This is a genomic window from Rothia sp. P7181 (genome assembly GCF_048513015.1).
Taxonomy (GTDB): domain Bacteria; phylum Actinomycetota; class Actinomycetes; order Actinomycetales; family Micrococcaceae; genus Rothia.
Genome location: NZ_JBLXXZ010000004.1, coordinates 1 through 57,671 on the forward strand (window position 1 = coordinate 1; position 57,671 = coordinate 57,671).

Annotated in this window: 49 protein-coding genes and 5 tRNA genes (1 of these 54 running past the window's edge); 20 read left to right on the plus strand and 34 right to left on the minus strand. The window is 48.0% G+C overall.

Going from position 1 to position 57,671, the window contains the following annotated elements; translation table 11 throughout:
- Window positions 1-182: 182 nt before the first annotated feature.
- Entirely contained in the window at window positions 183-983 is an 801-nt protein-coding gene (locus tag ACN08Z_RS02865; RefSeq protein ID WP_419103099.1) for a di- and tripeptidase, read from the minus strand.
- A gap of 256 nt (window positions 984-1,239) precedes the next feature.
- Here ACN08Z_RS02865 and ACN08Z_RS02870 point away from each other — a divergent pair, with 256 nt between their 5' ends.
- A complete protein-coding gene (locus ACN08Z_RS02870; protein WP_419103100.1) occupies window positions 1,240-2,163 on the plus strand; it encodes an EamA family transporter in 924 nt (307 codons plus the stop codon).
- Here the strand turns inward: ACN08Z_RS02870 and ACN08Z_RS02875 are convergent.
- The 4 genes from ACN08Z_RS02875 to ACN08Z_RS02890 all read right to left on the minus strand — a co-directional run bounded on the left by ACN08Z_RS02875 (window position 2,158) and on the right by ACN08Z_RS02890 (window position 5,537).
- Window positions 2,158-2,949, minus strand: a complete 792-nt coding sequence (locus ACN08Z_RS02875; RefSeq protein ID WP_419103101.1) for a spermidine synthase — start codon at window positions 2,947-2,949, stop codon at window positions 2,158-2,160. The two genes, ACN08Z_RS02870 and ACN08Z_RS02875, sit on opposite strands and share 6 nt — an antisense overlap.
- Window positions 2,950-2,958: 9 nt before the next feature.
- A complete protein-coding gene (locus ACN08Z_RS02880; RefSeq protein ID WP_419103102.1) occupies window positions 2,959-3,897 on the minus strand; it encodes a cation diffusion facilitator family transporter in 939 nt (312 codons plus the stop codon).
- A 90-nt stretch (window positions 3,898-3,987) separates the two neighbouring features.
- Entirely contained in the window at window positions 3,988-4,824 is an 837-nt protein-coding gene (locus tag ACN08Z_RS02885) for a nitrilase-related carbon-nitrogen hydrolase (protein ID WP_419103103.1), read from the minus strand.
- Window positions 4,825-4,850: 26 nt separating this feature from the next.
- Complete coding sequence (locus ACN08Z_RS02890) at window positions 4,851-5,537, minus strand: DsbA family protein (protein WP_419103104.1); 687 nt, start codon at window positions 5,535-5,537, stop codon at window positions 4,851-4,853.
- 161 nt (window positions 5,538-5,698) lie between these two features.
- Between ACN08Z_RS02890 and ACN08Z_RS02895 the strand changes: the two genes are divergently transcribed.
- Together ACN08Z_RS02895 and ACN08Z_RS02900 are read left to right on the plus strand one after the other, a co-directional pair.
- Window positions 5,699-5,770 (plus strand) — tRNA-Thr (locus ACN08Z_RS02895).
- Between the two features lie 238 nt (window positions 5,771-6,008).
- Window positions 6,009-6,242, plus strand: coding sequence for a hypothetical protein (locus ACN08Z_RS02900; protein WP_419103105.1), 234 nt, complete (start codon window positions 6,009-6,011; stop codon window positions 6,240-6,242).
- Between the two features lie 8 nt (window positions 6,243-6,250).
- On the opposite strand, the gene ACN08Z_RS02905 is transcribed toward ACN08Z_RS02900, so the two are convergent.
- Entirely contained in the window at window positions 6,251-7,102 is an 852-nt protein-coding gene (locus tag ACN08Z_RS02905) for an HpcH/HpaI aldolase/citrate lyase family protein (protein ID WP_419103106.1), read from the minus strand.
- Between the two features lie 244 nt (window positions 7,103-7,346).
- On the opposite strand from ACN08Z_RS02905, the gene ACN08Z_RS02910 reads away from it, so the two are divergent.
- Entirely contained in the window at window positions 7,347-8,885 is a 1,539-nt protein-coding gene (locus ACN08Z_RS02910) for an MDR family MFS transporter (RefSeq protein WP_419103107.1), read from the plus strand.
- Window positions 8,886-8,973: 88 nt separating this feature from the next.
- Here ACN08Z_RS02910 and ACN08Z_RS02915 read toward each other — a convergent pair whose 3' ends face one another.
- From ACN08Z_RS02915 to ACN08Z_RS02925, 3 genes are all read right to left on the minus strand, one after another.
- Window positions 8,974-10,113, minus strand: coding sequence for an acyltransferase family protein (locus tag ACN08Z_RS02915; protein ID WP_419103108.1), 1,140 nt, complete (start codon window positions 10,111-10,113; stop codon window positions 8,974-8,976).
- Between the two features lie 110 nt (window positions 10,114-10,223).
- Window positions 10,224-11,474, minus strand: coding sequence for a chloride channel protein (locus ACN08Z_RS02920; RefSeq protein WP_419103109.1), 1,251 nt, complete (start codon window positions 11,472-11,474; stop codon window positions 10,224-10,226).
- A 49-nt stretch (window positions 11,475-11,523) separates the two neighbouring features.
- Window positions 11,524-12,042, minus strand: a complete 519-nt coding sequence (locus ACN08Z_RS02925) for a dehydrogenase (protein WP_419103110.1) — start codon at window positions 12,040-12,042, stop codon at window positions 11,524-11,526.
- 221 nt (window positions 12,043-12,263) lie between these two features.
- Here ACN08Z_RS02925 and ACN08Z_RS02930 point away from each other — a divergent pair.
- A tRNA-Ser gene (locus tag ACN08Z_RS02930) sits at window positions 12,264-12,354 on the plus strand.
- 168 nt (window positions 12,355-12,522) lie between these two features.
- Window positions 12,523-12,614: transfer RNA gene (locus ACN08Z_RS02935), tRNA-Ser, on the plus strand.
- Window positions 12,615-12,677: 63 nt separating this feature from the next.
- Here the strand turns inward: ACN08Z_RS02935 and ACN08Z_RS02940 are convergent.
- From ACN08Z_RS02940 to ACN08Z_RS02985, 10 genes are all read right to left on the minus strand, one after another.
- Window positions 12,678-13,208 (minus strand): SixA phosphatase family protein, encoded by a 531-nt coding sequence (locus ACN08Z_RS02940; protein ID WP_419103111.1) that lies wholly within the window; start codon window positions 13,206-13,208, stop codon window positions 12,678-12,680.
- 21 nt (window positions 13,209-13,229) lie between these two features.
- Window positions 13,230-14,018, minus strand: coding sequence for an alpha/beta fold hydrolase (locus ACN08Z_RS02945; protein ID WP_419103112.1), 789 nt, complete (start codon window positions 14,016-14,018; stop codon window positions 13,230-13,232).
- A gap of 87 nt (window positions 14,019-14,105) precedes the next feature.
- Window positions 14,106-14,882: a winged helix-turn-helix domain-containing protein gene (locus ACN08Z_RS02950; protein WP_419103113.1), complete on the minus strand. Its 777-nt coding sequence runs from the start codon at window positions 14,880-14,882 to the stop codon at window positions 14,106-14,108.
- A gap of 816 nt (window positions 14,883-15,698) precedes the next feature.
- Window positions 15,699-16,337 (minus strand): uracil phosphoribosyltransferase, encoded by a 639-nt coding sequence (upp, locus tag ACN08Z_RS02955; RefSeq protein WP_419103114.1) that lies wholly within the window; start codon window positions 16,335-16,337, stop codon window positions 15,699-15,701.
- Window positions 16,338-16,488: 151 nt separating this feature from the next.
- Window positions 16,489-16,576: transfer RNA gene (locus ACN08Z_RS02960), tRNA-Ser, on the minus strand.
- Between the two features lie 88 nt (window positions 16,577-16,664).
- Complete coding sequence (locus tag ACN08Z_RS02965; protein WP_419103115.1) at window positions 16,665-17,318, minus strand: TetR/AcrR family transcriptional regulator; 654 nt, start codon at window positions 17,316-17,318, stop codon at window positions 16,665-16,667.
- Window positions 17,319-17,323: 5 nt separating this feature from the next.
- Window positions 17,324-20,092 carry a YhgE/Pip family protein gene (locus ACN08Z_RS02970; protein WP_419103116.1) on the minus strand — a complete coding sequence of 923 codons (2,769 nt, stop codon included), beginning with the start codon at window positions 20,090-20,092 and terminating at the stop codon, window positions 17,324-17,326.
- The gene (locus ACN08Z_RS02975; RefSeq protein WP_419103117.1) at window positions 20,093-20,893 is read right to left on the minus strand and encodes a multidrug ABC transporter ATPase; all 801 of its coding nucleotides are present in this window, start codon (window positions 20,891-20,893) and stop codon (window positions 20,093-20,095) included. It abuts the gene before it with no gap.
- Between the two features lie 149 nt (window positions 20,894-21,042).
- A complete protein-coding gene (gene tadA / locus ACN08Z_RS02980; RefSeq protein ID WP_419103118.1) occupies window positions 21,043-21,564 on the minus strand; it encodes a tRNA adenosine(34) deaminase TadA in 522 nt (173 codons plus the stop codon).
- Between the two features lie 25 nt (window positions 21,565-21,589).
- Entirely contained in the window at window positions 21,590-23,785 is a 2,196-nt protein-coding gene (locus ACN08Z_RS02985) for a RecQ family ATP-dependent DNA helicase (RefSeq protein ID WP_419103119.1), read from the minus strand.
- 150 nt (window positions 23,786-23,935) lie between these two features.
- Between ACN08Z_RS02985 and ACN08Z_RS02990 the strand changes: the two genes are divergently transcribed.
- Window positions 23,936-24,601 (plus strand): VTT domain-containing protein, encoded by a 666-nt coding sequence (locus ACN08Z_RS02990; RefSeq protein ID WP_419103120.1) that lies wholly within the window; start codon window positions 23,936-23,938, stop codon window positions 24,599-24,601.
- Between the two features lie 71 nt (window positions 24,602-24,672).
- Here the strand turns inward: ACN08Z_RS02990 and ACN08Z_RS02995 are convergent, their stop codons facing one another.
- Window positions 24,673-25,332, minus strand: a complete 660-nt coding sequence (locus tag ACN08Z_RS02995; protein ID WP_419103121.1) for a heme oxygenase (biliverdin-producing) — start codon at window positions 25,330-25,332, stop codon at window positions 24,673-24,675.
- Between the two features lie 197 nt (window positions 25,333-25,529).
- Between ACN08Z_RS02995 and ACN08Z_RS03000 the strand changes: the two genes are divergently transcribed.
- From ACN08Z_RS03000 to ACN08Z_RS03025, 6 genes are all read left to right on the plus strand, one after another.
- Complete coding sequence (locus ACN08Z_RS03000; protein WP_419103122.1) at window positions 25,530-27,785, plus strand: HtaA domain-containing protein; 2,256 nt, start codon at window positions 25,530-25,532, stop codon at window positions 27,783-27,785.
- 104 nt (window positions 27,786-27,889) lie between these two features.
- Window positions 27,890-29,074 carry a heme/hemin ABC transporter substrate-binding protein gene (locus ACN08Z_RS03005; protein ID WP_419103123.1) on the plus strand — a complete coding sequence of 395 codons (1,185 nt, stop codon included), beginning with the start codon at window positions 27,890-27,892 and terminating at the stop codon, window positions 29,072-29,074.
- A gap of 50 nt (window positions 29,075-29,124) precedes the next feature.
- Entirely contained in the window at window positions 29,125-30,111 is a 987-nt protein-coding gene (locus tag ACN08Z_RS03010; protein WP_419103124.1) for a FecCD family ABC transporter permease, read from the plus strand.
- Window position 30,112: 1 nt separating this feature from the next.
- Window positions 30,113-30,883, plus strand: a complete 771-nt coding sequence (locus ACN08Z_RS03015) for a heme ABC transporter ATP-binding protein (protein ID WP_419103125.1) — start codon at window positions 30,113-30,115, stop codon at window positions 30,881-30,883.
- A 144-nt stretch (window positions 30,884-31,027) separates the two neighbouring features.
- On the plus strand, window positions 31,028-33,523 hold the full coding sequence (locus ACN08Z_RS03020; RefSeq protein WP_419103126.1) for an HAD-IC family P-type ATPase: 2,496 nt from the start codon (window positions 31,028-31,030) through the stop codon (window positions 33,521-33,523).
- A gap of 433 nt (window positions 33,524-33,956) precedes the next feature.
- On the plus strand, window positions 33,957-36,029 hold the full coding sequence (locus ACN08Z_RS03025; RefSeq protein ID WP_419103127.1) for a glucose PTS transporter subunit IIA: 2,073 nt from the start codon (window positions 33,957-33,959) through the stop codon (window positions 36,027-36,029).
- A 101-nt stretch (window positions 36,030-36,130) separates the two neighbouring features.
- On the opposite strand, the gene ACN08Z_RS03030 is transcribed toward ACN08Z_RS03025, so the two are convergent.
- Window positions 36,131-36,625 (minus strand): GNAT family N-acetyltransferase, encoded by a 495-nt coding sequence (locus ACN08Z_RS03030; RefSeq protein ID WP_419103128.1) that lies wholly within the window; start codon window positions 36,623-36,625, stop codon window positions 36,131-36,133.
- 91 nt (window positions 36,626-36,716) lie between these two features.
- Window positions 36,717-36,789, minus strand: a tRNA-Lys gene (locus ACN08Z_RS03035).
- A 144-nt stretch (window positions 36,790-36,933) separates the two neighbouring features.
- Here ACN08Z_RS03035 and ACN08Z_RS03040 point away from each other — a divergent pair.
- The 3 genes from ACN08Z_RS03040 (at window position 36,934) to ACN08Z_RS03050 (ending at window position 39,552) form a co-directional block, all read left to right on the plus strand.
- The gene (locus tag ACN08Z_RS03040; RefSeq protein ID WP_419103129.1) at window positions 36,934-37,653 is read left to right on the plus strand and encodes a histone acetyltransferase; all 720 of its coding nucleotides are present in this window, start codon (window positions 36,934-36,936) and stop codon (window positions 37,651-37,653) included.
- A 261-nt stretch (window positions 37,654-37,914) separates the two neighbouring features.
- Window positions 37,915-38,535 carry a DUF47 family protein gene (locus ACN08Z_RS03045; RefSeq protein WP_419103130.1) on the plus strand — a complete coding sequence of 207 codons (621 nt, stop codon included), beginning with the start codon at window positions 37,915-37,917 and terminating at the stop codon, window positions 38,533-38,535.
- 3 nt (window positions 38,536-38,538) lie between these two features.
- Entirely contained in the window at window positions 38,539-39,552 is a 1,014-nt protein-coding gene (locus ACN08Z_RS03050) for an inorganic phosphate transporter (protein WP_419103131.1), read from the plus strand.
- 115 nt (window positions 39,553-39,667) lie between these two features.
- Here the strand turns inward: ACN08Z_RS03050 and pstB are convergent, their stop codons facing one another.
- The 4 genes from pstB to pstS are packed head-to-tail and all read right to left on the minus strand — an operon-like array spanning window position 39,668 to window position 43,778.
- Complete coding sequence (gene pstB, locus ACN08Z_RS03055) at window positions 39,668-40,447, minus strand: phosphate ABC transporter ATP-binding protein PstB (RefSeq protein ID WP_419103132.1); 780 nt, start codon at window positions 40,445-40,447, stop codon at window positions 39,668-39,670.
- A 40-nt stretch (window positions 40,448-40,487) separates the two neighbouring features.
- Window positions 40,488-41,591 (minus strand): phosphate ABC transporter permease PstA, encoded by a 1,104-nt coding sequence (gene pstA, locus ACN08Z_RS03060; RefSeq protein WP_419103133.1) that lies wholly within the window; start codon window positions 41,589-41,591, stop codon window positions 40,488-40,490.
- Between the two features lie 3 nt (window positions 41,592-41,594).
- A complete protein-coding gene (pstC, locus tag ACN08Z_RS03065) occupies window positions 41,595-42,626 on the minus strand; it encodes a phosphate ABC transporter permease subunit PstC (RefSeq protein ID WP_419103134.1) in 1,032 nt (343 codons plus the stop codon).
- Between the two features lie 39 nt (window positions 42,627-42,665).
- On the minus strand, window positions 42,666-43,778 hold the full coding sequence (gene pstS / locus ACN08Z_RS03070) for a phosphate ABC transporter substrate-binding protein PstS (protein WP_419103135.1): 1,113 nt from the start codon (window positions 43,776-43,778) through the stop codon (window positions 42,666-42,668).
- A gap of 207 nt (window positions 43,779-43,985) precedes the next feature.
- On the opposite strand from pstS, the gene ACN08Z_RS03075 reads away from it, so the two are divergent.
- The 3 genes from ACN08Z_RS03075 to disA are packed head-to-tail and all read left to right on the plus strand — an operon-like array spanning window position 43,986 to window position 47,886.
- On the plus strand, window positions 43,986-45,311 hold the full coding sequence (locus ACN08Z_RS03075) for an FUSC family protein (protein WP_419103136.1): 1,326 nt from the start codon (window positions 43,986-43,988) through the stop codon (window positions 45,309-45,311).
- A 48-nt stretch (window positions 45,312-45,359) separates the two neighbouring features.
- A complete protein-coding gene (radA, locus tag ACN08Z_RS03080; RefSeq protein WP_419103137.1) occupies window positions 45,360-46,772 on the plus strand; it encodes a DNA repair protein RadA in 1,413 nt (470 codons plus the stop codon).
- A 37-nt stretch (window positions 46,773-46,809) separates the two neighbouring features.
- Complete coding sequence (gene disA / locus ACN08Z_RS03085; RefSeq protein WP_419103138.1) at window positions 46,810-47,886, plus strand: DNA integrity scanning diadenylate cyclase DisA; 1,077 nt, start codon at window positions 46,810-46,812, stop codon at window positions 47,884-47,886.
- Window positions 47,887-47,973: 87 nt separating this feature from the next.
- Here the strand turns inward: disA and ACN08Z_RS03090 are convergent, their stop codons facing one another.
- Window positions 47,974-48,852 carry a hypothetical protein gene (locus ACN08Z_RS03090; protein ID WP_419103139.1) on the minus strand — a complete coding sequence of 293 codons (879 nt, stop codon included), beginning with the start codon at window positions 48,850-48,852 and terminating at the stop codon, window positions 47,974-47,976.
- 78 nt (window positions 48,853-48,930) lie between these two features.
- Between ACN08Z_RS03090 and ACN08Z_RS03095 the strand changes: the two genes are divergently transcribed.
- Entirely contained in the window at window positions 48,931-49,887 is a 957-nt protein-coding gene (locus ACN08Z_RS03095; RefSeq protein WP_419103140.1) for an A/G-specific adenine glycosylase, read from the plus strand.
- Between the two features lie 201 nt (window positions 49,888-50,088).
- On the opposite strand, the gene ACN08Z_RS03100 is transcribed toward ACN08Z_RS03095, so the two are convergent.
- The 7 genes from ACN08Z_RS03100 to ACN08Z_RS03130 form a co-directional block, all read right to left on the minus strand.
- Window positions 50,089-52,656, minus strand: a complete 2,568-nt coding sequence (locus tag ACN08Z_RS03100) for an ATP-dependent Clp protease ATP-binding subunit (RefSeq protein WP_419103141.1) — start codon at window positions 52,654-52,656, stop codon at window positions 50,089-50,091.
- A gap of 449 nt (window positions 52,657-53,105) precedes the next feature.
- Window positions 53,106-53,465: a histone-like nucleoid-structuring protein Lsr2 gene (locus ACN08Z_RS03105; protein WP_419103142.1), complete on the minus strand. Its 360-nt coding sequence runs from the start codon at window positions 53,463-53,465 to the stop codon at window positions 53,106-53,108.
- Between the two features lie 175 nt (window positions 53,466-53,640).
- Window positions 53,641-53,853: a hypothetical protein gene (locus ACN08Z_RS03110; protein WP_419103219.1), complete on the minus strand. Its 213-nt coding sequence runs from the start codon at window positions 53,851-53,853 to the stop codon at window positions 53,641-53,643.
- 100 nt (window positions 53,854-53,953) lie between these two features.
- Entirely contained in the window at window positions 53,954-55,441 is a 1,488-nt protein-coding gene (lysS, locus tag ACN08Z_RS03115) for a lysine--tRNA ligase (RefSeq protein ID WP_419103220.1), read from the minus strand.
- A gap of 71 nt (window positions 55,442-55,512) precedes the next feature.
- A complete protein-coding gene (gene panC, locus ACN08Z_RS03120; protein ID WP_419103143.1) occupies window positions 55,513-56,433 on the minus strand; it encodes a pantoate--beta-alanine ligase in 921 nt (306 codons plus the stop codon).
- Between the two features lie 36 nt (window positions 56,434-56,469).
- The gene (locus tag ACN08Z_RS03125; RefSeq protein WP_419103144.1) at window positions 56,470-57,363 is read right to left on the minus strand and encodes a Rossmann-like and DUF2520 domain-containing protein; all 894 of its coding nucleotides are present in this window, start codon (window positions 57,361-57,363) and stop codon (window positions 56,470-56,472) included.
- Window positions 57,364-57,413: 50 nt separating this feature from the next.
- Window positions 57,414-57,671, minus strand: the final stretch of a protein-coding gene (locus ACN08Z_RS03130; protein ID WP_419103145.1) for a PH domain-containing protein. 1,323 nt of this gene lie beyond the right edge of the window; 258 of the gene's 1,581 nt are visible here — the last part of the coding sequence; its start codon lies off the right edge, out of view — the gene reads right to left on this strand; the stop codon is at window positions 57,414-57,416.

Here is a 57,671-nt window from a genome sequence, read left to right on the forward strand (position 1 = left end):
AGGCCCAGAAACGCCTATCCCAGCTCACCCCCGCACTGTACACAGGTATTGCGCCCGATCTCGTACAGTTTATGAACCGTAGCAACTAAAAATAGTGGTATCAACGGCTGAGGGTTGCACACCTCGTTATGAGGTGTGCAACCCTCAGCTATATCTATGAAGCGATACGACCTACCCGAGAATTATTCTGCAATTTCTCCCTGAATGATTGAAGAATCTTTCTGCGCCTGTTGTTGAGCCTGAACAGAATCTTCAAAACGTGGTGCTCGCTCTGCAAAAGAGAGCGAAGCAGGGAACATCGGTGGAGCCTCACCAAACGCTTCATGAGCGGCTTCAACAACTTTACGTCCTAACGCCAAGTTAGCTCCGCCGCCAACAACAGCACCAATACCAAAAGGTAAGGCGCGCCCCAAAAGAGCACCTGATTGACGGGTCAAGAACCGTTTCACAAACATATTGCGGATAGTGCGTTCTACGCTGAAGAACTTAGTAGATTCTTTACCCATCATGAGCCCCCACTTATTAGAGATACCGGCGGCTTTACCGGTTTGCGACATCAAAGTACTCATGAGAACAGCGCCATCATCACCTAGCATGATGCCCATGACCATAGCGCGTGCAGCTTCAGGGTTTTCAACATGTACGCCGTGAAGTTCCGCTAATGCCTGTACGTACAAGGCGGTACGTTCAAGATAGCCTCCTACCGCTAGAGCTGATAGCCCCACGGAGGTTGCAGTTCCCACACCGGGAATAAAAGCTGAAGCACCTACAGCACCACCACCAATAGTAATATCGCGTAGATAAATAGTCTCCAGGCGTTTTGCAATCTGAGCCGGTGACTCTTCAGGATGACGTTCACGAATTCGCATCACCATCGACACCACTAAAGGACGTTGAATCCTCAAAATAGTATCAAGACTTTTCGTCAACGCCGGTTTTGGTTTACCGTCAGTATCAAAAGGGTTCTTCATAGAATCAAACATGTTTTTAGTAAACCACCTTAGCTACTATTTTTCAGCTTAAAAACGCCTATTAGACCCTAGCAGTCATCTGAACGACACCCCAGAAGGTTTTATTCTGCTCAAAAACCGCATAAACACCCTGTCAGCCCATATATTTTTTGTAATTACAAGGTTCTTCTGAACCGAAAACTTAACGCTAAAATAACTATTCTGCTGTTACACCCCATAACCGCAACAACGACCTCCCCAACTACCACCTGCCGAAAAGAAAGTAAATTTGTCTACATTACCGCTACGTACGATACGCCCCTCTGCACACACCGTTGGAGTATGGCTCGTCTTAGGTTCCTGCTTCTCACTACAATTCGGCTCAGCCTTCGCCGTTCACCTCTTCCCCCACATCGGAGCATGGGGTGTTAGCCTCTTGCGTCTAGGCTTCGCCTCACTCATCGTTTTAGCCTTTATACGCCCCAACCTCAGAGTATGGAACACACAACAGTGGAAAGCTACCATCCTCTTTGGCATCTCATTAGGGCTCATGAACGGGTTCTTCTATCAGGCAATAGCCCGCATTCCCCTCGGATTAGCTGTCGCAATTGAATTTGTGGGTCCGCTCATCTTAGCTATCACCCTCTCCCGACGACTCATCGATTTCCTGTGGGCGCTCCTTGCCGCAATAGGCCTCATCATCCTCGGGGTAGACGCCCTCAACGACTCTTCAAATATCGACCTATTAGGTGTTCTTTATGCTCTAATAGCCGGTGGTTTCTGGGCAGCCTACGTTATCACGAGCACCCGTTTAGGTTCCGTCATCCAAGGGGCTTCAGGCCTAGCTGTAGGGCTCTTTATCGCAGCACTCACATTATTACCGTTAGGGGCAGCCGGTGCCACCATCGTCTTTAGCGATATCAAACTTCTACTCTTTGCTTTAGCAACCGCACTATTCTCGTCACTAGTCCCAGCAACCTTTGAGTTTGCAGCTCTTCGCAGAATACCCCAAAACACTTTTAGCATCCTGCTCAGTCTAGAACCAGCTATTGCCGCTATCGCCGGCTGGATACTACTTGCACAACATACGGGACTTTACCGTTGGGCCGCAATTATTTTGCTTGTCATCGCAAGTATCGGCATCACCATCAGCTCCCGCTCAAAAGTTGTCGGGGCAAACGTCGCCCTCCGCAAAAGAAGAAAAACCTCATAGGCTCTTCACAAAATCAGCAACCTGCCACGTATCTAAAACAACACCGGGGTGAGGCCCTACACCCTCTAAAAATGTTCTCATCGACTCATCTAAAACATGACGGCTACCCACTAAAATCAGGTTTCCGGCCTGTTTCCCTGTCAACATCGAACGTTCACACAAACACCACACATGCTCAAAGACCTCTAACATATGTTGAGCTTGAGAAGCAAAGAAACTCAAACCAGGATCATCACCAACATTAACTAAAAGAACCCCATCATCACTCAAAGCACGTTGAGCTAATTCATAAAATTCCCTCTGTCGAAGGTGTTCAGGAGCATCCCACCCCGAGAAAATATCAAGCACCATAGCATCTGCACCTGCTGGGCTATCTAATAGCCGTGGTATATCACCTAATACCTCACGAGCATCAGCAACAACAGACTGACATTGTGTACCCAACGGTAATGGAAGATGAGCCGTCACAAATTCAACCAATTCTCGTTCAATATCAACAGCAACCTGAATAGAACCTGGACGAGTCGCTTGAACATAACGCACAAGAGTCAACGCACCAGCACCCAAATGGGCAATACGCAATGGCTCCCCCGCAACAGCAAGCGCATCAATCACATTGCCAATACGACGAAGATACTCATAAAAAATAGTCTCTGGCGACAGCATATTAACGTGAGACTGTTCTGCAGACCCAAGACACAAAATATATGAGCCTTGATTCATCTCATCAGGAATAATACGAGCCATAAGCCCCGACGTTGACAGGCGAAGAGAAGGATGAGCCACCAAGAGTCCTTAAGGCAGATTTCGATAATGTTGGCCAGAACCAAAAGATTCTGGCTCTAACTGAAAAGTAGAATGTTCGATACTAACATCAAAATGTTCGGCTACACAGTCCTGTAAATGACGCAAAATTTCAACACTATGCCCCGAGGTAAAACATTCGTCCTCTAAAATAATATGCGCCGTCAAAACCGGTAAATCAGAAGAAATCTGAGAAACATGCAAATCATGCACCGCAACAACATGCTCTTGAGATTCTAAATGTTTTTGTAACTCTTGAAGGTTAAGATTACGAGGAGTCGATTCCAAAAGAACATCAAGCGTATCACGAAGAAGCAACAGCGTTCGAGGAACAATCAACACCCCGATACATAAGGCAACAACAGCATCTGCACCGTACCACCTAGTTGTGTTCATTACCACCGCCGACACAATAACAGCAACAGACCCCAGAGCGTCATTAATAACCTCTAAGAAAGCAGCCCGCATATTAAAGTTCTGATGATCACCACCAACCAAAATAGCAATCATCACGAGGTTTCCAACAAGACCAATAACACCAAAAATTAGTACTTCAGCGCTCGCTATAGGTTCTGGAGCGAAAAACCGGTGTACCGCTTCAACAATGACGAAGGCGCCAACCCCCAACAGAATCGAGGCTTGGAACATTGCAGAAATAACTTCAACACGTTTCCAACCCCACGTGCGACGGTGTGTGGAAGGCCGTAGAGCAAGCCGTGAAGCAATCAGAGCAACCGTCACACCTAATGCATCAGTTAGTACGTGTACGGTGTCCAAAAGAAGAGCCAAAGAGCCGGTGAGAAAAGAACCAAAAAGCTGAGCGGCACAAAGACCCCATGCGATAGCGGCAACGGCTAAAAGTTTACGAGGGTTTGTCAAAGAATGAGAGTGCTGATGTCCCTGATGAGAATGGTGTGAGTGTTCGCCCATAAAGATAGTTCTCCGCCGATAGTCTTAGGAAAAATATGCTACCACTTGGGGCAAGTGGCGAGCAGATGCGCTGAAGAAAAAGGCCTCATATCACACCGTTGTAGAAACCGTTTTGAGCTGGCGTTGTTGGAGCAGGGGAAGGCTCTCTCGAGTGCGCTCCACCTGTGTCAGGTCAATATCTACGATAGCTAAGGCGGAAACTTCACCTAGTTCACAAAGGATTTCTCCATAAGGTGCTATGGCACGAGAATAGCCGATGCCGGAAGGTATGCCGGAGTTCGGTGTCGGTGATAATGCTTGGTCTACAGCAATAACATATGAGCCGGTATCAAGAGCACGAGCGCTGGTCAGTGTCTGCCATTGTTCGCGTTTATGTGGTCCACCTGCCCATGATGCAGAAATGACCATACACTGTGCACCAGCATCTGCTAAATACTGGTAGAGCTCGGGGAAACGTACGTCATAGCAGGTGCTTAACCCGAGACAGACCCCATCGATAGTGATGAGAACTGGTTCTTTACCGGCAATGATATGTGCAGATTCACGGTACCCTAGGGCATCGTATACGTGTATTTTTCGATAATATTGCAGTTTTTCAGACTCAGCTGTCTTGTCTATTTTGTCTAGGGAAAATGCGCAACTCAGTTGATTGTAAACACGGTGAGCTTCAGAGGGTTCAGGTGCAAATCCGCCAGCAATAATGTGGATACCGATGTCTTGAGCAAATTCGCTTAGAGTTTGTTCCCATTGGTGGTAGTGACGATGAGTTTGGGTGTAGAGGTCTTCCCCAAAGGGAAACATTGTTGCTTCGGGGAAGACCACCAACTGGGCACCTTGTTGTTGAGCTTGTTCAGCGTAGTCTCGAACTATTGTGAGGTTTTCAAAGACGTTCGGTGTTGAACGTATCTGAGCTAAAGCTATTTTCATGGTGCGTTCTATTATCAGGTTCTGTGTTATTCAGAGATTCCAGCCGCTTTTTTAAATTCTTTGACCATATCGGCTGCACTGGTTGATGAGTTGACGTCTTCAAGGACTTTTCCATCTAGCACAAAGCTTGGTGTTCCGCGTACTCCAAATTTTTTGCCTTGTTCAAAGGACGCTTTGATGATGTCTTCTGTTCCGGTAGCAGAATAGTCAGTTTTGAACTGAGCCATGTCAAAGTCTAGTTCTTTGGCGTAGTCAGCAAATTTTTGGTAGGCGGCTTCTTCATTCTCAGATTCGCCCCACGTCTTTTGTTCAGAAAAGACCTTTTCGGAGAAAGGGATATATTTCTTCTGGTTTTGTGCACAAATCATTGCGCGTGCCGCAGAGATGGCGAAACGGTGCATAGGTAGTGGAAAGTTTTGAACGGTGACGTTGAGGATACCGTCAAGCTCTCCTGCTGCTTCAAGGTAGGCGGGGTCAGCTTTTTTGCAATAGGGGCACTGGTAGTCGGTGAAGAGTGTGACGGTTGGTTTGTCATTGAGAACGGTGTTGAGGTGGTATCCGTTATCGTCTCGTACGCCCGTATCTACGGCTTTGGTGTTGCTGTAAGATGCGGTAGAGGTATCTGAACCACAGGCGGTCAGTAGAAGTGTTACAGCAGTAAGAGTGCTGGCGCCAAGGAGGGTACGTCGGGTGTAAGGGGTATTTATGTTCATAGTTGTTTCTCCGATTCTATGATGGTGCTATTACTAGAAAACCATAGTGTGTTGGTGTTTCTTGAGCACGCACCGTCATGAGACACAAAATATTTGCTGTGAACTGGCGTAAGAACAGGTGTTCTGGTACAGTGTTTTTCGTTCGCTTTAGGGTGGACTAGGCCTCCATAGCTCAGGGGTAGAGCATTTCCCTCGTAAAGAAAAGGTCGTCGGTTCAAATCCGACTGGGGGCTCAAGATTCAGCGCTTTTGCCATCGTCATGGTAAAGGCGCTGTTTCAGTTAACGGGTTTTTCTCTTTTCATTGAACTGTTCATTAAGATGTATCTAGCAGGGCTCTTGGACCACTCTTTAATGCTTTCCTAAGAAAATATATGTTTGCTTTGTGTACCTCTAGATACAGCAACTATAAAGCGTTATTGTATTAGTACACTCGCTTTTAAAATTTTCTCATTTTGGAGGAAAACTCTCTCATGCAACGGGAGCATTTCACATTTGATCGACACCGAACAGGGTTCCGTTATTCGCGCGGTTTTATCCTGCTCCTCATCGTCTTACTCATACCATCAGCAGGTTTCTGGTTCTTCTACCGGTCTCTCTTCCCCACGGACTCATCTCTTACAGGCGCAGTAATCCTCACAATTACTACAGCCGTCTCTTTTGCGTACCTCCTCGGATACTCAGACGACCGGCACACTGCAGACTAATCGAAACGCTAGTTACGCCACAATCCGTAAGTTTTCGCCAGTTCAGAGACTTTACGTGCACGAGCCAAACGTGGAAGATATGAACCATCCTTAGGAACTGCACCATTTGTTGATTCGGCTAACATTTCGCGTGCCCATTGAATTTCTTCTTCACTGGGAGCAAGCGCAATATTAATAGTTTCTGCCTGCTGAGGATCAAGCAACAATTTTCCAGTCATGCCGTGACTCGATGTTACCGCACAATCACTCATCAACGAACCACCGTGTTTACCTAATGAAGGCCCATCAATAGGCCCAGGCAAACCACCAACACGCGACGCTAAAACAAGTTGAGAACGCGCATATGATAAGGCGATAGGGTCATCCGAAACGCCTGTGTCTCGACGAAAATCACCCACTCCGAACGCTAGACGGAACGTCCCCGGTGCGCGCGCAATATCTACCACGTTCACCATACCTAAAGCAGACTCAACCAATGCAATAACCGGTGTACCAGCTGGCATCATCATCGCAGTTCGAGTCACTTCATCAGGGTGCTCGGTTTCTGCCAGCATGACTCCTCGCAACCCCTTAACGTTGCTGAGTGTTTGAACATCTTTTTTCCAATGTTCTGTTCTCATCCCATTGATTCTGACCCAAGTGCTAACTTCACCATTGAGCAGTTCAACAATTTTTTCACGAGATTCGTCTTTGAGATTTTCAGGCGTGCCATCTTCAAGGTCGATGAGGATGGAATCTGATTCTGACTCTAGAGCGTTCGCAATATATTCTTCAGAAGAAGCTGCCGAAACAAGTAACCAGCTGCGAGAAAGACGAGCAGGTAACGATGCAGCACGTTCATTGCGGTGAAAATGTGGCATGAGAACTGTACTCCTAATGAGCCGATAATATTGTTCATCTCCAGTGTATAGATATAGTCCTCAAGACTCCTAGAACTATGACGGTCTGAGAGCAGCTTTATCGAAAATCAATAACCCTTGTCATATCCTCTAAAAATAGTTAAAACATCACATTTAAGATTCCTTACATCATAAGGTGTTTTATAGAACCTCGGAGTAGAGTGAATAGGTCGTAGCCTCGGCCTCTGAATACTTAGGAGTTTTAGTGCCTTCACCTGCATCACCTGATATACACGGTAGTTCTTCGTGGCTTGTTCCCGGTTCTCGTGAGCTACGCATGATTCTTATTGGACTGTTGTTAACGGTTCTTTTAGCTGCGCTAGATCAGACCATTGTTGCTACCGCATTGCCCACTATTGTTGGTGATTTAAACGGATTAGAGCATATTTCGTGGGTTATCACGGCATATATGATTTCTTCGACCATTACCTTACCCATTTACGGTAAGTTAGGTGACCTTTACGGACGAAAAACTCTCTTTCTATTTTCGGCAGTGGTTTTTCTCGTCGGTTCAGTACTCTGTGGTGTGGCAGGGTCTATGTGGCAGCTTATTCTTTTCCGCGCTGTTCAAGGCATCGGTGGTGGCGGCATTTTTACAGGTGCAACAGCTATTCTTGCCGATGTGTTAGCGCCACGCGACCGTGGACGCTATATGGGCCTTATTGGGGCAGCTTTTGGTATTGCGTCTGTTGCCGGTCCTCTATTAGGTGGTTTCCTAACTGATGCGCTGAGCTGGCGTTGGGTCTTCTACGTGAATCTTCCATTAGGTGCTCTTGCGTTGTTCTTTATCCTCAAATTTTTGCATCTTGGTACACCAAAACACGCTACGCCGCCACGTATCGACTATCTCGGTATTATTCTGATGGTTCTTGGTTCATCATCGCTTATTCTGGTGTCGAGCTGGGGCGGAACCGTGTACCCTTGGGGGTCTCCACAAATCATGGCTCTCATCGCCTTAGCGGTAGTCAGTGTTGCTCTCTTTATTGCGGTGGAGTTACGCGTTAAAGAACCATTGATTCCTTTAGGTATTCTCAAAGACCCTAATGTGTGGGTTTGCGTTTTCATGGGAGTCGGTGTCTCTGCTGCGATGATGAGCGTGGGCGCGTACCTTCCGACATTTTTCCAAATGGTGTGGGGTGTTTCTGCAACTGTTGCTGGTCTGATGATTCTTCCTATGACTTTTGCTCAAGTTGCCGCCACAGTTATTTCAGGCCGTCTAATTTCTGCTACAGGAAACTATAAGTTGTATCTTGTTGCTGGGCCAGCTTTGATTATTCTGGGACTTCTTGGGTTTAGCGTTATCGACCAGCACACATCGTACCTGTGGTTATCGGTGTTAATGGTCGTGATTTGTGTTGGTATCGGTTTTACCTTGCAGAATACTCTGCTGGTTGTTCAAAATAGTGTTCCTCCACGTGATATCGGGGCAGGAACTTCTACAACAACATTTATCCGACAATTAGGGGCTTCTCTAGGAATTGCTGTTTCAGGGTCTTTATTTATTGGTAATCTCACGGCCTTTACACAACAACATTCTGTTCAGATGGCAGCGCAGTCTCTCAACGCTCAACAGCTCAGTTCGCTTACTCCACAGGTTTTGGCGTCTTTGCCAGAGACTGCTCAACAGCTCATTGCTGAAGCTTTTTCTACGGCGATGCCTCCTATTTTCTTGTTCTCTATACCAGCGGTATTGTTGAGCTTTGTTCTCAGCTTTTTCATCCGACAGGTACCTTTACAAAAATAAAGGTTAGAGATGTTAATGGGCAGAATCTTCGCAAGGGAAGGTTCTGCCCATTTTTCTTGGCAAATATTCTTAGCTGTAGATTTTTCTCTTATGAGCTTTGCTGTCTAGCTTTTGCGTGTACGGACGCAAAATGCCGATCTTTATACCGTAACGCGGGAACTTCAATGCACCTATACATCAGGATGCCAAGAGTTAGACCGCTTGCTACGAGTGTTAACACTAAGACTGGACGGGGAAGCATTCCAAGGTGTGGCTCAAGAAAATGGTAAAGAACGTCGTGAGAGATGTAGATGCTGTAGCTTGCTAACCCTAAGAGTTGTAGCCCTTTCCACCGTAAGATGTGCATGAGCTGATCACCAAGTTTTTCACGAATCGCAACTTGCCCCCATAGAATCATCATGGCTGCGGCAATAGCTTGAATGGTGTAGCGAATTGTTTGGCGGAAGAACTCATCGCGAATGAGCAGAGACACAAGATATAGAAGCACAGCAAGAATCACGATTGTGTTACGCCCCATGAGAGGAACAGTTCTACCGTCACGGATTCTTCGCGTATTTCGGAATCGAGTGCCAACAACAGGGCGACCTTGAACTGCTGGAGTATTGCGGTAGGTAAAGAACCATAGTGCAACTAGCGTTCCTAGTGCGATGGCCTCAACTCGAGTTCCTGTACCAAAGTAGATACGGTCACCGGTGGCGTGGTGAAGGCTTAAATATATGCGGGAGCAGATGGAGTAGACGATAGCGGTTGAGGCAATGCCTGCCACAATTTTTTTATAGTGTTTGCTTTTCACGGCGAAGAGCCAGATGAGTGCAAAGACAAGGTAGAACTGTTCTTCAATAGATAGGCTCCAGGTCACAACAGAACCGGGTAGAACTGTTACCTGTGAGTCTAGGTAACGCCAGTTGAAGAAGAAGAATATTTGTCCGAGGAAGTCGATAATATCGATTTTTCCGCCAAGGCTCATATAAATCAGCGTGGGGATAATTAACGCTAGGAGCATAGGTGGGAAAATTTTGATGAGACGTCGCATGTAGAATCCGTTGACGTCAAATCCTCCGGTTTGTTCTCGCTCTCTCAGAAGTAAGAATGTGATGATGAAGCCAGAGATGACGAAGAAAATGGTAACCCCAGAACCGCCGGGTACAAAGCTTAGGCCTGCATGGGAGAATACGACGAGTAGGACGGCAAAAGCTCTCATAGCGTCGATGTGGGCGTAGCGGTTCATTGTTTCCTTTAAGTTTGGGTCGATGAAGGCGGTGTTATTTGTCGTACCGTATCCATGAAACCACAGCTCAGAGGTTTTTCTTCTCTACTCTGTAGCCACATTAATGGCTACTAATGTGGCGGGTTGAGCCACGTGTTGTGTTGTATGTGCCGGTTGAGTATTTTTCCGAGGTATTCAGCGCCGATAGAGCACATGAGGAGCGGCGCCCATAACTCTATCGGTGCGTGGGTGAGTTCTATGGTAAATAGTGCCCCAAAAAGTGCGGAGGCCTCGCTAGCAGATAATAATGCTGCTGCTCCAATGATCATGAAGACCGGTAGTTGTTCGGGTGTTCTGGATGCGAGCGCGATATAGGCACCGATGCTTGCGCCAGTAGCTAACGCGGGTGTGAGAGTTCCTCCAGCGGCACCAGCTCGTAGGCTCAGAAGTGTGAGTAGTGGTTTGGTGATGGCGAGGATGAGGAAACTGCTGAGGGTGATGTTGTGGTGGAGTCCTTGTTCAATGATGAGGACACCGTTTCCTAGAATATTTGGCTGGTAGGTGGCGATGACTGCGGTGAGGAGCATGAGTGAGCATAGTTGTGCAGGTAGTTTCCACCAGTGGCGGGGGCGTTCTTTGCGTATTTTTTGGATGATGTTTTGGCTAATGATACGAAAGGTTGTGCCAAGTATTGCGCCGATAAGGATGGCTCCAATCACCCATATCCAGCTGGAATATTCGAGTTTGTATGTTGGTAGTTGGTAGTAGGGTGCGGCACCGTAGATGGCTCTAGGGATGAGGAGTGCAAGGTAACTAATCGTTAGAGCGGCGAGGATTTTGCTCCATTTTTTGGTGGGGGAAACGATGCTGATGGTGTAAGCGGCTCCAGCGTATGGGGTGTTGTAGACTGCCCCGAGTGCTGCACCGCAGGCGGCGGCAGTGAGAAAGTTGCGTTCTTCTGGGGTGAAGTGTTGTGGGTGGTAGAGACGGTGGGCGATGGTTGCTGCAAGTTGTCGAGGGGCGGCTTCTCTGCCGATGGATGCGCCTGCGCCGACGAGGAATACTTGTGTGAAGGCGTCAATGGTTGTTCTGGTGAAGGGGTAGTGTTGCGCGCGTGTGGTGATGATGTCTTGGGTGCTAGGTAGGTTTTTTTGGCGTAGTTTCCACCAGCAGATTCCGCTGATGGCGCCGGCGGTTGCCATCATAATAGGTGTTAGGTGGGGCACCTGTTGAGTTTTGCTGATGAGGTTTTCGATGAGGTGGAGGAATTCGGTCAGGAGCACGCCGATGATTCCGGCGCTAAGAGCAACGGTGAGGGCGGCGAGGGTGAGGAGTATGTATTTGCGCCGTGGGTTGGTGGGGTGTTGTGGGGTGTTGCTCATCGTTTTTAGTTTAGACGTTTATGGGGTCTTTGATGAGCACTGGCAGTGTTTAGGCGGATGCACTAATTTTTTGTTGTGCGTATTCGTTGTGTCGTTGTGTTGTTTCGTAGTGTGCTTGTTGCAGGAGTTCTTCTGCACGTTCAATGTGTTCTCGCACTGTTTCTACACGTCGCATGACGATTTCTTGTCGGCTACATTGGAATTCGCAGCTTCCGGCGCAACGCACCATGGCAAGGGCCTCTGCGCATAGTGCGACGGAGTTTCCGGCTCGTGAGAGGCACCGGTGAAGTTCTGAGTAGATGCCACTGGGTGATGCGGGGATGTCGGTGCTGTTGCTGGGCGCTAGTTGTTGGGCGCGGGCTGCGATTATTCGTACGCGTGGTAGTAGGTCTGCGAGGGCGTTTGCTTCTGGAACGACGAGTTCGAGGGTTCCGTCGTCTGGTAGTTTTTCGAGGATTTGGTGGAATCTGTCGATTCCACGGTTGAAGCGGTCGTGTGCGCGTCTCCAGATTCCTTGGCCGAGTTCTGCGTCGTTACGGCGTCCTTGTAAGAAGTCTTTGAGGCTCACGTTCTCCCCCTTTCATCTACTTCCTTTTCTTAGGTTACCCTAAATTAATTTGCTGACACTATGTCAAACGCAACACTACGTTAAGAAAATTGAAAAATCACCTAGAGAGGGGCAGGTTTTGACGAAGGTGTATTTATTATTCATCTAATATTTTATGTTTTCTGACACATTGTCGCCGCACTGTTTTGTATTCTCATGAGTTCTCTGGTAGATTCTTCTACGGATGGTTGTCCGAGCGGCCGAAGGAGCTGGTCTTGAAAACCAGTAGGCGGTAACCCCGTCTCAAGGGTTCAAATCCCTTACCATCCGCCACGTAAAACCGTGTTTCTCATGAGTGAGAGACGCGGTTTTTCTTTTGGGTTAAAGAACGGCTGACTCTGACAACAGAATTATTTGACCACACCCCACAAAACAGCTAGTATGGTGAATGCTGTATTGCGGTTGAGTCAGATGTTGACGGGCTAAACACGATACGGTGTTGGAGACGTGCCAGAGCGGCCGAATGGACTTCACTGCTAATGAAGGGTCGGGGTTAAACTCGACCGGGGGTTCAAATCCCCCCGTCTCCGCCACATAAAAATCCCTGGGCGCTTTCAGGTAAAAGTGCCCAGGGATTTTTATGTTCTCCTCAAAACTTAGAAAGTTCTAAAAGAAACTAGTCGCGCATCGTGATCTAATAGTTCAGACCAAGAAGTCTCCACCTCAAAGACCGCAATCGAAGAGGGCGGAAAACCATAAGAAATATCCATGAGTGATTCGTAGTCAGATGTTGAGCTCATTAAATCCATTGCTGCATCTTGTACGCCTGGCAAGTGAGCAACTAACATCATTGAGCGAACAGAATCGGGGGTATTCTCAATGCACTGACGTAGCATACGAGCTGGAGCGTTATAGAGCCTCTCGTCGAGGGAGGCTGTTGGGGCTTTTTCTCCGAGAGCTTCACATACCCATGTTGTTGTCTGCCGAGTGCGCAACGCAGCAGAAGAAACGATCATTTCGGGAAGAGTTCCTGTATGGTGCAGCCATTCGCCCGCGGTTCGGGCTTGAAGGTGCCCGCGAGAGGTGAGGGGGCGGTTGAAATCGTCCATGCCCCAGTCAGCTTCAGCATGACGCATGATAATCAAGGTTCGTGTGTCATCTGGTCTTTGTGAAAGTTCTTCAGCCATAAGCACCATCTTAGCCGGTCTCTAGCTTTGAGCTAGAAACTTTTTGAGGGCGTACACGGTCTCTTCCGGCTGGTCTGCGTGCACCCAGTGTCCAGCATTTTTAAACACAACTTTTTGCACGCGTGGGAAGAGGCTCCTCATAACAGGGGTATCTTTTGACGTGACATATGGGGAGCGCCCTCCTGCAATCCATAGCACCGGTCGGTTGAAGGAAAGGTTGGGGTTTTGCCATCCCATAATTTTCGGCAGGTTTTCAAAGAGCATTTGTAAGTTCGGTTGCCAAGAGAATCCTTCTTCTGTGCGAATGAGGTTTTGAAGTAAGAATCCTCGCACGCTAGAGTCTGGCACTGCTGGTGTTAGCATTCTATGGGCTTCGGCTCTCGTCGAGAATTCCTCGATAGGAAGTTTCAGAAGAGAGCCCAGCAGATGGGTAAAGTTTCCGGTAGATACTGAAGGGGCGATATCTAAGACTACGAGCTTTCGCACGAGTTCTGGATGTCTTAACGCTAAGAGCATTGCGACCTTTCCTCCCATGGAATGTCCAACGACATCAACAACGGGGGCGGGTTCGCCGTGGTATGCGCAGATAGCTTGTGCGACGCTATCTGCCATGTTGTTATAGTCAAAGGATTCTGTCCATGGAGAGTTTCCGTGGTTGGGAAGGTCGATGAGCAGAATTGTAAAGTCTTGTTCGAGGTTCTTTGCAATTGCGGTGAAATTTTTGCCACGTCCCATGAGTCCATGCAGAAAGACAATAGTTTTTGGGCCTGTTCCTAGAGACGTTATTGAAAGAGTTGGTGTGTCAGCCATAGTTTTTGTTTTTCGTGTTTCTCTTTAAACCCGTATAGGCGCCTATTTTCTAGACGCCTACACGGGTTTATTGCTATGCGTTAGCTTTTAGATGGAGTATTCGGGAGCTGCCCATACAACGACTTCGGGGTGCTCGTAGAATCTGTACCCTTGCCCTCGTACCGTACGTACGGTGTTGGCAAGACGTCCCAATTTTGAACGTAGGCGACGAATATGGACGTCAATGGTTCGTTCATTAGGTGTTTCCTCGGCATCTCGCCATAGGCTTGCGAGGAGTTCTTCGCGTCCGACGGTGCGTGCACCGTTTTCAACGAGGTAGTTCAAGAGTTCAAATTCTTTGTAGGTGAGGTTAAGGACTTCACCGTCTAGAAAGACTTCTCGACGCGATAGGTCGATAAGAACACCAACGGAGTGAGCAGGTTTGTGTTCTTGGGATGAGTATTGTGTAGATGAGAAAGGCTCGGGCTGGTGGTGTACAGCGGTGGGGTCACCTAGGGCGTTGCGCACGACTTCAAGGTCTGTTCCTTCTGCTCCGGATGGAGCTAGCGCGACGGCCGCGTAGGAGTCAGCTTCTGGGACGATACCGCGGGTATAGTCGCGTAGTTCTTGTACGATACGCACAAGTGATGTCCCGTTTGATGCTGCTGTTTCTTCAGAGAGCCCGACATAGATGACAAAGCCACGTGCTTCACTCTCGGGGTGGTTGAGTTTTGCGGGTGGGGTGTCAATATGATGTGTTGTCATAGGACGCAGGCTAGCGGGGTGTTTGGGCATGTGACGTCCCTGAGATAGGTTCGACGCAGTGCGTTGAGTTGATACTCTGTTCCGCTGAGAGATGTGGACGTATCCAGGTGCTCCGGACATTCTTCTTACCTGTCTTCTTGTGGTGGGATAAGAGCGTATATCTGGGTGGTTTGTGCAGGATCTTCTGCTTTTCCACACATGAAGCTCTTGATCGCTTTACCGTTTTATCGTTGTATGATTTCGTCGATAAATCAAGTAACATTCCTCTGTTTTTTGGACAGTTGAGGGAATTATCTCAAAAAATGCTGTCTATACAGGTTCTCTTTTTCTCATATTTTGGTACATAAAAATACGTAACTATTATTTTTTATACATAAACAACCTGTACTTTCAAGGCATACACTTTTGTCCGATATACACCAACCAACAACACCATGTAGCACTAGCGATTTGTCAAGACTAACCTCAACTTTTCTCCTTTTTCATCCCTACTAGCACCAAGACCAAGAACCAGTCCCAAACTCACCCAGCCTAAACCACACAAGACCACACACCTCACAAAAAGCTCCCACCACCATCGCATTCTTCCAAGATTCACAACAAAGCACACGTACTAAATAGGCACACTAAGCCACGCCAACACCGAGTGATCCCAACACAACAACACCAAAACTCATCCACAAAGTGGGGAGCACTCCTTCATGCCAACACTTTCCCACATTTATCCCAAGAGTGTAGAAAAGAGCCTCTAAACACCACCCCAGCAACCCAAAATAATCTCACAAAAAATTACACTCAAGCACTACACAAAATATTAAACAACATGATTTATGCATTTTGTATGCAAATGGGGGTATAAGAGAAGAAGCTCTTATACCCCCATTTAAAAGGTCAAAAATTTTTTAATAGCGAAACGCCAGACCGTCCAATATCTGGCTACTGAGCAAGACCGTACAGACGGTCACCAGCGTCACCAAGACCAGGAACAATATACGCCTTATCGTTGAGACACTCATCTTCAGCAGCCAAGAACAAATCAACGTTCTCAAACCCGTCAATACCATCACGCAAAGCAGCAATACCCTCGGGAGCACCAATAATGCACAAGCACGTAATTTGCTCCGCACCGCGAGCACGCAAAAACTTAATAGACTCAATCAAGGTTCCACCCGTTGCAAGCATAGGATCAAGAACATACACCTGACGTCCCGATAAATCTTCAGGCAAACGCTCCGCATAAGTCACGATATCCAGAGTCTGCTCATTGCGAGCCATACCCAAGAAACCAACCTCAGCAGTAGGAATCAAACGAGTCATACCCTCTAACATGCCCAAACCAGCACGCAAAATAGGAACAACCAACGGGCGCGGTTTAGTCAAAACCTTACCTGTCGTAGAGGTGACAGGAGTGACGATTTCACGCTCCTCAGTACGAATAGTACGAGTCGCCTCATACGCCAAAAGCGTCACAATCTCTTCAACAAGCTGACGGAAAATAGGAGAAGGGGTGTTCTTATCACGAAGAACAGAAATTTTATGTGAGACCAAAGGGTGGTCAAGAATGGTTAAACGCATACTCTCAAGCTACCATTTTCAGCCAAAAACTGTACCGCTGTCTCACAGAAAAACACAGGCTGTGAAAAAGATAATCACCAACACCCCAGAAAACAAACATCAAAAAAGAGCCTTTCTACACTGGACTACAGTATAGAAAGGCTCTCCAACGCGGTGACGGAGGGATTTGAACCCTCGGTACGGGGTTACCGTACACAACATTTCGAGTGTTGCACCTTCGGCCGCTCGGACACGTCACCAACTGTGGCAAGTTTACCCGTTAACACCGAACATTCTCAACTTTTGAGCAGAAAAGTTCATCTCAAGCAACTCCCTGCCCAAAGTGCTCTAATGCGCGATATACGAATCAACCGTCAACATCACAGCACGAGTAGCGTCCTCAGAGGTACGCTCGGCAGCATGAATCTCACGGTCCATCGCAAGCATAAAGATAGACCCAAAAATAGAAATAGAGACAGCTTCTGGGTCTTGAGCATGATCCACAGGATAACGAGTCCCAATCGCTCTCACCATATTCTCTAATTCACTCACCAGATCCTGACGAGTCTTCACAATCGCTTCAGACCAAGGCTCTTTACTACGCCAAATCTCAGTAATCCACAAACGGGCAAACCCTGGGTGCTCAGCCAAATATTCAAAAGCTTCCTTAATACCAGCCCTCATCGCCTCACGAGGGTCAGACTTCTGAGAGCCTTGTTGCACTCGAGTCTTCAAAAGTTGCGCACCATATTGAAGGAGCTGCTCAATCATCGTCTTTTTAGAACCAAAATTATAATAAACAGTTCCTTTAGAGACTCCAGCTTTAAGCGCTACTTCTTCAACCGTCGTCGCTTCAGCACCCTTTTGGCTCATAATCTCTAGCGCCGCCTGAAAAAGCTTAAACTGTGTACGGTTAGTACGCCCCGGACGACGCGTTACCGCAGCAACCGCAGGGGTAGGATACTGAAAATCTGAGACAGATTCATCTTGCGTATGAGACACCGACATTAAACTGCAATCTCCGGATTAAGTTTCTTCAAATTCCATGTGCGATTCTTATAAGTTCCAATAAAACCTAAGAATAAACCGAAAACACCCCATGCGGCGAGAACAAGTACATCACCTGTAATCGCACCATAATCAATTCCATAGGCTAGACGGCGCGTACCGCTGAGAGCATACCCCATCGGAAGGAACGAATGTAACCAACGAATAGACATAGGTAACGTTTCATAGGGCATCATACCGCCAGCAGTAACCAACTGTACAATAAGCACCACAAGCGCCAACAACTTACCAGGAGCAGATAACAAAGCTACAAAACCATAAATCACAGCGGTATAAACACAAGAAACAAACGTTAAGAACAGCAACAAAAGCCACGGATGTTCCATCTTGAAACCAAGACCAAAATGTACCGCCAAGAACAACAAAAGAGTTTGCAATACGCCAAGAACAGCAAAAGGCCCCCAACTGCCAATAGCAATACGCAAGGTCGGAGCAGAAGACGCTAATGCTCGAGTGTTCTCTGGACGCAAAGTCTGAACCAGCATCAAAGCACCAATCCATAATGCCAACACAATAAAGAACGGCCCCATGCCTTCACCATAGGTACTACCAGAGGCCAAGGAAGTCTCTTTAAGCTTGACAGGATGAGACATCACATTCGCAATACGACGTTGATCTTCCTCATTCAGTGAAGGGACTTTGTTCGTTCCCTCCTCTAGTCCTTCAAAGAGTTCTCCGGCACCATCTTGAAGCTTTTGAGTTCCCGAATGAATCTCTCCAGCACCCTGATCTAGTTTTGAGGCGCCATGTTGGAGTTTTTGAGCACCAGAATGAACACGGTCAATTCCGTCGTTGAGAGAATACTGCCCAGAAAGTGCTTGTTGCTCACCATCAGCAAGCTGTTCAGCGCCCTGAGCAAGCTCCCCCGCCCCCGAAGATAGGCGATACGTTCCATGAGCAAGCTGCTCAGCACCATCAGATAATTTTTGTGAACCATCAGAAAGCTGGTGTGTACCATCAGCGAGTGTCATAGTTCCTTGACTCAATTGAGAACTACCTGTGACCAGGTCTTGAGCACCATGATGAAGTTTCTGAGCACCCAAAGATAATTGGTGCATATTCTCAGAAACTTTTTGAGTACCATCAGCTACCTGTTGAGCACCTTGGAAGCTCTTTTTTGCACCGTCAGCTAGTGAAACAGCACCAGTCTTAGCTTGTGTTGTAGCGCCTGCAAGCTTTTGAGCACCTTGAGACAACTCATGAGTAGAAGAAAGTAATGTATTGATATGTTCACCAACCGTTGACGTTCCATTCTCACATAGAGAAGAAAATTCTGTCATTTGAGAAGATATACCTTGTAAGACGGCAGTGTTAAGGTCTGTCAAAACCGCCTTATTTTCTTCTGAACCTAAAAGTTCAAGCATCTGCTGTGCTTGTTCTGGAGTCAGAGTTCCCTCTTGAACAAGAGCTTGCAAACGCCGTTCAATATTCTGGTGAAGTTGTGCTGTCACGTCATCTGTCAGCTGGTGAGCGTAGTGCGCTACTTGCTCTTCTGAGGTAGGAGCCTGACACATGGCGTTAAGCCCCGAGGCTAGTTCAGGTAGTGGGGAATTTGCCAGAGTTTTGTCTAAGGTTGTGTTTCCCTCAGCTAAACGGGCGGCGCCTTCGTCGATAGCTGTTATACCGTCTGCAAGTTTTTGCGCCCCCGTAGAGAGCGTTTCAGTACCGTTTGCTAATTTTTGGGCACCGTCGTTGAGGCGTATAGTGCCTTGGTCTAGCTGTTGAGCACCATCTGAGAGCGTTTGAGTGCCCTGAGCCAGTTGTTGCGCTCCACCATCGAGTTTTAAGGCACCTGTTGCAAGTTTTTGTGCACCTTCAGCCGCTGATTCGAGGTGAGTGTTAAGTGTGTTTGCACCATCGGCTAAACGAGAAGCCCCGTTCTGAGCGTCTTGTGTTCCGTCTGAGAGTTGATGGGCACCCTGGGCAAGTTTGGCAGATCCGTCCGCTAGTTTTTCTTGTCCGTGAAGAAGCTGAGACGAACCATCTTTAAGTTGTAGCGTGCCGTCATTGAGCTGTGTTGAGCCGTCGTTGAGCCGTGTTGTTCCATCTTTAAGTTGTCCAACAGCATCGCTGAGTGTGAGAGTTCCTTGGTCTAGTTGGCTTGCCCCATCGCTAGCTTCGTGCAGGTTTGAGTGAATGGTAGTGAAACTTGCGAGTAAGGCATTCGCTGTTTTATCGCCGACTTCCGATGCCACAGAGTCGCGAACAGCTGTTCCAGCTTTTGCCACAATATTTGTCAGAATATAGTTGTTTGCATCGTTAGTAATGACTTCAATCCCCGCAGATTGGGGGTCAATATCAGGAGTTTTGCCGTTTTCATCGGGTACAAAAGACCCAGCGGATTGAAGTTTTTGAGAGAAGTCTTGAGGGATAACGAGCGCAAACTCATATACTCCGTGGGTGACATCATGAACAGCTTGCTCTCTGGTGGGTACTTTGTGCCACGAAAAGTTTGCTTTCTCCAGCAGAGTTTTTTCGACATCTTCTCCGATGTTTATGGTTTCGCCGTCTTGGGTGGTTGCACCGGCATCTAACATCACGAGGGCTCCGGGAACATCGTCTACAGAGTCATAAGGGTCCCAGTTTGCGTATAGATATATTCCGCCGTACAGCAGGGGGATACAAGCCATTGCCAGCAGAACTAGTTTAGGGAGTAGTCCTGCTGTGAGACGTTTTAGTTCAGCGAGAGTAACTCTTAGAATGCTCATTTATCGTTGTTCACTCTCCGTTGCTGTGTCAGGGTTTTCTTGGGGAAGGTCGTATTCTTTTTCTTCGTTCGAGGAGTTTGTTTCTGGGTGTGAATCTTGTTCTTCGTGTGTTTTCACGTTTTCTTCGTTGAGGAGTTCATCGTGTGCGCTTCCTACCACGGCCTGTTTGCCGTCCCAGGTGGAGGAAATATGAGGGACAACAGCAACGACGGCACGGGGGCGCTCTTCGTTTTCAGCTAGTTGTAGAAGGTATGGTAGCCACATGCGTGTGTGGTTAAGATGCCGTGAGGGGGTATCAAAAACGAGTAAGTCTGCGTGCTGATAATTGGCGGCAAGAGTGGTCATAAGGCGAATATTTTGCTCTCCGGTTACTTGTTCATTCCAGAGGTTATCGAGGTCTTCCAGTCCGTGTTCTTTCAGCCATTTCCCAGAGCGTGGTCGAGTAAAAGGTCCCATGGTGTAGCTCAGCATTTCTGATACGTAATCACGAACTCTCATATGGTTTTCTGGTTCGTTGATGTTCGGAGAGTCGATCAGTTCTGAACGACGACGAAGCTTTTTCATGCTGGATTCTTCTCGGGAAGGCTTTTGAGGGTCTGTCCAAAGAATCGTTCCGCCGGAGGGTTTCATGCGACCTGTTAGTGTCAGTGATAGCGCGGTTCTTTCGAGTTGGCTATCTGCTTGAATGATGATGACTTCTCCGCGGTTGAGGGTGAAGCTGGTGCGTCCGAAGAGGGCGTTATGCCGTCCTTTTGCCCAGATATTATCAACGATGAGCATATTCTTCCCCTTATGAGCCACGTATTCTTCTCTGTGAGAAAATCATAACTTGAACTCGTCGGTCAGTTTTGGTCTTTTGGTGTGAGATTTTCAACCAACTGCTGGCAGAAATATCACACCAAGCGCTCAACGCTAGGGGTAACTTTCATGAACACCAGTCGTGAAGAACTTCAAAAACGACCAAATGGACCGTGACTTTCTGAGCGTTTCTTTTCAAAAAAAGTTTTCATAAGAGATGCGCATTCTTCTTCTAAAACACCAGAGTACACTTCGACAGAATGTGGGTATCTTCTATCACGCAGAACGTCATATAAGCTCCCTGCCGCCCCTGTCTTCTCTTCCCACGCACCAAGAACAACAGTTGATATTCTGCTCAACAAAATTGCGCCAGCACACATAATGCACGGTTCAATGGTCACGACTAACGTGCAGTCTTCTAAACGCCACTGTCCACGCTGTTCGGCAGCTTCACGTAGAGCAATGATTTCAGCATGAGCGGTAGGGTCTTGGTTTTTTTCACGCTGGTTGTATCCGCGACCAATAATGGTTCCGTCCGAAGCGATAACGAGAGCACCAATAGGCACATCTGAACTATCTAAAGCACACTGAGCTAAGGATAGTGCCTCATGCATCCATTCTTGGTGTTCTTTCCGGTGAATACGACGTGCATGAACATATTCTGTGTTACACATATAAACTACTCAAAACCATTTTTATCTAGGAAATAGCCAAAGCAAAAGGATACACACTGTGTGCCCCAGCCCGACGTAATTGCCGAGCAATAACAGTTGTACTCCATCTAGAGTTCACGCTATCAGACACCAGAAGTACTGAAGGGTGATGCGTTTGTAAAAACACTCTCATAGGTTCAGGAATCGCATAGGCATCCCAAACCCCCGCACAACGGAACACAGAGTTCCCCTGCGCATAAGACGTTGGTTGTACTAACTGAATATCGCCTAAATCGTGAAGGCGTCCCGTCTGAGCAAGACCACGAGCAAGAGAAAAAGCCAAACGCGGATGATGTTCAGAAGGCACCCCGATGACAACATTCGGGCGATTCTGCCAGTCCCACTGGGACAACACTTTGACACAGGCCTGACCTAGCTCCGACGACACTTCAACATCTTCAGCGTCTTCTTTGAAAATTTCTCGCAGAACATTACCCCACCCAATATCAGTTAGCCTCGCTAAAGCTCTCCCTTGGCAGGCACGTTCTTCTTCAGCAATCTTTGCGCGAGAAGGAATTTCAGAGTCTTTCCCAGTGCCTATCTTTTGTTCAAGAAGTTTCTTAAGTCCACTGGGCCACATACGACGAGGTTCAATACGAACACCTGCTTCTTGGAGACTATTGCGGGTTGTTTCATGAGCATACGAACTAATCTGTTGGGGATACCAAGAACCTGCACAGTTATCACACCGTCCACATTTCGTAGCTGTAGTATCGTCCAGTTGCTGAGCCATGTATACCATTCGGCATGAAGACGTACTGATATAGGAGAGCATTGCTTCTTGCTCGTGCTGACGTGTTTGCGCTACTTTTCTGTATCTTTCAGCGTCATAAGTCCACGGCGCCCCAGTTGCTACCCACCGGTTAGACACACGACGTACAGCACCCTCTACAGCAAGCACTTTTAGAAGAAGTTCTAGATTGCTGCGACGAATATCAACGACAGTCTCTAGTGCGCTTAGTGTTAACGTCTGGCCTTGTTCTCGAGCTTTTTCTAGCACATTCAAAACAATAGAAGTGTTTTCTTCTGTAGGCATTGACGCGGTAGCGAAATATTCCCAAATATCTTGGTCTTCTGCACCAGGTAGTAATAAGACGTCTGCATTATCGGTGCCACGTCCGGCACGGCCAACTTGTTGGTAGTAGGCAATGAGACTCGATGGGGCACCGCAATGAATCACAAATCCCATATCTGGTTTGTCAAAGCCCATGCCCAAAGCACTCGTTGCCACGAGTGCTTTTATCGTGTTGTGTCGTAAAGCTTCTTCTGCTTCAATGCGTTCTTCGACAGACATCTGTCCGCTATATGATTGCACCGCGTATCCGGCATTTCTGAGGATATGCGCGATATCTTCTGCAGCAGATACGGTAAGGGTGTAGATAATCCCTGAACCAGTCAATGTTTTGAGGTGTTCAACAAGCCATGCAATACGTTCTGTAGATTCTTTGAGGTGGAGCACACCAAGTCGTAGAGAGTCACGAGAGAGCGGTCCACGCAGAATGAAAATATCGAAGTTCTGTTCAGAAGAGTTTTTTAGGGTGTTGCCAGAGTAGTTAAGCTGTTCTGCAATGTCTTCAATGACTCGTTGGTTTGCGGTTGCTGTTGTTGCCAGAATGGGGGTATTGGGCTTTAGCTGAGCGATAACTTCGCGGATGCGGCGATAATCGGGACGGAAGTCATGCCCCCAATCTGAGATGCAATGTGCTTCATCAATGACGAGTAATCCAAGAGAATCGACAAGTTCTGGTAGCCAATGTTCGTAGAAATCTGGGTTGTTGAGGCGTTCTGGGCCGATGAGGAGCACATCTAATGTTTGTTGCTGGAGTTGTTGCCGTATTTCGTCCCATTCGGTGATGTTTGAGGAGTTGATAGTGGCGGCTTTGACTCCAGCTCGGGCGGCCGCTTGTACTTGGTCTCGCATGAGTGCAAGTAGTGGAGAGATGATGAGAGCAGGCCCTCCCCCGCGTTTGCGCATCAGTAATGATGCGATGAAATATACTGCAGATTTTCCCCATCCTGTACGTTCAATGACGAGAGCTTTACGGCGGTGTTGCACGAGGGCTTCGATTGCTTCGTATTGTCCGCGGTGGAAGGCAGCGTCATTTTTTCCTGTGAGTTTTCTGAGAAGTTTTATTGCTTCGGTGTATAACTCATCGTGATGTATCTGCGAGTAATTCGACATATCTTGTAGTCTACGGAACCTTTCACTGGCAAAGAAGTCTCTGGAGAGAGATGTAGATAATCTTATGTTCTCAGCATGTACGGGGCTTTTACCTAGTAGAATCGGCAGGAGTTTACTTTCATTAGACCGCTATCAACAGGAAAGTTTTTTATGAGCCATCTTCTTCTGGCAGGTATTTTTGACATGGTGCAGATGCCTGTCGCGGTATTAGGTATAGACATTGAGAAGATTCTTGAGCAAGCTGGTCCCTGGGCTTTGGCTGTGGTGACGTTGATTGTATTCATTGAATCTGGCGTATTGTTCCCTTTTCTTCCTGGTGATTCTCTTCTTTTCACCCTTGGTCTCATTCACGTTCAGCTAGGTTTGAACCTTTGGGTGATGATTCTTTGCTTGTGTATTGCTGCTGTTGCCGGTGATCAAGTTGGTTATTATTTGGGGCATCGCTTTGGGCGTAGGTTCTTTAGTGCTGATGCAAAAGTGCTCAATACGAAGAATCTTCACGCCGCAGAGAGCTTCTTTGAGAAATATGGTGGCAAGGCTCTAGTTCTTGCACGTTTTGTTCCTATTGTGCGCACGTTCGTTCCCTTGGCTGCGGGTATTGCGAAATATCGTTATCGTGATTTTGCGAAGTGGAATATTACCGGTGCGATCACGTGGGTCTTTACTCTTGTCTTTGCTGGTGTACTTTTAGGCGGTATTCCTTTTATCCGAGACAATGTTGAGGCTATCGTTATCGTAATTGTGGTTGCCTCTGTTCTTCCTGTCGGTGTGGAATATCTTCGGGAACGTCGTAAGGCTCATCGCTCTTTCAAATAACAGTAGTTATACAGTAAAAGGTGGATATCTCCGGTGTTGGAGATATCCACCTTTTACTGTATGAGACGAGATTAGTGAGATTCTTGTTCCATCAGCTCACTGAAAAGTTCTGCGTTGTATTGGAAGCCACGGAGTGTTTCGTCAACGACGTTTTGACGTTCTTCTTCGCTCAGAGGTGCGTTATCAAGGAGAGTGCGGTATGAATCTTTGAAAATTTTAGGCTTGGGTAGCTCGTCGAAGCGATACATGCTCAAGGCTTCTGAGCTAATACCGTAGTGACGTCCCATCAAGACCGCTACTGCTTGTCCGCCAGATAGGTCACCTAGGTAACGTAGGTAGTGATGAGAGAGGAAACGCTCGGGTGATTGCGCGCTGTCGAGGATACGCTGAGCGTATTTAGTTGTTGCAGGCAGAGCTGGGTCGATGTTTTCTTGTCCAAGTGCTTTGATGTCAGCGCGAATACGTTCGGTGCGCGCTAGTTCTGGCTGGTTGAAGGGTTCAAGCATTTTGTTGCCGGCTTCTCGGTAGCCTTGGGCAACTTTTTCGAGGGCTTCGTACAGGTACACATATTGGTTGAGTAAACGCAGGTAGCTTTTTTCAGATAGTTCGCCCTTCATGAGTTTTGTCATGAATCCCGAGTGTTCTGCTGTTGAGTGCAGTTCTTCGCTTTCGCGTTTGAGTCGTGCTGAAAATTTTTCGGCGGGGATTTCTGTTGTTGCAGTGGCGTTCATGGTGTACTCCTGACATTTTAGTGACACGATGTCACTAAATAACTTACTGACATAATGTCATTAAAATTCGTTTTATGCAAGCACGCGCTTCACAACAGATGATAAGGTTAGGGTAACTAAACATGTATGCAATTAGCGTACATTGTTGTAGCCTAATAGCGTCATCCCTAAATAGCCATACCTTTCAGAGGAATATCATGCCGACACAACGCACAAAGCGCTCCTACGCTTTCTTGGCGACCGCAGCAATTGGCCTTTCCAGTTTCAGCACACTCCCCGCAACCCAAGCAGTCGAAACACCACCTGCAGCAAGCGAGCATATACAAACCCAAAAGACTCTTGAAAACTCCACAATGACGTGGGGCGTCAAAGAATCTTTCCATAAATATGTCACCGGACCTATTGCCGCAGGAAACATCGAAGCAAGCGATGGAGCTTCCCTCAACGACCAACAAATCATCACGTGGGAACAGGGCCAAGGAGAATACTCCTTAAGCACAAAAACCGGACACATAAATTTTGGAGGTGCTCTTCATTACACTGGACACCACGGTGTACTTGACATCTCACTCAAAGACTTCCAGCTCATCTTTAACGCTGATGGAACCGGAACCATCAAAGTTTCAGGAACCTCTAAAGACATGGCTGGAAATATCACAGACCTAGAAAACGTCAACTTTGCAAACGTTGTCTTGACACAGCCATCTTTCAAAGACAACACCCTCACCTTCACAAACGCTAATGCAACGCTCACCGAAGATGGAGCGAAACTCTTTGCGAATTTCTATAAGGCTGGCACAGAACTTGACCCTCTGACTATCAGTGCACAGATTGCGCCAGAGCCTGTTGAGCCGACCGAGCCTGTTGAGCCGACCGAGCCTGTTGAGCCGACCGAGCCTGTTGAGCCGACTCAGCCTGTTGAGCCGACTCAGCCTGTTGAGCCGACTCAGCCTGCTGAACCGACTAAGCCTGCTGAACCGACTCATGATTCCCTACAAAGTGTCGAATCAGCTCAAGCCACGTGGGGCGTTAAAGAATCCTTTATTCACTACATCACCGAAGGTGTCGCACAGGGAGAAATATCCCTCACCGACGTTGAAAACAACCAAAATGTTTTCGCCTTCACCAAAGTTAACGAAGCAAAGTCTGGATTCAACCCCCAAGAAAAAACCGGCGTATTCGCTTTTGACGGTGTCCTACGATTCACAGGACACCACGGAAAACTCGATATCACTATCTCCAACCTACAAATTCAGATACGCGAAGAATCCGGATACCTTGTTGCAGACATGAGCACCAAGTCAATGGACGGATCAACCACATCTGCACGTGCCGTGCACCTTGGAAACATCGATATCAGCTCTCTAAAAATAGAGAAAAATATCGTCTCACTCACCAACGCGCCAGTCTCACTCAGTACAGCAGGAGCACAAGCCTTTGGCGGATTCTACCAAGCTGGCACAGAGATGGCACCCCTAAACCTTCAAGCTCAATTGGGTGAGGCTACAGACAACACGCTCTCCTACGACCGTGCAGAAAATCACCCAACTAAGCAGGATACCGAAGAAGAAAAACAAAGTTCACATTCTCAAGACTCTTCTGAACATCCAACCCAACAAGGGAATACAGCTACTCCTGAAACCACCACACCCAAGGGCAACTCTCATACACACGTATCACGCAACCCTTCTTCTGCTTCAGCAGCAACCTGTGTTCCAGTGCAAATCACCGAAACAGTACCTGGTAAAACCACTCAGGAAAGTACAGGAAAGAACATCATCTCAGCAGGTGTTCTTGACTGGGGACTTCGCACATCATTCCGCAATTACGTTGCCGGAGGAATTGCTCACGGCGGATGGAACCTTGATGGAGTTACCTACAATTCTGGTGCATTTACCTGGTCCAACGGAACAGGAAATATTGAAGGAGCAAAAGGCACCATATCCTTCAACGGCTCCATTAACTTCCACGGACATGACGGAGTTCTCAACACAACACTTTCTAACCTTCGTGTAGAAATCAACGGAAAACGCGGAACTCTCTACGCACACGTCAACGCAAACTCCATGGAAGGCAAAAACGTTGACTACGGAATCGTCGCTTTTGCTAGTCTTGACCTTTCAAAGATGTCAATGAACGAGCAGAAGATTTCTGTTGTTTCTGCTCCAGCAGTACTCACCGAAGCTGGAGCAAAATCCTTCGCAGGTTACTATAACGCCGGCGAAACACTTGACCCCATCTCTTTCTCCGGAACTCTTACACCCGAAACAAAGAGCGTCACAGGTCAGCCCACAACAGTCACCCGAACTGCATACCGTGGAGCAGGATGCACAGCTGAACAACTCGCATACACCGGAACTTCCCAAACTGTTCCATTCCTCATTGCTGGTGGAGGAATGCTAGCCCTTGGTGCAATGCTTCTTATCACAGCTCGTCGCCGACGCACAGCATAACCTCACAACGCTATCGTCGATAGCTTCAATCAAGCTGTTCGGGTAGATTACCCATCCGTTGTCTACCCGAACAGCTTTTTTAAAACCACAATTTTGGAGTTTCCATGCGCCCAACCATATCCTCTGCTTCCCTCTCTAACCCATTCCGCGCTGTTATCGTACTGTGTTTGCTTCCTCTCCTATTCCTTCTCACTGGTTGTGGGGTAGGAACACTCAATAACTCTCAGCAAAGTTCATCATCGCCATCATCTGACTCGTCAGCTCAGGCAGAATCTGAACATCTATCGGAGCTAGAACAAGGAACAAAATACCTCGAAGAACACGCATCAAAAAACCCCAAGGAACTAACTGGTACTGCAACAGCACAAAGCGTTGGAGCGGTACTTCCTCTTGAAAACCCACAGCAACCCCAACTGCCTGTAACAGTCACCGACCATCAAGGCACAGAAGTCACCGTAGAAAAAGCTGACAGAATTCTAGCCCTTGACCTGTACGGAACCCTTGCCGAGACAGTGCAAGGACTAGGTTTAGCTGACCATCTAGTCGGTCGCGTTACCTCAACAACAGAACCATCGTTGGCACAGCTTCCAGTCGTTACGCAAAACGGCCATGACCTCAACGCCGAAGCTATTATTGCTTTACATCCTGATGTAATTCTGATGGACACCACAAATGGCCCTCTAGAAATTACAGAACAGCTACGTAGTGCTGGACTAACCGTCGTACATTTTGACCCTAAACGTTCTTTACATACCATCAGTGAACAAATTACTGCCGTTGCGCACGCATTAGGCGTTCCTGAATCTGGAGAACGTCTCAATAAGCGAGTCAGCACTGAGCTATCTCTCGTCCAAGAATCTATTGCGCGTGTAGCGCCCAAGGAAGAGTCACAAAAAGTATCCATGGCGTTCCTATACGTACGTGGTACAGCGGGAGTCTTCTTCGTTCTCGGTCAAGGTTCTGGAGCTGACGATCTCATTACCTCAGTTTCCGGTATTGATGCAGCCTCTGAAGGGGGCGCACAAGGAACAACTCCTGCAACATCTGAAGCCCTCGTTAAACTCAACCCCGATTTGATTCTCACCATGACTGGCGGATTAGAATCAACCGGAGGATATGAAGGATTTTTAGCTCGTCCTGGTGTCAGTGAAACAGCTGCTGGTAAAAACCATCGCATTATTGATATGAACGACGGTCAGGTGCTCTCCTTCGGACCTAATACTCCAGCCGTATTACTGTCCTTAGCTCAAGCAATTTATATTCCTGTACAGGAAGCGAAAACCTCCTAGTGTTCACCAGTTGGATTCAGCAAAAAAAAGTTGCTCTCACCTTCACCATAATGTCAGTACTACTGATATTGGTCTTGTTATCATCTGCCGCTCTTGGCCAATATCAGGTACCTGTTACTGAAGTATTTTCTTCTATCTATCGACGATTCTTTGGAGGCTTAAACACCTTACAGCTCTCAGATGCCACGCTATGGAATATTCGTTTTCCCCGCATCCTTCTTGGAGTGCTTGTGGGTGCTGCTCTGGGTGTTTCTGGTGCTGTCATGCAATCAATTTTTGGCAACCCACTAGCAGAACCAGGCGTTATTGGAATTTCTGCAGGAGCAGCCGTTGGAGCATGCACAGCTATCGTCTTTGGGTGGACGTTCCTTGGAATTTTTACTGTTCCAGTTTTTGCGTTTTGCGCGGCTCTAATCACCACAGCTTTGGTATATATTTTTTCTCGCTCACACGGTAAAGCTGAAGCTCTTTCGATGATTCTTGCCGGTGTCGCAATTACAGCAGTTGCAAATGCTCTGATTGCTTTAATGATTTTTATCGCGGACGATGCTTCTCGTGACCAGATTGTTTTTTGGCAGATGGGCTCACTCAACGGAGCAACATGGAAAGCAGTCTATACAGCTTTTCCTATTATTGTGATAGGTCTTGTTATTTGTGCATATATTGCTGCTGAGCTCAACCTATTAGCTTTAGGAGAAAGAGCTGCTCAACACGCAGGAGTCCATGTTGAAAGGCTTCGTATCATTGCTGTTATTGCAACAGCCCTTCTAACGGGTGTTGCGGTAGCTTATGCGGGGATTATTGCTTTTGTCGGGCTGATTGTCCCCCATGTATTACGTCTACTTTTAGGGCCCTCAAATACTTTGCTTCTTCCAGCATCTGCTTTAGGAGGGGCGTTGCTGATTGCTTCTTCAGATTTAGCAGCACGTACTCTTGTTGCTTTTGCAGATTTACCTATTGGTATTTTTACAGCCCTTGTTGGTGCCCCAACGTTCTTCCTCCTGTTACGGAGAACCATCAAAAAAGGACGTGTATAGCGTGCTCAATGTTCATAATGTTTCGGTCTCTATCGGGGCAAAAGACATCCTTTCAGAGGTTTCTTTTAAGGCTCATGCCGGTGAGGTGGTTGCTCTCATTGGCCCTAATGGTGCTGGTAAATCGACACTTCTTTCAGCAATTTGTGCCGATGTTTCGCTCAGTTCTGGGCACGTAGAATTTAACGGCATTTCCTTATCGTCATTGTCGGCGCGTGAACTGGCTCAAAAACGCGCTGTTCTTCTCCAAAAAACGGAAGTATCTTTTCCGTATTCAGTAGAAGAAGTCGTTGCGATGGGGCGCACACCGTGGAAGGGCACATCTGCTGCTCAAGAAGACGAAGATATTATCCAACGATGTATGCGCATCACTGAAGTTGAGCATATGGCGCTACGCGATATTATGACGCTCTCCGGTGGTGAGTCGGGCCGTGCTCATCTAGCACGTATTTTTGCTCAAAGTACTGAGCTCATTTTGCTCGATGAGCCGACAGCAGCATTAGATATTTTGCATCAAGAGCAGACTCTTAAAAATGCTCGTGCTTTTGCTCAGCAAGGCGCTACTGTTGTGGTGGTGTTGCATGATTTAGATGTTGCTGGAGCGTACGCCGATTCTATTGTGCTGTTAAATCGTGGCAAAGTTATTGCTCAAGGGTCTCCTGAGCAGGTGTGTACATCTCAAAGGCTCAGCGAGGTTTATGGTCACCCTATTGAGGTGTTGCGTCATCCTTCAAATGGTAGGCTTCTGATTCTTCCAGAACGGCATGAATCCTAGATAAAGGTTCTTCCATCATTTTTCTTAGGATATATACCTCCTAGGGATGAGGTATTCTGCCACTTCTGTGGTTACTCTGATATAGAGTCGTCTTAGGCTGTATAGGTCATATATTTTATTCATCATCATAATGGGGTTTATTTCGTGAAAAATACTGGTTCGGTATCAACTGATTCCACGTTAAGTACGCCCTCGTCTGAGGATCTTATGAAGAATGGGCTCAATGAGGTTCAGGTTGAACAGCGTGTTCGTGCTGGCATGACGAACCACCAAGATCAGTCCTCTTCTCGTAGCACTTTGACGATTATTCGCACTCACTTATTTACCCTTTTTAATCTTGTTTTAGGTCTATGCGGTGCAGTTGTTATTGCTTTAGGACGTTGGCTTGACACCTTATTTCTTTTAGCAGCGATTGCCAACGTTGTTGTTGGTTTTATTCAAGAGTTCTCTGCCAAACGTAAACTTGATCAGATTGCATTATTGCGTCGTGATCCGGTGAGTGTCATTCGTTCGGGCTCTGTTGTTCAGCTTCCCATGGAACAACTTGTTGTCGATGATGTTGTATTGCTCAAACGCGGTGATCAGGTCCCTGCTGACGCGTTAGTGTTAAGTTCTGACGGATTAGATGTTGATGAGTCCATGCTCACTGGAGAAAACGATCCAGTTGCTAAACGTCCTAATGACAAGGTTTTGTCAGCTTCTTCTGTTGTTGGTGGAACTGGCCGTGTCCGTATTTATGCAGCAGGTACGTCATCTCACGCAGCGAAGTTAGCTCAAGAGGCTCGAAAGTTTAGCGTTATTCATTCTGAGCTTCGTGCCGGAATGGAACGCGTAGTTCGGTGGATTACTTATGCGTTAGTGCCGATCATTGCAATTGTTCTTAACGGGCAGATGGTAGCTGCTGGTGGTTGGCGTTATGCTTTTGAGCATAATGTCTGGCAAGACGCCATTATCGTTGCGGTGTCTTCTATTGCTTCTATGATTCCTCAGGGGTTAGCCCTGATGACAACGATTTCTTTTGCAACTGCTGCAGTCAAGCTTGCTCAAGATGATGTTCTGATCCAAGAACAACCTGCCGTTGAAGTACTCGCTCGTGTTGACGTGGTGTGTTTTGATAAGACAGGAACTCTCACTGAAGGCGGCGTACGTTTTAATGAGCTCCTGCCGTTATCTGTTCAAACATCACAGGACGACTCTTCTTCTGCCCTGTCAGAGGCGGGGCAACAGGCGCTTGCGTGGTTTGGTGCTGATGAAAACGCTAACCCTACGGCAGCAGCTTTAGCTGACGGTTTCCGTGTTGTTCCGTCAAGCCCCGTACGCGGTGTTATTGCATTTTCGTCTGCACTACGGTTTTCTGCAGTGGAGTTTGATACTGGAGCGTGGGTATTAGGCGCCCCTGAAGCTCTCTTAGAGGGCGGCTCTGCAGAAAGAGAGCGTGCTCAGCAACTTGCTTCTAGTGGATTACGGACGATGGTACTTGCCCATGCTTCGTCGTTAGAACGCGATGCAAAGGGTGAGGTGGTACCTCGTATTCCCACTGCTTTGAAGCCACTTTGTTTTGTAACGTTCCGCGAGCAAGTTCGTAAAGAAGCACCTGAGACATTAGCATATTTCCGGTCACAGGGAATTGATTTGAAAGTTCTTTCTGGTGATAATCCGCAGACTGTTGCGGCAGCAGCAAAGACTGCTGGTATGGATGTTTCTGCTGGTGCTATTGATACGTCCTTATTACCTGATGAAGGCCCTGAACTTACTGAAGCCGTGTTGAACCATGCTGTTTTTGGTCGTGTAAATCCTCAGCAGAAGAAGAATATGGTTCTTGCGTTGCAAGAGCATGGTAAGACTGTTGCAATGACCGGTGACGGTATTAATGATGCGTTAGCTCTCAAGCATGCTGATTTAGGTATCGCCATGGGAAATGCTGCTCCAGCGACGAAAGCTGTTTCTCGTTTGGTTCTTTTGGATGGACGTTTTGACCGGTTACCGTCGGTGTTGGATGAGGGTCGAAAGATTATCGCCAATATTGAGCGCGTGACGAATCTATTCCTTTCAAAGACAGCGTTTGCGATTTTATTGGGTATCACCTTGGGTATTTTGTGTTGGAAGTTCCCCTTCTTACCACGTCAGTATTCAACAGCTGATTTGTTGATTGTTGGTGGCCCAGCGTTCTTTATTACGATGTTCCCTAATACTCGTAAATATGTTTCGGGGTTCTTGAACCGTGCATTGCATTATGCGATTCCTACCGCGGTGATTATTACGACGATGCTTGTTAGCGTTAATTTCTTAGGTCGTTCTTTGGGTAGCGCTGTTGTTGAAGAGCAGATTCAGACGGCTACTTTTATCACGTTGACCATGATTGGTATTTATAACGTGACAACCGTTATACGTCCGTTGCGCTCATATCGTTTAGCGATGGTTGGGTTGCTCTATCTTGGTATGGTTGCAGCAATTCATGTTCCTCTCTTACATGAATATCATCAGTTTATGATGCCTCCGGCAGAGTTACATCTGTGGTCTGTTGTTCTTGGTGTTCTTGGCATTGTTCTTGTGGAAGTGAACCTGCGTTTCCATCAGCGTTGGTTGCGTCGCTATCACCCTCAAGCTGTTGAAGCAGAACGTGCGGCTCGTCTCTCATAGCGTTTCCAAAAATCAGTTTTGCTGTAAGAAGGATGGTCGTTTTAGACAAGTTTTTTAAGATATTTCCCTTAGAGATATTCCTCAATCGAAATATATACTTGTCAATCACGTTTTATGTAGATAGCTGTTATTTTCTGCGGGTATTGCAAGAAAACGCTCAGAGGGTGTAAAGTTACTGCCGAAAGCGCTTCTTCAAGCGTTTACTCATACCATCACAGGATTGTTACTGAGATAGCAGGCAAGACCTGAGTTACATTGTTCAACATCATCATTTTTAGATGCATTATTTGTTGGACCACCGGTTATATTACGGTAGCTCTCATAGCAGAGAACTACCTTCCAAAGTATTGCTTTGGAAACTCGGTGAGGTGTAGCTCGGGTCTTTTATGTTTTCTCAGGACTTTCCGCACACACCAATCCAGAAGGAGTACCAGTGAACAACTCCGAGATGGGTGCCAAAATCCTCGAAGGTCTTGGCGGCCCAGAAAATATCTCGCACTTCACTCACTGTGCAACCCGTCTGCGCGTTACCCCTAAGTCACGTGCAGCAATCAACACCGAAATGATTGAAAAAATCCCCGGTGTTCTTTCCATCATCGAACAGTCCGGACAGACCCAAGTTGTTCTTGGCGACAAGGTTGAAGCTGTTTACAACGACATGCTCAAACTCCCCGGCATGAACACTGTTGGGGAAAGCTCCGGCAATTCTTCCGCTGAAGGCGAGAAGAACGCTAGCGTCCTCACCCGCGTATTCGACGTTCTATCTGACTCATTCCGCCCAGTTCTTTGGGCACTGCTTGGTACCTCGATGATTCTAACCCTCATCGTATTCATGCAGCAGATTGGCTACTTCGGTCAGTACGTTGACCTCACCGGCGAAACCGTAAACATCGACATCGTTAACGGCCCTCGTCTCTCTGATCCAGAAGTTGCAACAGCCATGCTCGATGAGTGGCGTCGTGCTTATCCTTTCTGGTTCCTCATGCTTGCAGCATCACTTTCTGTTTTGCAATTCATGCCTATCATGATTGGTGCTACCGCTGCTAAGCGTCTTGGCGCAAACATGTGGGTTGGTGCAGCTATCCCTGCAGCATTGATGACCGGCGTTTTCCAGGGCTTCAACAACATCGCAGTTGATGGCGTTGTCAACGTTCCTTTCCTCGGTCTAGATCTTCCTTTGTACGTCATGAACTACACCGGACAAATCTTCCCACCGTTGTTCGCAGCTGCTTTGCTTGCTCCACTTGAGCGATTCCTCAAGCGCGTTATTCCTACCATGCTTCACATGGTATTTGTACCAATGATTTCGGTCATGATTCTTGTTCCCGTTACCGCATTCCTCGTTGGTCCTTTCGGTATCAAGTTCGCATTGGCTATCTCTGACGTCATCGGTGGCGTTAACGAAGTTGCTCCTTGGCTTGTTGGCGGTCTCATCGCAGGTCTCTACCTCTTTATGGTTCCTCTTGGCCTACACTGGCCTTTGAACGCGGTCATGATCAACAACCTTCAGACCATCGGTACCGACTTCATCCAGTCCCCTATGGGTGCGTACAACTTCGCAGTATTCGGTCTCGTAACCGGTGTTGCTATCCGTGCTAAGCAAAACAAAGAACTCCGCCAGACCGCTGTTGGTGCAGCTGCTTCCGGTTTGCTCGGCGGTATCTCTGAGCCTTCACTCTACGGTGTTGTACTTCGCTACAAGCGCGTTATTCCTCTCATCTTGGTACCTGCTGTTATCGGTGGTGCTACCATCTCCGCATTGGGTGTTAAGTCCTACGCATTCGCATTCACCTCCTTGCTCTCTATCCCTGCGATGCAGCCTGCTGGCTACTACGTCATCGGTCTTTCCATTGCGTTCTTCGGCGCGATGGCTGGTGTTCTCGCATTCGGCTACGAGTCCAAGACTCCTGCTGCCGGCAAAGTAGCTGAGAAAGTAGCTGCTACCGCTGGTGCTGCTGCAGGCGCTGCCGGTGCCGCTGCTGGTGCTGTTGCAGATAAGGCTCAGGCTGCTACTTCCGCTGTTCAGGAAAACCTTCCTTGGGCATCCGGTGAAGCAGTAGAGATTTCTTCCCCTCTTGAAGGCGAAGCTATCGCATTGTCTGAAGTTCCAGACCCCATCTTCGCAGCTGGTCAGCTCGGTAAGGGTGCAGCAGTTGTTCCTAGCGGAAACTCTGTTGTTGCTCCTGCTGCAGGCAAAGTTGCCGCAATCCCCGCTTCTCGCCACGCTATCGGCCTCAAACTCGATAACGGTGTAGAACTTCTCATTCACGTCGGTATCGACACCGTCAACCTCAACGGCGAAGGCTTCAATGTTCTCGTTGCTAAGGGCGACCGCGTCGAAGCTGGTCAAGAACTTCTTACCTTTGACCGCTCCGTCATTGAAAAAGCTGGCTACTCCCTCGTCACCCCCGTTCTTGTCACTAACACCGTCAAGTACGAAGACGTTGCAGGCGTAACTGGCGACGTAAACACCTCAAGCAAGTTGCTCTCTATCACCGCTAAATAAGGGATTCTTCCTTTTCTCAAAGTGCTGATATAAAAGGCTGGGTGTCTTACCAAAGATTTTTGGTAAGACACCCAGCCTTTATTGATGAGGGGAACATATTTTTATGGGTGCAGAGGTAAAACTTTATGCACGTGTGGAATACCAGCTTCCATAAATTCTTCACCGTATTCTTCGAACTCTCGATATAACGTATCTTTCAGATAAGACTGTGCTGTTAGCTCAATACGATCAGCTGATGTATTTTCTTTAATCCAACGAATACCGGTTTCAAGGATGGTGCGTCCAAGTCCCATTCCTCGAGCTTTCTCGTGCACTGCGACTCTTCCGATTGTCCAAGCCCCAGGCATTAGTTCATGTGATTCGTCGACGTATTTGCCACAATCGAACATGCGGATATATGCCAAGATTGTTCCGTCAGCGTCCTGATGGAACATGTGTATACAGTTAATATCTGTTTCGTCTGGGTCTGGTTCAGTAATTTTTTGCCCGCGGGTAAAAACTTCTGCTCTGGTGCAATAGATTCCGTGAAGTTCGCGAAGGGTTAGTTCGTCGAAAGATTTAACCGTAAAATCTGGTTGTTTTTGTTGTTCGATCATCGTAACCACCTTAGGCTCTATCATTGTGAACATTGCTTGAACATAAACGAAAACCCCGCTCTGGAATATATACCAGAACGGGGTTTTTCGGTGCGCCCTGTGGGGCTCGAACCCACGACCCACGGATTAAAAGTCCGATGCTCTACCAACTGAGCTAAAGGCGCTCCACCAAGCTCAAACGAACTCAGCAGGTACTACTATACAGCAATTATCGAAAAAGTAAAAACTCCACAGAGAATATTTTTAACGCGATAAGGAGCACATTTAAACCCTCTCACCCTCAACACTAAAAAACCTAGAATATCCCTATGCCCCAAAACCCTCGACCCAGCAGAACACACCACCGCCCCGTCACATTCTCCACTGAGGTATTCGACCGTTACCCTGGTGGTTCAGACCCTCAAACAACCGCACAGGCAGCACACTTCTCAGCGCATGCACTATTACAACAAGGAAGAAAAAATACCGACCCAAACATTACCCAAAAACTTGTCCACTTTACCGACACCTTCGGCTTAGAAACACTCGCAGAAATGTGGTCACAAGCGCCTGCTCTCTCTTTACCTGGCGCACTCTGGAGAATCTACCTCATTAGAGACACCGTCCACACACATACAACACAAATCGCGCACTACTATGCTCGCGGAATGGAACAAAACTGGCGTTCCTCCCTCATCGCAGGTGTAGCAGACCCACCCACCGAACAAGAAGTCGCAGAAACCACCAACACCATTCTCACAGGAGCCTACACCGGAGATTTCGACATAGCCTTAGAACGTTTCGCCGCATTCTGTGCTGTTATCGCAACAGGACAACGAGCTACCGCGCACACCATCGTCTCAGGCAAAAATTATCCCATGCGCTCATCTGAGCCAACGCTACAACCTGAACTACACCCCAGTGCAGAAGTACAGACGGAAGCACGTAGACGAGCAGAACGACTCCACTGCAAAACTCAACAGCTCCTTACTATCTCCCAAGAACTCGAACAAGCAGCACAATCATGGCGAGCAGGCACCCTCGAATAGACACCAACAACGCTATCTACACATGTAGCATCATCGGTATCGAACGTTTGACATCCTTAGCAAAAGAGAAGAAACTAGATATAGATGTCAGGCTGCTAATAGGTAGCCCCGGGCTCCAAAAATATAGCCGCTACGAGCGGCCTTCCGCCGAGAGGCGCTCCCAGCCTGGCATCGCCTAAAACACTTCCCCAGAACGGCTCATCTGCCTGCATCACCACTACGCACATCATAAGTTTGCGGGGAACCACCCGAAGGAAAGCCGTGTTTGACTACTTATTCCTCTCTGAAAACTCTTCTCTAAAATCTCTGGCAGAACTCTCACGAAAAGTCATCAACTCAGCAGATATGCTCTCAGAGCTCGTAGGCTCTATAGAACAAGCTGACACCTCTAACATCCTCGATGAGATGTTCACACAAGAAGCACAAGCACAAGACCTATTCTTTACCACCATGACACTCGTACGCAGCTCTTTCGCTGCTCCCCTACCTCGAGAAGACCTCTACACGCTAGCAAACCACCTGATGACAGCGGTAGAACGCCTCACCAGTGCCGCACATGTACTTTCACTACACCGTATTGAAAGATTCCCCTCACATCTGACCACGATGCTCGACCTCATCCAACGAGAAGCCGTCCTAACAACAGCTGTTATCCCAAAACTCGAAGACCTCAAAGGACTCGACGAATACTGGATTGACATGCTACGCATCTCACGCCAAGCAACACGCACAGCAGAAATCTACAGTGCCGAACTTGTCGACCAAAATAACAGCCAACATTATATGAAGCACTTCCAATTCATTACAGAACTCAAAGCTGTATCTGATTCCATGAGAGCAGTCTCCGCACAAATTGGTCGCATCGTGGTACAGGAATCATAAATAGTGAGCATCATCCTGTTTATCCTCGCATTTTTAGGACTCACCGGCTATCTTTTCGTCACGGGATTCCATGATGCACCCAACGCCGCCGCCGTCCCCGTACGAACCCGCGCACTCACACCAAGAATAGCGTTACTTGTCGGCGCCTGCCTTAACTTCTTAGGAGTCCTCGCTGGTACAGCCATCCTCACAAACCATCACTCACAATGGGTGAAGGTGCCGCTTAACAATGTAGGTTTAGCCATCCTCCTCACAGCTTTCTTCGCTCAAATAGTATGGGGCCTCATCACCTTTTGGCTTAGGATGCCCTCCTCGTCTACCCACGCTCTTTTTGGCGGACTCATTGGCGCAGTCTGGGCGGCGAATGAATCAAATATTGCGACCGTTAACCCGCTCACAGAGTCTTTTAAAAGCTTCATTCTTGTTCCGTTTCTGGTGCTCCCCGCCTTAGTATTTTTCCTCTCGTGGGCAACAGTTTTTCCTCTATCGCGTCTGACGTCTAAGGCATATCCGCGTGCAGTGCATAAGGTCTCACGCCACGCAATGTCGATGTCAAACTCAGCTATTTCTCTCATACACGGGATTCAAGTAGGACAACGAGCATTATTGTTCTTCTTATTAATGTGTCTATGCGCAGATATATCGCTCACCCCGTTATGGGTTATCGTGGCCATTCTCTTCTTCGCGCTAACCCTCGCAGCAGGAACCCTCGTGGGCGGATGGCGTATCGGACACACCTTTGCACATAAAATGGTTCAAATCGACCCATTCCGTGGTGCAGTTGCACAGGGAACAACAGCAATAGCTCTCTTCTTATCTCAAGCTTTTCTGCACACACCCGTATCTTCATCTCATTTTGCCTCCGCCTCCGTGCTCGGCGCAGGCATCAATCAAAGGTTCTCTTCTGTACGTCTTCCTATCGCGCTCAAGGTTATTTTGACGTGGGTGGCAACAGTACCAGCGGCGTTCTGTATCGCCTCATTATTCTTTCTGCTACTCTCCCCAGCTCTCAAATAGCCTCAGAATCTTTTCATGAATTATTCATGCACACTCGTACTGCATCACATATACGATGAGGGGTGTAACGCATACACGCGTTACACCCCTCATCTTCTGCCGGCAGACTTCGGTCTTATCCGAAACGACCAAGAATATAATCTTCCGTTGCCTGCTCTTTCGGTCGGCTAAAAATCTCTCGAGTATCACCGTACTCAATCAGTTTTCCAGGCTTACCAGTGCCAGCAATATTGAAGAATGCGGTCTTATCTGAAATACGTGACGCTTGGTGCATATTGTGGGTCACAATCACCACGGTATAGTCTTCTTTCAGTTCATTGATCAAATCTTCTACCGCCAAAGTAGAGATGGGGTCTAACGCAGAACAAGGTTCGTCCATCAAAATAACTTCAGGTTTGACGGCGATAGAACGAGCAATGCATAAACGTTGCTGCTGGCCGCCAGAAAGATCACCGCCTGGCTTATCAAGACGATCTTTGACTTCATTCCACAGGTTTGCACCTTTCAAAGAAGTCTCTACTAGCTCATCCGCATCACTCTTAGAAATCTTACGATTATTGAGCTTCACCCCAGCAAGAACGTTCTCGCGGATAGACATCGTCGGGAACGGATTAGGACGCTGGAAAACCATACCAATCTTCGCACGAACTGCTACAGGATCAACTCCCTTACCATACAGATCATGCCCATCAAGGCGAATACTTCCGGTAACGCGAGCGCCGGCAATAACTTCGTGCATACGGTTCAACGTACGTAAGAACGTTGACTTACCGCAACCAGAAGGCCCAATAAAAGCAGTGACCGAGCGCGGTTCAATCGTCATATTGACATCTTCTACAGCAAGAAAATCACCGTAGTATACGTTGAGGTTTTCAACATCGATTCGCTGAGACAAGAGAGTTTCCTTAACTATTGCGAGTGGGAGAGGAAAAGTATTATGAGCGGCTTGTCTTCGGGGCAAAAACCTTTGCCACCAGTCGAGCAGCTAGGTTCAACACCATGACAATGACGATAAGTACAAGAGCAGCTGACCACGCTCGACCTTCAGAAACGGCAGCAGCGGTTGGGCTAGTTGGTGTCATCAACTGGTAGTAGATGTATGTTGGCAATGTTGCCATCCACCCACCAAAAGCATTCCAGTTGATGGAGGTGACAAACCCTGCAGTTACAAGAATCGGGGCAGTCTCACCGATAACGCGCGCAATTGCAAGAGTCACACCAGAGGCGATACCAGAAATGGCAGTGGGAATAACAACTTTCATAATGGTGCGCCATTTACGAACGCCTAGCGCATATGCAGCTTCACGTAATTCGTTAGGAACAATACGAAGCATCTCTTCTGCGTTACGGACCACGGTAGGAACCATCAGAACTGATAAGGCTACAGCCGCAACAAAACCTGTTCTTTCAGAGGGGTTAGCTGTTGCGAAGGCGAAGAATGATGCCGCAAAAAGACCAGCCACAATTGATGGGATACCAGTCATCACATCGACGAAGAAAGTAATTGCTTTCGCAAGGACACCACCTTTGGCGTATTCCACAAGATAGATGGCAGTGAGCAGACCGACAGGAACCGACATCACTGTTGCAAGGAGAGTAATCTCTAATGTTCCTACTATCGCGTGGTAAATACCGCCGAGGACGGCGCCTTCACCGCTTAATGCAGCGTTATCGTGAACACCTGTTACGCCCTTCATCGAGGTGCTCAACAAATCAACCGATAAGTGAGGCAGACCTTTAGAAAGGACAACCCAAATCACCGAGGTCAGTGGGATAAGAGCACCGATAAAAGCTCCAAGAACTAGGAACCGTGCTAAAGAATCCACTCCACGGCGTCGCCCTTCAACCATTCCCGTCACTATCGGAGCAGCAATGATGAAAGTTACTGCGGAAAAGAGACCCCAGCTAACCCACGAAAACCCAACAACCGAAGCGAGCGCCGCTCCGAAGGTTACCGCTAGGGCAGCTACTGCGAGAGGCATCCAACGTGGTGCTCGTCGAACTCCAAAATAGTCAGATGATGATAATGCGATACTCATGAGTTATGCCTTCTTGCGGTAGCGACTGACGATAAGTCGTGCTGCGATATTGACGATGAGGGTGATGACGAAGAGCACCAAACCGGCAGCAATGAGTTCTGACATGCGTAAGCCATAAGCTTCAGGGAAGTTCAACGCAATTTCTGAGGCGAAGGTTTGGTTTCCGGAGGAGATAATGGAGGCGGTGAGTGGCCCTCCAGAGAGTACGAGGGTGACGGCCATGGTTTCGCCGAGTGCGCGTCCTAGTGCCAGCATGACGGAGGAGATAATTCCGGTTCGTGCAAAGGGAAGGACCGTCATACGAATCATTTCCCAGCGTGTTGCGCCTAACCCTAGCGCTGCTTCTTGTTGCAGTTTGGGGGTTTGGATGAAAAGTTCACGGCACATGGAGGTGATGATGGGCAGAATCATGATACCGAGGACGACTCCTGCGGTGAGGATGGTTTTACCTGTTTGTGAAGTGTTCCCTGCAAAGATGGGTAACCATCCCATGTGTGTTCCGAGCCAGTCGTAGATGGGTACGACTTGTGGTGCGAGCACCATAGCTCCCCATGCACCAAAGATGACGGAGGGGATTGCGGTGAGCAGGTCGATAAGGTAGCTGACCGGTTTCGCAATTTTCTTTGGTGCGTAGTGGGAGATGTAGAGGGCGATACCGATGCCCATGGGTGTTGCCAGAAGTAGCGCTATGGCGGAGGCGATAAGCGTTCCAACTGCTAGCGGGTAGATATAAGACCAGAAGCTGCCTTCGGTGAGTTCTGCTGCTGGGGCAGAGAAAACTGGGGCTGCTTGGATGATGAGGAATATCGCAACGGACGCAAGAACAGCGAGAATGAGGATTCCTGCACCGAGTGAAATTCCGGAGAAAATCTTGTCGGTGGCTGGGCTACCTGCATGTGTTGCCTGTGAGAACGGGTTGAGTGTTGCGCCGTTGGTGGGGCGTGAACCTTGAGGACGGTTTGTCTCGTTGTCTGGCTTTTCAGAATAGTGTGATTCTGTTGGCCCTGGAAGTGTGGACCGTATTTGGGTAGTCATGAATGCGCTCTATCTCGGTTCTGCGTTCGTTGCTGATATTTATTTCGCGACGGTGATGGAATCGACTGCTTTTTGTGCTTCTTCGCGTAGTGCTGGTGTGAGCGGCGCTGAAGATGCGGCGTTAGCAGCGTCTTGCTGTCCTTTTTCAGATACGACGTAGCTTTCGTATGCTTTGACGAGGTCTACGGTGTTCTGATCTTTATAGGTGGAGCAGACAATGTGGTATGAGACGAGCACGATGGGGTATGCGCCGCTTTCGTTGGGTGTACGGTTGATGTCGATGGACATGTCGTGTTCGTTCATGGAGCCAACTCGTTCAGAGATTTCTACCGTTTTAGCGGCAGATTCTGGGGAGAGTTTGACGTAATCTTCACCGGTTTTGACGGATACTGTTCCGAGGCTTCCGATGGCTGATGCGTCGGCGTAGGTGATGGCGCCTTCTGTTGCTACGGTGGTGGAGACGACACCGGAGGTGCCTTTATTTGCTTCACCGGCATATTCGGAAGGCCAGTTACCGTCAGCTTCTTTGCCCCATGCACCGTTTGAGGCAGCTTCGAGGTATTCGGTGAAGTTTTTGGTGGTGCCTGAGTCGTCAGAGCGGTGGACGACGGTGATGGTGGTGTCAGGAAGTTCGACACCGTTATTTTGGGAAGCGATGGCAGTATCGTTCCATTTGGTGATGTCGCCTTTGAAGATTTTTGCGATGGTTTCGCCGTCGAGTTTGAGTTCTTTGACGCCGGGTACGTTGAAGGCGATAGCGATAGGTGAGATGTATACGGGGATGTCGATGCCGCCGTCTGCACCGCAGACAGCTTTGGATGCTTCGTATTCTTCTTTGGACAGATGGGCGTCAGAGCCGGCGAAGTTTGCTGCTCCTGCAAGGAATGCTTTGCGTCCTGCACCGGAGCCGTCAGGAGAGTATTGTACGTTTGCGCCGCTGTGTTCTGTTGCGAAGCCACTTTCCCATGCGGTAATTGCTGCCTGCTGTGAGGATGCGCCGATACCGGTGAGGGTTCCGCTGATGTTGCTTTGGGTATCGGAGGATGAGTCGTTGGTGGTTGTTTTGACTGCGTTATCAGATCCGCAAGCAGAAAGAGCGAATAGTCCGATAAGGGCTAGGGAGCCTGCGCTTGCAAGAGCTTTTGCTTTCACGAATTGTCCTTTTCCGTATGTGAAGAAAATCTGAGATATTCTCTATCTCAGGTGTATGGGTAGACCGTTGAATGGGGTGTTGGTAGTTGTCCCATACAGGTGCAACTCTAGGAGTGGAAAGTTGCTCATAATAAACGCTTACGTGAACGGTTCCTTAACTCTGTGCTATTTTCTTGTTCTTTGTGTTGAGCGCCTACACTAGAGAGCATGGGAGTTTCACACGCGTGGTCGCGTCTTGTACAGAGTTTTTGTGACTGGTTTATGACTGGCATGAGAAGGGTTCGTGAGGGCTTTTTTCAGTCTCTTCAGATTGTTGCTTCTGGTATCGGTGCATATATTTTTGCTCAGCATGTTCTTGGGCATAGTGAACCAATTTTTGCTGCTACGGCGGCTATTGTTTCGTTGGGGTATGTGCGTGGTGCTACTCATGCGCGGAGGATGTTAGAAGTAACTATTGGTGTGACGTTGGGTGTCATTATTGGTGATGCGTTGATGTTGCTTCTGGGGCGTGGCATTTGGCAGGCTGCAGTAATTCTTCTGATTTCTATTTTGGTGGCACGTTTTCTTGACGATGGCATTATTTTTACGATTCAGATGGGTTTGCAGTCCTGTCTGGTAGTTTTGATGACGCCCACGGTTGAGGGTCCTTTTTTGAGGAGTCTTGACGCTATCGTGGGTGGTGCTTTTGCGTTTTTGATGATGTTCCTTTTCCCGAAGGATCCTCGGGTGTCTCCTCGTTGGAATTCTCAGAAGTTATTGGCAGCTTATAGTGATGTGCTCAAGGAATCTGCTGCTGCGATGGAGGCCTATGATTCTAAGGCTGCGTGGATGGCGTTGGCCAGTGCCCGTAATTTACAGCCGCTGTATGCGACAGCAGATGGCGAGGTGGTAACGGCTAAGGGTATGGCTCAGTTATCGTGGTTGGGCCGTAGCCATCGAAGTGAGTTGTTGGAGTTAGCTTCTACGTTGAATGCTGTTGATTTGGCGATTCGTAATACTCGTGTGTTGAACCGGCGTATGGCTTCTACGTTGGCTCATGTGCAGCTCTCTGAAAGTGCCATTATTTCTTTGACGACGGTGCTTTCTAAGTTGAGTGTTGCGGTGACCTTGTTAGGTGAGGCGGTTTCTCATCGTGAGGACCATATTCGTTCGGATCTTAAAGCTCAGACGGAACGTCATTTAGTGCGTATTGCTCAGCAGCTTGACCCTGTGCTGATGGGTGTTCGTACGTTGGAGGCGGAGTCTTTGGTGTTGATGGTTCGCCCTCTTGTGGTTGATTTGTTGGAGGCTACGGGGAAGTCTCATGATGAGGCGGTTCAGTGTTTGGTGCCGTTGACAGTTTCGATGACGGAGCATGCGCCACGTACTCAGCAGATTCCGGCAATTCCTCAAGATCCGCAAAAGCAGCGTGAACTTTTAGATCAGGCTCTTGAGCAGTCTGAGGATTCTTCTACTGGTGGTCGTGGTTTGTGCCCTGATGATACTCGTACGTTGAATATTGTGTTGCGTTCTCAGCTCAGAGGGGATCAGTAGTGCCATGTTGGTAGGCTGTATCTTGAGTTTTAGTGTGGAGGGTCGTTAATGAGTGCTCGTAAGTCTTCTCGTTCTGCGAATACGTATCGTTGTGCTGAGTGTGGTTGGACGACCGCTAAGTGGGTGGGGCGTTGTGGTCAGTGTCAGCTATGGGGAACGGTAGAAGAAATTCAGGGGGTGGCTGTTGCTAAGACTGCTCCTGCTTCTGCGGTAGCTCAGCCGGCTCGTCCTATTGGGTCGGTTGATTCTACGGTTGCTCAGTATATGCCGACGAGTAATCCTGAGTTTGATCGGGTGCTTGGTGGTGGTCTTGTCCCGGGCGCGGTCATTTTGATGGCTGGTGAGCCAGGTGTCGGTAAGTCCACGTTGTTACTTGATATTGCGGCTCGTTTTGCTCGTGGTACAGGTGCTGATGCGTCGCATCGGGTGTTGTATATTACCGGTGAGGAGTCAGCGGCTCAGGTGAAATTGCGTGCTGATCGTATTGGTGCGGTGGCAGATACGCTGTTTTTGACCGCTGAGACGGATTTGAGTGTAGCTTTGGCTCATGTTGAGCAGGTGAATCCGGCGCTCTTGATTGTTGATTCGGTGCAGACTCTTGCTTCTACTCAAGTAGAGGGAAGTGCCGGTGGTGTGACTCAGGTGCGTGAGGTTGCTGCTTCGTTGATTGCTGCAGCAAAGTCTCGAAATATGTGCACTCTTCTTGTGGGTCATGTGACGAAAGAGGGCACGATAGCTGGCCCACGTCTTTTAGAGCATTTAGTTGATGTCGTGTGCCAGTGTGAAGGTGATAAACATTCGCAGATTCGTCTTTTGCGTGCTGTTAAAAATCGTTTTGGCCCAACCGATGAGGTGGGTTGTTTTGATATGCATGAGGACGGGATTGCGCCTGTAACTGATCCGTCAGGGCTTTTTGTGTCGAGGACAGCGCACCCTGTATCTGGTACGTGCGTTACGGTAACTATGGAGGGGCGTCGCCCCTTGTTAGCGGAGATTCAGGCGCTATTAGATCAGTCTTCTACTGCCCAGCCAAGACGGACAACTTCTGGTCTTGATCATTCTCGTATTGCCATGCTTTTGGCTGTGCTTCAGAAGCGTGCAGGGTTTCATGTGGGTTCTTTAGATTGTTATATTTCAACCGTTGGTGGCGCAAAAATTGCTGAGCCAGCATCTGATTTAGCGGCGGTGATGGCGTTAGCGTCGGCTGCGCAAGATCAGCCTCTGCCGCGTAAGCTTGCTGTTTTTGGGGAGGTCGGGCTTGCTGGTGAGGTTCGCCCTGTTCCTGGTATTCGTCAGCGTATTGCTGAAGTTGCGCGCCTAGGTTTTACTCATGTTATTGTGCCGGCTTCTCCTGCGGGTGTGGGTGAGGTTCCTGCTGGTGTGAGCGTTCGTGAGGTTATTTCTTTGAATGAGGCTTTAACGTTGTTGTTCCCTGCTGAGAAGTCCTCTAAAACCTCCTAATTTAAGGTTTATGTTGTTACTGGCATAAGATAGTTTTGTGCAGTCTGTCTACAGTGAACGTCTTCTTAAAACTATTGCTCGTATTGCTCCTGGCACCGAGTTGCGTGAAGGGTTAGAGAGAATCCTTCGTGGTCGAACCGGCGCTCTCATTGTGCTCGGCAATGATAAGACGGTATCTCAAATATCTTCTGGTGGTTTTGCGATTCATACAGAGTTCTCTGCAACTCGGATTCGAGAGCTTGCAAAGATGGACGGCGCCATTATTTGTGACCGTGAGGCGACGCAGCTCATTCATGCTGGTGTTCAACTTTTACCTGACCCTAGTATTCCGACGCAGGAGTCTGGTACTCGTCATCGTACTGCTGAGCGTGTTGCAGTGCAGACGGGTTTTCCAGTGATTTCGGTGAGCGCGTCCATGTCTCTTATTTCGGTGTATGTGGATGGTATCCGTTATACGGTGGAAGATTCTCAGGTGTTAATGAGCCGAGCTAATCAAGCGATTCAGACGTTGGAGTCTTATACGAAGCGTTTAGAGCAAGTTCTTCAGTCGTTGTCTTCTTTTGAGATTGAGTCGAGTGTTACGGTTCGTGATGTTGCGGCTACTTTGCAACGGATGGAGATGGTTCGTCGTATTTGCACTGAAGTAGGGTTTTATGTGTTGGAGCTTGGTGTTAGTGGTCGTCTCATTGCGTTGCAATTAGAGGAGTTGACCCGTCCAGATACTCCCGATGCTCGAGTGATTCTTCGTGATTATTTGCCGGCAGAAGGCACCCCTCATAGTGAACAGGTCGATGTGGCTCTTAGCGGTTTATATTCTCTTGATGATAGAGAACTTGTTGATTTTTCGATGATTGCAGACGCTATCGGTTTAGATGGACAGAATTTAGATGTGCCGTTGTATCCGCGTGGGTATCGTCTGTTATCGGGTATTAAGTCTATGCCAGGGGCAGTTGCGTCTCGTATTGTTGAACAATTTGATGGTTTGCAGGGGTTGATGTCTGCTAGTCTCGACGATTTGCGTGCTGTTGATGGTATCGGTGAGCAGCGTGCTCGTGTGATTCGTGAGTCTCTTTCACGGATGGCAGAGGCATCTTTGCTTGAACAGTTCAGATAAAAATACAGCGTATTATTTTTCAGCGTTAAAGGTTGAGCGCCGACAGTGTAGAAAACACTGTCGGCGCTCAACGTTAAGTTTATGGTACTAGCCGGTGACGATGATACGAACAGGCTTGGAGTGTACGCCGTTTACGCTTGCAGTAGCCCAGTAGTGTCCAGGCTGAATGGTGCGTTTAGTGCCACAACCGAGGACGTTTAGGGAACGGTCCCAAGTAATCACCTTAGTATCGGTTGCACCAGCAGCGATTTCTGCTGGGTCAGCTGCAGCAGCGTTGCACTGTGCGTAGTTGTATACCTGAGCTGGACCAGAGATGATGTTGACATCGACGGTTCCGGCATTACCTCCAACAGCACAAGGAGTTCCGGCTGTGTTGGTATAAGTAACTGCCATAGCAGGGAACTGACCGGCACCGTAAGAATTCTTATCAACGGTTAAGGAAACAGCCATGTCTGCTGCGGAGCAAGCTGATACTACGGCAGGGCTTTGCTCTTCGGTAGGTTCAGCAGTAGCAGTCTCGGATGCAGTTGCATCTTCAGTGCGCTGTTCCTGAGTTGGTTCAGCTGCAGCAGTCTCTGCGGCTTCTGCAGATGCACTAGCTTGCGCGTCCTCTTCTTTTTTCTGCTCTTGAGCATTATCTGAAGCCTGCGCAGAAGCAGAATTATCTGCTTCGTCTTTATCTTTATTATCTTTGTCGCCGTCTTTATTGTCGGCGTGGGCAGACGCTGAAGCTCGGTCTGTAAAATCGCTAAAAGGAGCAGCTGAAGAACTGGACGCTGTTGCTTGTGAAGCAGAAGCGTCTGTGTTCTTAGATGAGCCGCTGAGCGCTCTCACAATAGACACAAAACCCCAGATAAGAAGGATCAGCACGAGAAGAAGTGCTAAGAGTGCAAAAATACGACGTCGGATGTACACCTGCTGTGTAGGCTCGTCGCCGTGTGGATCTTCGAAACCATTTTGAGACATATATCTAGAATAGCGTGTATTGTGCTAGTTTTCTGCCCCTATTGGCTATGGATATGTTAAATCCTTTATGGTGTTCTTGTGGCTTCTGAGCATTTTCATTCATCACCATCGGCACAAGAACTCGCCGTCATCCACCAAAACGTTATTTCGTGGTTTGAGAAGAACCAAAGAGACCTTCCCTGGCGTGCCCCTACACGCACGGGGTGGGAGGTGATGGTCAGTGAGTTCATGCTCCAACAAACCCCCGTCAAACGTGTGTTACCGGTCTGGGAATATTGGCTTGAACGGTGGAGTACGCCGGCTGCTCTTGCAGCAGAAGATTCTGCAACTATTCTTAGGGCATGGGGACGACTTGGGTATCCTCGGCGTGCTCTTCGTCTTCATGAGGCCGCAAAGACGATTGTTGAAAAACATTCTGGTATCGTCCCTCAAAGTTATGAGGAGTTAGTGGCGCTACCCGGTGTTGGCTCATATACGGCTGCTGCTATTAGTGTTTTTGCCTTTGGTGGCAGAGCAACAGTTATCGACACTAATATTCGACGAGTTCATAGCAGACTTATTTTGGCGAAAGCCTTACCGGGTAAATCTTTAACTGCAGCACAAACTCGATTAGCGCAGTCACTCATGCCAGAGTCTTTAGAAGATTCTGTTCAATGGAATGCGGCAACAATGGAGCTTGGTGCTCTTATCTGCACTGCACGTACCCCACAATGTCAGGCATGTCCGGTACAGGAGCATTGTGCGTGGGTTCGTGAAGGAAAACCTCCAGCAGATTACACCCCTAAAGGGCAGTCTTGGCACGGCACAGACCGTCAGCTTCGAGGTGCTATTATGGCGGTTTTGCGTCAGGCTCTCACACCTGTGCCACCAGAAATGTTTTTCGACGCTCATACGGTAAATCATCGCCCAGATATTTCTGAGGAGCTAACGCATTTACATCAGCTCAATAGTCCTTTTGAGCAGAAAGAGCGGTGTTTATCTACGCTAGTTCATGACGGGTTAGCTCAAAGAACTTCATCGGGTTTGAGCCTTTAAAGAGTGAGGTGTTTTCTCTACTGGAATGTTCAGGGGACGGGAACTAAACCGATGCGAGTCGTTGCGTGAGCGCATAGCCGAAAATAGGCGCAAGGGCGGGAACTAAAAACCTCCCTCCCCCACACAGGGGGGAGGGAGGTTTACTAGTCATTGACGACCTCTATAAGTTTCTTGAGAGTTGAGGTGCTCCCAGGAGTGCCTTTACTCTTCTGTTTCGGAGCTTTGAGCGTGCTCAACGATTTCTTCAGCTTCTTCTTCTGCCTCGTGGGCGGAGAAGTCTACTGAGTCCTCAGATAATTCGCTCATCGTGACGGAAGAGAACACAAATTTTGCGAGGTCTCCTTCGCCCACCGTATCGACCGTGATTTTTTCTCCCGGTTTGATCTCTCCAAAAAGAATCTTTTCGGATAGAACATCTTCAATGTTTCGTTGCATTTCACGGCGGAGTGGGCGTGCACCCATCGCAGGATCATATCCCTTTGTTGCCATCAGAATCTTGGCAGAGTTTGTGAGTTCAATGCTCATATCCTGCTCCGCAAGACGCTGAGCTAAACGACCAGTGAACAGGTCCACAATCTGCAAGATTTCAGTCTCAGAAAGCTGCGGGAAGACGACGATATCATCAACACGGTTCAAGAATTCTGGACGGAAATGCTCTTTGAGGCTTTCCATCACGCGTGCTTGCATCCGCTCGTAGTCACCTTCAACGTCTCCAACGCTTTGGAAACCGACAGGTACTTTACGTGCCATATCACGAGAACCAAGGTTAGTGGTCATGATGATGACGGTGTTTTTGAAGTCGACGACACGTCCTTGAGAGTCGGTGAGGCGTCCATCTTCAAGGATTTGTAGAAGTGAGTTGAAGAGGTCGGCGTGAGCTTTTTCTACCTCGTCAAAGAGTACGACGGAGAAGGGTTTGCGTCGTACTTTCTCGGTGAGCTGTCCGCCTTCTTCAAAGCCCACATATCCGGGAGGTGCGCCGAAGAGACGAGAAACGGTGTGCTTCTCTTGGTACTCTGACATGTCCAAGGTAATGAGGGCAGATTCATCACCAAAGAGGAACTCAGCAAGCGCTTTAGCAAGCTCGGTTTTACCAACGCCGGTAGGTCCAGCAAAAATGAAAGAGCCACCAGGACGGTTGGGGTCTTTGAGTCCAGCACGAGTTCGACGAATAGAACGAGAAAGAGCTTTAATAGCGTTCTTTTGTCCGACAACTCGTTTGTGGAGTTCATCTTCCATGGTGAGTAGACGGCTGGTCTCTTCTTCGGTGATTTTGTAGACCGGAACACCCGTTGCGTAGGCAAGAACTTCAGAAATCACGTCAGGAGTGACTTCACCGAATTCGTCTCCGCCTTCGCGCCACTTCTTCTCTGCCTCATCTTTTTTCTCGATGAGTTGTTGTTCGCGGTCGCGAATTTCTGCTGCCTCTTCAAATTCAGAAGCAGCAATAGCAGCTTCTTTTTCTGTTTTAAGCTGGGCGATACGTTCTTCGAGATCTTTGATTTCAGGTGGTGCTGTCATGCGTTTGATGCGTAGACGTGCGCCCGCTTCGTCGATGAGGTCTACTGCCTTATCGGGGAGGAAACGGTCAGAGATGTACCGTGCAGACAGGTTTACCGCTGATTCGATGGCTTCATCTGAGATGGTCACGCGGTGGTACGCTTCATACTTGTCGCGCACGCCTTTGAGAATTTCAATAGCCAGAGCTTGTGAAGGTTCATCGACCTGAATAGGTTGGAAGCGACGTTCTAAGGCCGCATCTTTTTCGATGTGTTTACGGTACTCATCCAAGGTGGTTGCGCCGATAGTTTGCAGTTCGCCGCGAGCAAGCATGGGCTTGAGGATTGAGGCTGCGTCGATGGCGCCTTCTGCTGCACCAGCACCAACGAGGGTGTGGATTTCGTCGATGAAGAGGATGATGTCGCCACGGGTGCGAATTTCTTTGAGAACTTTTTTAAGCCGTTCTTCGAAGTCTCCGCGATAGCGTGAGCCAGCGACGAGTGAGCCGAGGTCGAGTGAGTAGAGGTGCTTATCTTTGAGTGTTTCGGGAACGTCGCCGTGCACAATTGCTTGAGCGAGCCCTTCGACGACGGCAGTTTTACCAACGCCTGGTTCGCCGATGAGCACGGGGTTGTTCTTGGTGCGGCGCGAGAGAATCTGCATGACGCGTTCCATCTCGCGGTGTCTGCCGATGACCGGATCCATTTTGCCTTCGCGGGCTGCGGCAGTGAGATTGCGTCCGAATTGGTCGAGGATGGCAGAACCAGCAGGCGCGCCTTCTTTGGAGTTTCCAGCACCAACACCGGCAGTTTCTTTGCCTTCGTTGTTTCCGGAGTATCCTGCGATCAAGTCGGTGACGGTTTGACGAACTTTAGCACCGTCTACACCGAGCTTGGTGAGAACCTGATTTGCAACACCCTCATCGGCGCGTACGAGCCCTAAGAGGATATGTTCGGTGCCGATATAGCCGTGGTTGAGTTGGATAGCTTCACGCATCGAAAGTTCTAGAACTTTCTTTGCCCGCGGGGTAAAAGGAATATGGCCTGATGGCGCTTGAGCACCGGGGCCGATGATGTCTTGAACTTGCTCTCGAACACTCGAGAGGTTTACTCCTAAGGATTCTAATGCACGAGCGGCGATACCTTCACCCTCGTGGATGAGACCCAATAGGATGTGTTCGGTGCCGATATAGTTGTGGTTTAGCATGCGCGCTTCTTCTTGCGCTAGAACCACTACGCGCCGAGCACGGTCGGTAAATCGTTCAAACATTGAACACTCCTCACAAAATCTTACGTTATGCAAAACATTACGCGTATTTTTGTTCTTTCTGGGGGCTGTTCGCATGCGGTGAAAAGATAAGTAGTTAAACGCCCCCCCTCTTAGGAGTCTTTAGACCCTGTTTGAGGTGTTCACTTACCACGTTCGGTGTTGGTAAGTTATTTATGGGCAGACTTACTATTTTTGTTAAAAAAGAAAATGAATGGCGTTGACAACATTCAGAAGAATTTAGTTTCTTTAAAAACTATTAAGATAAGAAAGCTTATAAAATACAGCAGTGGGAAATATGCTGATATATCAATAGATACATATCCCCTAAAGTGTGGACTAAGAATAACTTTATACATTTCTCAAGAAATATATAAACGCCTTAAAGAGTTTGGGGCTTTCCACACGGAAAGCCCCAAACTCTTTAAAATCAGGTAAAAGATAGCAGGTTCTTAGAAATCGCCCTTAGTCTTCTGCTGGGCATAATATTTATCCTGAATATCCTGATGGATACGACCACGGTCAGAAACCTCATAACCGTTATCTTTAGCCCATTGACGGATAGCAGCAGTTTCAGGATTACGCTTGGGCGCAGAAACAGAACGTGAACCCGCAGGACGACCAGGAGTGCGCGAACCTTGCACACGACGCGCCTTTGCAGCAAAAGGACGCACAGCATCACGCAAACGAGCAGCATTTGCGCTAGACAAGTCAATTTCGTACTGGCCACCATCAAGACCAAAACGCACAGTCTCTTCTGCGGGACCGCCGTCGAGGTCATCTTCAAGAATAATCTTTACCTTTTGAGCCATTACGTTTCTCCTGAGTTATCTAAACCGTAGCAAAGGACACCACTTAGAACAAAGAAAGAATTATTCTTCTCATTCTAAGAAACAGAATCCATATATATTTATATACTATATATCCCTTAGAAGAATAGCAATAAATACGAATAAGGTAAAAATAAATAGTGAAAAAACACTATTTTTATTTAACCTCAGTATCTTTTGACTGCTCTGAACCAAAAGGATCACGAGTACCCTTTGAACTCTTCACATTCTCGTACCACTGCTTTGCGTCTTCTTCAATCCCACGTGCAGTAGCTCGCTCCGTCCTATCAGCACGAGTAATCCAACGCAAAATAAAAAAGAGAACAATACCCGCCCCTAAAGAAGGCATAATCGCAATAAGATAATCCATCACCGAACTCATTTCCTCATGAAAACTTTTCTCTAGAATAACGTGCTTATACAAAAACGTTGCCCACAGGAACTCCTGCAGGCAACGCTTTCACACAAATTTAATCAGCTTCTGGCTTCATCAACGGGAACAAAATAGTGTCTCGAATACCAACATTCGTAAAGAGCATGATCAGACGATCCACACCAAGACCAATACCGCCCATTGGAGGAGCACCATACTCAAGAGCACGCAAGAAATCTTCATCTAACTGCATCGCTTCATCATCTCCACCAGCAGCAAGAAGAGATTGCTCCGTCAAACGCTCACGCTGAATCACCGGATCAATAAGCTCCGAGAAAGCAGTGCCACGTTCCATGCCACCAATAATCAAGTCCCAAGCCTCAATCAGACCCGGCTTATCACGGTGAGGACGAGCCAAGGGCTGAGCCGACGGAGGATAATCATACACAAAAGTAGGATTGAGCAACGTCGGTTCAACAATTTCACCAAAGAGCTCCACCACAAGTTTTTCAGCATCCCACTGAGGGTCTACGGAGATATCGTGCTTCTGAGCAATATCGCGAAGTACCTGAGCGGGAGTCTCCGGAGTAATCTCTACCCCAACAGCCTCAGACAGACCAGGATAGACTGCAACCCACTTCCATTCACCGCTTAAGTCAATAGTGCCTTTATCAGTTTCAATCTGGTAAATGCCTACAGCCTCAGCACAAGCCAAAATAATCTCACGCATACGCTCAGCCATCACAAACTGATCAGCATACGCTTCGTAGCATTCTAACGTTGTGAACTCTGGGCTGTGAGTAGAATCGACACCCTCATTACGGAAAACGCGCCCGATCTCATATACGCGCTCAATACCGCCAACCTGCGCACGTTTTAAGAAAAGCTCGGTAGCGATACGCAACGTCATATCTTGGTCAAACGCGTTCAGGTGTGTACCAAACGGACGCGCCGCAGCACCACCATGAATCAGCTGCAAGATAGGAGTCTCAACCTCAATATAGCCGTGCCCGTTTAGAACATCACGAATAGTTTGAGTAATTTTTGCACGCTTAATCACAAGCTCACGAGCCTCATCACGAACCATCAAATCGAGGTAACGCTGACGGACACGAGTCTCATCATTCAGTTCCTTATGCAACGTGGGCATAGGGCGTAATGCTTTAGAAGCCATCTGCCAAGAATCAGCCATCACAGAAAGTTCACCGCGACGAGAAGAAATCACTTCACCATGAACAAAAACGTGGTCGCCAAGATCAACTAAAGCCTTCCAATCAGCAAGGGCTTCTTCGCCTACACCGGCAAGAGAAATCATCGCCTGAATACGAGTACCGTTACCCTGCTGTAAACTTGCAAAGCACAGCTTACCGGTATTACGCACAAACACGACACGCCCAGCAATACCCACAATATCGCCGGTAGTATCCTCAGCATTAAGCACACCGTCGTATTTTTCGCGGATAGCCTCAATAGTGGTCGTTACAGGCACACCCACGGGGTATGCTTCACGTCCTGAAGCAAGGATATCTGCACGTTTGCCCAAACGAATCTGCATCTGTTCAGACATATCTGCAATAACTGGCATTTCTGAAGAAACGCCCTTCTGATGATTAGTCACGTAAAAAACCTAACGTCTTTGAATATATAGCGGAAAAATTAGTTTAATTCCATGTTGTCAATGAGACGAGTCTGCCCCACATAGGCTGCCACGAGAGCCAAGACCTTTGATGAATCAGCTGCCGGAGGCTCAAAGGTTTCTGAATCAATTACTTCAAGATAATCTAAGCGCACACCTTCAACAGCGTCAATGCGTTCGCGAGCAGCGCTAATATCATCTTCAGTGAGCCCACGAGTAATCTGCTGTTCTCGAAGCATCGCTAATGTACGCGATAACACCAGCGCACGCTCACGATCTTCAGCACTCAAATATTGATTGCGAGAAGAAAGAGCTAAACCGTCATCAGCACGCACAATAGGCACCGGCTTAATCACAATATCGTGGTTAAAATCCTGAACCATACGCTGAATCAACGACACCTGTTGTGCGTCTTTACGACCAAAATACGCGTTGACAACATGATGACGAGCACCAGATTTAAGAATGTTAAAGAACTTATTGACAACCGTCAAAGCACCATCAAAATGCCCAGGACGTGTCTTACCTTCAAAAAGATTTCCGAGCTTCCCTGAAGACACCGTAATCAAAGGGGTGCCAGAAGGATACATTTGGTCGTTATCTGGGGCAAAAACAATATCGGCACCAGCTTCTTGAGCAACCTGAACATCTGATTCAAGGGTGCGTGGATATTTCTCGTAGTCTTCGCCAGGGCCAAACTGTAAAGGATTGACAAAGACTGAGACCACAACAACATCATTTTGTTCGCGAGCGCGACGGATGAGCGTGGCGTGTCCTTCATGTAATGCGCCCATGGTTGCCACATAACCCAATGTTACGGGTGTTGCGGGTTGTTCTTCTGTTGCCTGCTGGTGAGCTTGTTCTTGGGCTCGTTCAAGTGCTGAACTGACGCTTTGGCGAAGTTCATCAACAGAACGAATAATTATTGGACTACTCGTCACGGGGTGAAAGATCCTTTCATCATGTGCACTAAAACGTTAGCGTTGTAAGGCGTCTAGGACGCGTTCAAGCTGTTCATCATTCAATGCGCCTCGCGCGTGAGCTCTCTGCGCGGTGGCTTGAGCTAACGCTATGTACGCTATTGAGATATCTTCAGAGTTCTCTTCTTGTGCATACTGGCTAAGTTCTTGTGCGTGTGTGTGTACCGTCTGGATATCGGCTCGAGCTACTGGTCCTGTGAGCATATTTTCGCCAGAAGATAACACGTTATCTAACGCTGCTTGAAGGAGCGGACGTAAATAGTGTGCAGGTTGGGGAACCCCAATAGATTCGAGAATTTGTAGTGATTGTCCAGTAATGGTCACAAGGTGGTTTGCCACATGTGCCAATGCCGCGTGGTACAGTCCACGGTCTGTTTCTGCAATAGTTACCGGTTCAGCACCCATCTCAACGCTTAGTGCCTGAGCAATAGGTAGAAATGGTGCCGGCCCAGTTACGGCGCAACAAGTATCTTGTAAACGCGCTAGGTCCAGAGATAACCCAGTGAAGGTCATGGCCGGGTGAATTGCTAAACAAATTGCACCTTGTGCGGCAGCTGGTTCAAGAACCGAAATGCCGTGCATACCGGAGGTATGAAAAACGATTTGTCCGTTTTTCCAACCGACAGTATGCGCTATTCCTTCAACAACGGAAGTAATAGTATCATCAGGTACAGCAAGTAATACGACTTCAGCTTCTTGCACAATATCGGGGATGCTGCGAAGAGGAACGCCAGGTAGTAGCATCTCAGCACGTTCGCGAGAAGCCTCTGAGATGGCGTGTACCCCGACGATGGTATGTTGAGCGGCCCGTAGGGCGGCGCCGAGGACGGCACCTACCTTACCGGCAGATATCACACCAATTTTCATGCGGGCTGGTTGTGTAAAACTCACGGGTAACAGCTTACCCTAGTTGTTTCCTTAGATTCTGCCCTTATGCACACTTATCGGTAGACGTCACGATGAGTTTGCACAATTCTTTGGGCATCTTCGGCATGAATGTTCTTATTTGTGGCGGAAATAGGGCCCACAATAGTCCAAATGTTAACTGTGCGTGCCCCGTAATGTCGTTCTAAAGGTGAAGAGCGCACATCAACAGATTGGATAAACTGGTAGGGGATGATGGAAAGCTTGTAGTACAAGACACCGTCACGAAGGATGAAATATTTATCGGTGAGGGTAAACCCTGCACGGCGGTACGA

Excerpts from the sequence above, each read along its gene's own strand:
- ACN08Z_RS02865 (WP_419103099.1), bottom strand. The coding sequence starts at position 983 with ATGTTTGATTCTATGAAGAACCCTTTTGATACTGACGGTAAACCAAAA.
- ACN08Z_RS02880 (WP_419103102.1), bottom strand. The coding sequence starts at position 3,897 with ATGGGCGAACACTCACACCATTCTCATCAGGGACATCAGCACTCTCAT.
- ACN08Z_RS02885 (WP_419103103.1), bottom strand. The coding sequence starts at position 4,824 with ATGAAAATAGCTTTAGCTCAGATACGTTCAACACCGAACGTCTTTGAA.
- ACN08Z_RS02890 (WP_419103104.1), bottom strand. The coding sequence starts at position 5,537 with ATGAACATAAATACCCCTTACACCCGACGTACCCTCCTTGGCGCCAGC.
- ACN08Z_RS02900 (WP_419103105.1), top strand. The coding sequence starts at position 6,009 with ATGCAACGGGAGCATTTCACATTTGATCGACACCGAACAGGGTTCCGT.
- ACN08Z_RS02905 (WP_419103106.1), bottom strand. The coding sequence starts at position 7,102 with ATGCCACATTTTCACCGCAATGAACGTGCTGCATCGTTACCTGCTCGT.
- ACN08Z_RS02915 (WP_419103108.1), bottom strand. The coding sequence starts at position 10,113 with ATGAACCGCTACGCCCACATCGACGCTATGAGAGCTTTTGCCGTCCTA.
- ACN08Z_RS02920 (WP_419103109.1), bottom strand. The coding sequence starts at position 11,474 with ATGAGCAACACCCCACAACACCCCACCAACCCACGGCGCAAATACATA.
- ACN08Z_RS02940 (WP_419103111.1), bottom strand. The coding sequence starts at position 13,208 with ATGGCTGAAGAACTTTCACAAAGACCAGATGACACACGAACCTTGATT.
- ACN08Z_RS02945 (WP_419103112.1), bottom strand. The coding sequence starts at position 14,018 with ATGGCTGACACACCAACTCTTTCAATAACGTCTCTAGGAACAGGCCCA.
- ACN08Z_RS02950 (WP_419103113.1), bottom strand. The coding sequence starts at position 14,882 with ATGTCCGGAGCACCTGGATACGTCCACATCTCTCAGCGGAACAGAGTA.
- upp (WP_419103114.1), bottom strand. The coding sequence starts at position 16,337 with ATGCGTTTAACCATTCTTGACCACCCTTTGGTCTCACATAAAATTTCT.
- ACN08Z_RS02970 (WP_419103116.1), bottom strand. The coding sequence starts at position 20,092 with ATGAGCATTCTAAGAGTTACTCTCGCTGAACTAAAACGTCTCACAGCA.
- tadA (WP_419103118.1), bottom strand. The coding sequence starts at position 21,564 with ATGTGTAACACAGAATATGTTCATGCACGTCGTATTCACCGGAAAGAA.
- ACN08Z_RS02985 (WP_419103119.1), bottom strand. The coding sequence starts at position 23,785 with ATGTCGAATTACTCGCAGATACATCACGATGAGTTATACACCGAAGCA.
- ACN08Z_RS02990 (WP_419103120.1), top strand. The coding sequence starts at position 23,936 with ATGAGCCATCTTCTTCTGGCAGGTATTTTTGACATGGTGCAGATGCCT.
- ACN08Z_RS02995 (WP_419103121.1), bottom strand. The coding sequence starts at position 25,332 with ATGAACGCCACTGCAACAACAGAAATCCCCGCCGAAAAATTTTCAGCA.
- ACN08Z_RS03000 (WP_419103122.1), top strand. The coding sequence starts at position 25,530 with ATGCCGACACAACGCACAAAGCGCTCCTACGCTTTCTTGGCGACCGCA.
- ACN08Z_RS03005 (WP_419103123.1), top strand. The coding sequence starts at position 27,890 with ATGCGCCCAACCATATCCTCTGCTTCCCTCTCTAACCCATTCCGCGCT.
- ACN08Z_RS03010 (WP_419103124.1), top strand. The coding sequence starts at position 29,125 with ATGTCAGTACTACTGATATTGGTCTTGTTATCATCTGCCGCTCTTGGC.
- ACN08Z_RS03030 (WP_419103128.1), bottom strand. The coding sequence starts at position 36,625 with ATGATCGAACAACAAAAACAACCAGATTTTACGGTTAAATCTTTCGAC.
- ACN08Z_RS03040 (WP_419103129.1), top strand. The coding sequence starts at position 36,934 with ATGCCCCAAAACCCTCGACCCAGCAGAACACACCACCGCCCCGTCACA.
- pstA (WP_419103133.1), bottom strand. The coding sequence starts at position 41,591 with ATGAGTATCGCATTATCATCATCTGACTATTTTGGAGTTCGACGAGCA.
- pstC (WP_419103134.1), bottom strand. The coding sequence starts at position 42,626 with ATGACTACCCAAATACGGTCCACACTTCCAGGGCCAACAGAATCACAC.
- ACN08Z_RS03075 (WP_419103136.1), top strand. The coding sequence starts at position 43,986 with ATGGGAGTTTCACACGCGTGGTCGCGTCTTGTACAGAGTTTTTGTGAC.
- radA (WP_419103137.1), top strand. The coding sequence starts at position 45,360 with ATGAGTGCTCGTAAGTCTTCTCGTTCTGCGAATACGTATCGTTGTGCT.
- ACN08Z_RS03090 (WP_419103139.1), bottom strand. The coding sequence starts at position 48,852 with ATGTCTCAAAATGGTTTCGAAGATCCACACGGCGACGAGCCTACACAG.
- ACN08Z_RS03100 (WP_419103141.1), bottom strand. The coding sequence starts at position 52,656 with ATGTTTGAACGATTTACCGACCGTGCTCGGCGCGTAGTGGTTCTAGCG.
- ACN08Z_RS03105 (WP_419103142.1), bottom strand. The coding sequence starts at position 53,465 with ATGGCTCAAAAGGTAAAGATTATTCTTGAAGATGACCTCGACGGCGGT.
- ACN08Z_RS03110 (WP_419103219.1), bottom strand. The coding sequence starts at position 53,853 with ATGGATTATCTTATTGCGATTATGCCTTCTTTAGGGGCGGGTATTGTT.
- lysS (WP_419103220.1), bottom strand. The coding sequence starts at position 55,441 with ATGCCAGTTATTGCAGATATGTCTGAACAGATGCAGATTCGTTTGGGC.